Consider the following 56294-nt stretch of genomic DNA (forward strand, 5'->3'; position numbering starts at 1 on the left):
AACTGAATATCCGTGACGGTCACTTCTCCCCGGCCAGCCTGCAGGTGGACGCGGGGCAGCGCTTCAAAATAATCGTCAACAACGTCGGTAATGGGCCCATCGAGTTCGAGAGCACCCCGCTGCGCGTGGAGAAGGTGCTCAGCCCCGGCGTCAGCTCCTTCGTGGTTATTCACCCACTAAAACCCGGACGCTACCTGTTCTTCGACGAGTTCCATCCCGAACTACCGCAGGGCGTGATTGAGGCTCGTTGACCCTTACACTTCGAGGTATCCGTAATGGAGCAAGCCCTGCTGATCGTCTGGCGCGAAAGCGTCGAGGCCCTTCTGGTAATTGGCATTCTGTATGCCTGGCTGCGCCGCCAACCCGGTAAGCAGCAAGCCCTGATACACCTGTGGGCAGGCGTCGGTTTTGGCCTGCTACTGGCCGGCCTGCTGGCAACGCTGATGGCCGCGGCCGGAAACTGGATGAGTGGCCCAGGCGGGGAATGGTTCCAAGCAGCGCTGAGCCTGCTCGCCTGCGGGCTGATCCTGCAGATGGTGCACTGGATGGCCCGCAACAGTGGACAACTGCGTCAGCAACTGGAGCATCAAGCCGACAGGGCTCTGCAGAAGGGCCGCTTGAACAGCCTAACTCTGCTGGCAGCATTGGCGGTGGCGCGCGAAGGCAGCGAGACCGTCATTTTCCTTTACGGCGTCAGCACCTCTGTCAACTCCACTAGTCTGGCGCTGGGCGCTGGGCTGGGCCTGCTGCTCGGACTGCTGTGCTTTGGCTTACTGCAAGCTGGCAGCCGCTTTATTGCCTGGCGTCAGTTTTTTCTGGTCAGCGAAGTACTGCTACTGCTACTCGGCAGTGCACTGCTGATGAGCACGCTCGATCGCGCCAGTAGCCAGTGGATGGCCATGGACTTACCGGAGATGATCTACTCCGTGCTGAGCAACCCCATGTGGGACACCTCGGCGCTACTGGACGACGGCAGTAAAATAGGCGCCCTGGTGTCCAACCTCAGTGGCTACCGAGCCAGACCTTCGGCTTTGCATGTGGTTGGACTGGGTTATTACTGGCTGCTCGCCTGGAGCCTGTTGCGACCGCCGCGCAGAGCCTTGATGGGCAAAGTCGCATGAAAAACGCCGTCAACCGCCGTCTCAGCAGCCTAGGGAATGCCATGCGTCGTAACGGCGCGCTGATCCGCAGGCTGCAATGGTTGGTGGTGCTGTTCTACGCGGGACTGGTGATGGTGCCTGCCCTTTTGCCGATGCCCGCCGGCGATGCCCGTCTGTTAGATAATCTGACGCTGTTTGCCCAGTTCGTTTTCTGGGGATTGTGGTGGCCATTCGTACTGGTGTCGATAGTGCTGTTCGGCCGGCTATGGTGCGGCGTCTTATGCCCAGAAGGCTCGCTGAGCGAATGGGCCAGCCAACGGGGTCGAGGCTGGGGCGTACCACGCTGGATGCGTTGGGGCGGCTGGCCAACGTTCGGCTTCTTACTCACCACGCTGTATGGCCAGTTGATCAGCGTGTACGACTACGCCCAGGCCGCCCTGCTGATTCTCGGTGGTTCAACCATCGCCGCAATGCTGGTGGGTTATTTATATGGCCGTGGCAAGCGCGTGTGGTGCCGCTATTTGTGCCCGGTAAGTGGGGTGTTCGCCCTACTAGCCAAACTCGCGCCGGTACATTTCCAGGTCGATGAGCAACGCTGGCGTGCCAATGCTGGTCCACATTTACCACCACCCAATTGCGCGCCGCTGCTGGACATCCGCCGCATGCGCGGTGCTTCGGACTGCCACGCCTGTGGCCGCTGCAGCGGGCAGCGTGATGCGGTGCAACTGATTGCTCGATCCAGTAATGAGGAAATCGTTAAGTATGGGGCCAGCGACAGCCGCCCGTGGGAGGTGTGCCTGCTGTTATATGGAGTCATCGGGCTTGCGATTGGCGCATTCCAGTGGACGGTTAGCCCCTGGTTTGTAAGCCTTAAACAAACGATGGCTGAGTGGCTGGTACAGCAGAAAATCTTCTGGCTGTTGGAAGCTGATGCCCCTTGGTGGCTTCTAACTAACTACCCCAACCAGAACGATACATTCACATGGCTCGACGGTCTGTGCATCGTGCTCTACCTAGCAGCTAGTAGCCTACTGCTTGGAGGCGCTCTGCATGTTCTTTTGCACTTTTCCACACGCCTCGCGGGTCAGTCGCACTCATTTACTCGACAACTGAGTCTCTGTTTGCTGCCACTAGGCGCTGCCGGGCTTTTTCTAGGGTTATCCGCCACTTCAGTTAAGTTATTGCGTTACGAGGGACTGCAGCTGCTCTGGATCCAACCGGCCCGAGCCAGCTTATTGCTAGCGGCCATTTGTTGGAGCCTATGGTTGGGTTGGCAGGTTTGCCGCCCGCTAGCGGCTCAGCAACGATTGCCATTACTGGCAACGTTACTGCTGGCCAACCTGTTGATAGGTTACGCCTGGCGCTTGCAATTCTGGGGTTGGTAATCCACATCACGCCTCACGCAGCTCGAAGCAGGAGAAAAGTTGCTGTAAATAAGGCCACAATTGCGCCGCTTCAGCAGGCGTAATACTGGTGCCCAAAGTGGGGTCGAGCATGCTCTGCCCACGGGCCAACTGCACCACAAAGTGCGTCACCCCCTGCCCGGCCAAGCGCTCGGCCAGTCGCTGCAGGCGCTGACAGTCAAACAGCTGCCAGTGCACAGTGGTACGGCATTCATAGGCAACACCACTTTCCAGAAGTATGTCCAGACTGTTCCAGTTAGCCTGGCCACTGCCCGCCACTCCAGTGATCAGCGCCACATCGTCCTCCAGCGCCTTGACGTCAAACCCCACCCAGTCACATAGCGGCAATATTCTGCGAAAAGCCCCCGGCTTGATTCCCGCGCTGTGCAGGCCCACCTTGAAGCCCAACTCACGCACCTTTCGCATGGCGTCCGGTAGGGATTTTTGCAGGGTCGCCTCACCGCCACTGAACACCACAGCCTCGAGCAAACCACGGCGTTTACGTAGAAAGCTCAGCACCTGTTGCCAACTAATATCGGTGGGTACGCGTGCGCGGATCAGTTCCGGGTTATGACAATAGCTGCAGCGCCAGGCACAGCCCTGACAAAACAACACACAGGCCAGATGACCGGGGTAATCGAGGGTCGTCATGGGCAGCAGGCCGCCGATTCGGATTGGCGTTTCCAGTGCATCAGGTGAGCCAGACTGTTGACAGGGGCTACTCATACAACCTCCTTGCTGGACGCAAAACGCCGCCCGCTCACGCGCATGAGAAATGCGCTGAACGGGCGGCGGCAGGTTACTTAGACTTATTTGGACTCGACAAAATGCCGACGCTCACGGTGCTCCGACTGCTTGCCGAGGTTGAAGGCTGTCACCGGACGGTGATAACCCATCACGCGGGTCCAGACTTCACAGCGCTGGCGTTGGGCTTCTGGTAATTGCTGGGCAGTGCTCATGGTGATACTCCTTGTTGTGGGGGAAATAGTTAGCCGCCGCAGGCACCGCAGCAGGACTTTTTGTTCAGCAAAGCTTCATCGCACTTCGGGCAGAACTCATGTTCGCCGGCCAGGTAACCGTGCACCGGGCAGATCGAGAATGTAGGAGTCACCGTCAAGTACGGAAGGCGATAGCGGCCCAGGGCTGTGCGTACTAATTTTTTGCAGGCCTCGGCGGACGAAATTCGCTCGGCCATGTAGAGGTGCAGCACCGTGCCGCCGGTGTATTTGCACTGCAGAGCATCCTGCAGTTCAAGCGCTTCGAAGGGATCGCTGGTAAACCCCACCGGCAACTGCGAGGAGTTGGTGTAATACGGCGCCTCGGCGCTGCCCGCCTGGAGAATATCGAAGAAGCGTTTCTGGTCTTCCTTAGCAAAGCGGTAGGTGGTGCCCTCGGCCGGTGTAGCTTCGAGGTTATACAAGTGCCCGCTGTGCTCCTGAAACTCGACCAAGCGTGCCCGTACATGGTCGAGCAAACGCAGACAAAGCTCGCGACCGGCTTCAGTGTGCAGGCCCTGCTCATCATCGCTGTAGTTGCGAAGCATCTCGTGCAGGCCGTTCACCCCGATGGTGGAGAAGTGATTGCGCAAGGTGCCCAAGTAACGTTTGGTATACGGGTACAGGCCGTTATCCATGTGGTGTTGAATGACCTTGCGCTTGACCTCCAGGCTTTCATAAGCCAGCTGCAACAGCTCGTCTAAACGCTGCAGCAAACCCTCCCAGTTCTGCCGGAAGCTATAACCCAAACGCGCGCAGTTGATCGTCACCACGCCCAGCGAACCGGTTTGTTCAGCAGAACCAAACAGCCCACCTCCGCGCTTGAGCAACTCGCGCACATCCAGTTGTAAGCGGCAGCACATCGAGCGCACCTGATTGGGCTGCATATCAGAGTTGAGGAAGTTCTGGAAATACGGCAAGCCATAGCGCGCCGTCATGTCGAACAGGCGCGTTGCGTTGTCACTGTCCCAGGGGAAATCGTGGGTGATGTTGTACGTCGGGATCGGGAAGGTGAATACCCTGCCCTTGGCATCGCCGGCCATCATCACTTCGATGTAGGCACGGTTGATCAGCTCCATTTCGGCTTGCAGTTCGCCGTAACAAAACGGCATTTCCACTCCGCCAATCAGGGGCACCTGCTCACGCAGATCCTCCGGGCAAACCCAGTCGAAGGTCAGGTTGGTAAATGGGGTTTGTGTACCCCAGCGTGAAGGCACGTTGAGGTTATAGATGAACTCTTGCACCGACTGACGTACCTGGGCGTAGCTGAGGCTGTCCTTGCGCACATAGGGTGCCAGATAGGTGTCGAAGGAACTGAAAGCCTGGGCACCGGCCCACTCGTTTTGCAAGGTGCCGAGGAAGTTAACCATCTGCCCCAGAGCGCTGGACAGGTGCTGCGGCGGTCCTGCTTCAACCCGCCCGGGAATTCCGTTGAGGCCTTCGTTAAGCAAAGTACGCAGTGACCAGCCTGCGCAGTAACCAGCGAGCATGTCGAGGTCGTGGATATGCAGATCGGCCTCGCGATGGGCCAAGCCGATGGCCGGACTGTACACCTCTTCCAACCAGTAATTGGCGGTGACCTTGCCCGATACATTGAGGATCAAGCCTCCGAGTGAATAACCCTGGTTGGCGTTGGCCTGCACGCGCCAGTCTTCGCGTGACAGGTATTCATTCATCGATGCAGCTACGTCGATCAAGCTGTGGCGGTCGCGGCGCAGGCGGCCATGACGCTCGCGGTAAACGATATAAGCGCGGGCGGTCGCGTAGTAGCCCGCCTCCATTAGCACTCGCTCCACAGTGTCCTGCACCCGCTCCACATCAAGCGGATGTGGCGGAATCAAGCGTGCATGCACAGCATCACTTAGGGCACGCACCTCCTCACGAGTGAACTCACCGCTGGCCTGGCCAGCAGCGTCAATGGCACGCTCGATCTTGCGAAGGTCGAAGGGGACTTCGCTGCCATCGCGCTTGAGTAATACCTGCGGCATAAAGGTTAATTTATCGAGCTGCATCACTACCTCCAAAAACACATCATCTAGTTATTTCACCAGAAATAAACACAACATGATGTGTAATCTACTCGCGAAGCCGGGTTATAACTTGACCACGGTCAAGAACCACAGAAAAGCCTCTGTGATGAGAGTCACGGCTGCAAAGTGCGTGTGAAAAGCCACAGGGGAAATTAAACAAAAAAGCCACGGCCGACCGTTAGATACGCACGTGGCAAGCGACCTGCAAAGCAGGTCGAGGAGGGTAAAATCGGGTTATCCGCCGCTGGCGTTCATAAAGCGCAGCACCTGCACCTCACCACCCACGCTGAACTCATGGCGTAGCGGTTTGCTCGCCAGACCGGCATTGATGGCGTTCAGCAATGGGGTGTCGGTTTCCGGATAACGGCGCAGCAGCGCGCGCAGATCGATCGAGTTTTCGTGGCCCAGGCACAGCAAGAGACGCCCTTCAACTGTGAGCCGCACGCGGTTGCAGGTGCTGCAGAAGTTGTGGCTGTGCGGCGAGATAAAGCCAATCCGACTATCGGGAAAATCTTTTAGCCGCACATAGCGTGCCGGCCCACCGCTTTGCTCGGCGCTATCGACCAAGCTGTAGCGCTCGGCAATTTGCTCGCGCACCCAGTCACTGGAACAGAAACTCTCGCCACGGGAGCGCCCCACTTCACCCAGCGGCATTTCTTCAATAAAACTGATGTCCAACCCGCGGTTGACGGCGTAATCCACCAGTTCAACTACCTCATCGGCGTTCCGGCCCTGCATCACCACGGTATTGAGCTTGATCCGCTCGAAACCTGCCGTACTGGCGGCGTTGATGCCAGACAACACCTGCGTCAATTCGCCTGTGCGAGTGATGGCGCGAAAGCGCTCGACGCGTAGGCTATCGAGACTAATATTCAGCCGCTTGACCCCCGCATTAGCCAGCGGTTGTGCCATCTTGCTCAGTTGCGAGCCGTTGGTGGTCATCACCAGTTCGCGCAAACCCGGCAACACGGCAATCTGCTCGCACAGACCAATGATGCCCTTGCGCACCAGCGGCTCGCCGCCGGTGAGGCGAATTTTCTTCACCCCGTTGCGTACGAACAACGCCGCCAGGCGATACAACTCTTCCAGGCCCAGCACTTGTTGGCGCGGCAGAAAGGTCATGTCTTCAGCCATGCAATAGACACAGCGAAAATCACAGCGATCGGTCACCGACATGCGAAGGTAATCGATGTGACGGCCAAAACCATCCTGCAGACTGCTTTCCATCTCACGCTCCTCAATGCGCCTGGCCTTAGCGACCTGGCCGCTGATTACTGCAACAGAGGCGAATCCGCGCCTTCCAACACGATGCCCTGGATGTCTGCGGCACCGATCAGGCCTTTGATGTACTGAACCACAGCTACCTGCCAGACGCGTTGATCCAGCTCAGCGCGGATGGAGCCCTCTACCACTTCGAAAGGCAACTGCTTGCCCTCGATACGCTGGTCCACCCATACCAGATGAAAACCGTAGCGGCTTTCTAGTGGCCGACCGGCCAAGCCTTCCGGTAGGCGAAACAGCTGTCGCTCAAACTCGGGGACCGTTTGCCCCTGGCTGATCTGTCCAAGCGCGCCACCTTGAGCCTTGGAAGGACATGCTGAATGAGCTTGCACTAACTCGCCAAAAAGGCTGGCATCAGCCTGCAATTGCGCGAGTAAAGTATGCGCCTGCTCATTGGCCAGCGAGCGCCCTTCTACATCATCTGCAGCGCAGGCCAGCAGGATATGCCGCGCTGCCAACAACGGCGCGCTGGCAAAGCGTTCCCGGTTATTTTCGTAATACTGCCGGCACGCTTTAGGATCTGCGCTGGGCAGCACCACTTCTCGCTTAATTAGTTCGCTAATAGCCGCTTCTTCGCGGCTTTCGCCATCAATAGGCTGTACCTTGAGGCCTAGGGCGTTTATACGCTGGGTCAACAGCTCACGAATTACCAACGCCTGGCTAGCCAGAAATACCGCTTCTTGGCGAGTATCAGCCGGATGGTACTGAAGCTCTTGAGCAATATTCTCAACCGCCAGACCGATACCATTGACTTTGATTCGAGGCCACTCTTGCTCACTTGAGGCGATCAGCTCCGGTGCCTCGCTGGCCGCTTGATTGTCGGCCTCGCGCACCGGAGGAATAAACTCCTGCACAGTAGGCAATTCAACTGGCGCCAGAACAGGCTCTTGCCCACCAGCGCACCCCCCGCCCCCATTTCCACCACCGCATCCACACGCCATGACGGTACTCCTCGCTTAGAACAGGGCACAGCGTGCCCCGCACAACAGATGATTTAGATAACCGGCCGAAACCGCAGACTCAGCCTTTTTGCCGCACTATTTGATAGCGTCGACCCAGGTACCACACCGGCGCGCTGACGATGTGTACTAGACGGGTGAAGGGAAACAGCACAAATAGAGTCAGGCCGAGGAAAACATGCAGCTTGTACACCAGGCCCACCGGAGCAATAGCTGTAGCAGCCTGTATCGGTTGCAGCAGAACCACGCTTTGTGCCCAGTTACCGAGCATCACCATCACCGAGCCGTCCATGTGTTCGGCCGAGGCGAAGATAGTGGCCAGGCCAAGCAGCAGCTGCACCAGCAGCACCACCAGGATGAGGATATCCGAGGTGCTGGAACTGGCGCGTACCCGTGGGTCGGTAAGACGACGCTTGAGCAGCATCAGCAGACCAATCAGGCACAGCACACCGAAGAAGCCACCAGAAACCATCGCCAAAAGCTGCTTGTTCTCGGTGCTGATCGCATAGTGATAGACCGAGGCGGGAGTAAGCAGGCCGACAAAGTGCCCGGCCAGCACGAACAACACTCCGACGTGGAACAGGTTGCTGGCAATGCGCATGTAGCGCTGCTCAGCCGGATTGCGGTTCATCAGCTGACTGGAACCGGCCCGCCAACTGTATTGCGACAAATCGAAACGCGCCCAGCTGCCAAGCAGACAGATGGCCAGAGCAATGTAGGGATAGACCCCGAACAAAAGCAGATCAACCTTAGACATGACGCGCCTCCTGGGGCAGCTCGCTGGCTAACCCGTCCTGTTGGAAATCAACCCAGTGCAGCGGTACTGCGGACTCCTCCCGGGCTTTGCCGGGCAGCGTGGTCTGACTGGGGCAGCGGTCCTGCTGCTCAGCCTGCATAAAGTCGACGGCCTCCTCTTCCCAGATCTTGTCCAAGGCTTCCAACGAGTCGTCGCGTACTTCGGCGGCGACCTGCTCGCGCACCTCGGCCATAGCCGACTGCGGTTCCACGCCGGCAATTTGCAGCAGCGCGCGGAAGCAGCCGGCGTAAGCGCTTTCGCGCTCCTCCAGGCGGGTTGCCAATAGCGCCAGCAAATGTGCGACATCAGCCAGGCCCTCTCGGGCCTCCAGGTCTTCACGGGTGGAGAGGTACTCCAGATAGAGAGGGATGTAATCCGGCAGCTCTTTGACGCCGATGGCAAAACCGGCCTCTTCGTACTGCGCCATAAGGTCGACCATGGCCTGGCCACGATCACGCGACTCACCATGCACATGCTCAAACATCAGCAGGGACAACGAACGACCGCGACCAAACAAAGCCCCGTAGTGCTCTTGGGCGTCCATCAGGTCGTTGTCGCAGAGCAGCGCCAGTAACTCATGCAGCGATGCGCGTTGCTGCGGGCTGGTTTCACGGCTGGCGGAAATTGCCGCCACCAGTTCATCACGGCCGTCGAGCAACAGCTCGGTCGGATAATCCAGCAACAACGAGATTACTTTGAGAATTTGCATGCTCAGTCCTCCCACAACTGTACGGTTTTCAGGATGTCGCGCTGGTTGGCCTTTTTCGCCCCGAACATGTTGGTGTCAGAGCTGCCGCTGCAACCGCTGCCGAAGCTGAAACCACAACCGGAGCGCTCTGCGAAGGCATCGCTCATGGCCTCTTCGCGGTGCGCGGACGGAATCACGAAGCGATCTTCGTAGTTGGCGATGGCCAGGTAGCGGTACATATCTTCGACCTGGGCCACGGACAGCCCCACGTCTTTGAGTACTTGCAGGTCCTGCACGCCCTCCACCTGTTCGGCACGCTTGTAGGCGCGCATCGCCAGCAAACGCTTGAGCGCCAGTTTGACCGGACGCTCGTCACCGGCGGTAAGCAGATTGGCCAAATAACGCAGCGGAATACGCAGGCTGTCGACATCAGGGATCACCCCGTTCATGCCCACGGTGCCTGCAGTGGCGGCATTTTGGATTGGCGACAGTGGTGGTACGTACCAGACCATCGGCAGCGTGCGGTATTCCGGGTGCAGCGGTAGGGCCAGCTTCCAGTCCACGGCCAGTTTGTACACCGGCGATTTCTGCGCCGACTCGATCACCGACATCGGCACGCCATCGGCAAGTGCCTGCTTGATTACGGCCGGGTCACTAGGGTCGAGGAAGATATCCAACTGCTTCTGGTACAGGTCCTGCTCGTTCGGCGTACTGGCCACTTCGGCGATCCGGTCTGCGTCATACAGCAATACGCCGAGGTAGCGGATACGCCCAACGCAGGTTTCTGAACAGACAGTCGGCATACCGGCTTCGATGCGCGGGTAGCAGAAGATGCACTTCTCGGATTTGCCACTCTTCCAGTTGTAGTAAATCTTCTTGTACGGGCAGCCGCTGATACACATGCGCCAGCCGCGGCACTTCTCCTGGTCGATCAGCACGATGCCATCTTCTTCACGCTTGTAGATCGCCCCGCTCGGGCACGCAGCCGCGCAGGTCGGATTCAGGCAGTGCTCGCACAGACGCGGCAGGTACATCATGAAAGTATTTTCATACTCGCCATAAATGTCGGCCTGGATCTTGTCGAAGTTTTTGTCCTTACGACGTTTGGCGAACTCGGTGCCGAGGATCTCTTCCCAGTTCGGGCCCCACTCGATCTTCTCCATACGCTTGCCTGTCAGCACCGAACGCGGCCGTGCGACCGGTTGATGCTGGCCTAGCGGTGCGGTGTGTAGGTGCTGGTAATCGAAATCAAATGGTTCGTAGTAGTCATCAATGCTCGGTAGATCCGGGTTGGCGAAGATGTTCGCCAATACGCGGAACTTACCGCCGATGCGTGGGTTGATCGAGCCATCCTTGTTGCGCACCCAGCCGCCTTTCCATTTGTCCTGGTTTTCCCACTCTTTCGGGTAGCCGATACCAGGCTTGGTTTCAACGTTGTTAAACCAGGCGTATTCCATGCCTTCGCGGCTGGTCCAGACGTTTTTACAGGTGATCGAGCATGTGTGGCAGCCGATGCATTTGTCGAGGTTTAGAACCATGCCGACCTGTGAACGAATTTTCATCTCAGCTCTCCTCAGAGGTCTTTTGGCAGGGGTTGTGGCAGGGCGTCGCCACCCAGACCGCCGACATCGGTGCCGTCGAGCCAGTCCACCTTGCTCATCTTGCGCACCACAACGAACTCATCACGGTTGCAGCCAACAGTGCCGTAATAGTTAAAGCCGTAAGACTGCTGGGCGTAGCCACCAATCATGTGGGTCGGCTTGAGTACCACGCGGGTCACCGAGTTGTGGTGGCCACCACGGGTCTTTGTGGTTTCCGAGCCAGGCACGTTCACGATCCGCTCTTGAGCGTGATACATCATCACCATGCCGTCTTTAACCCGTTGGCTGACCACTGCACGGGCAGTTAGCGCACCGTTGGCGTTGAAGCATTCGACCCAGTCGTTGTCCACGATGCCGGCGCGTTTCGCGTCGGTTTCCGAGAGCCAAACAATCGGCCCACCGCGGCTCAGGGTGAGCATGAGCAAGTTGTCGGTGTAGGTGCTGTGGATACCCCATTTCTGGTGCGGAGTAATCCAGTTGAGGACGATTTCTGTATTACCGTTCGAGCGTTTGTCCTTCACATAATCGATAGTGCGGGTGTTGATCGGTGGCCGGTAGCTCATCATCTCCTCACCGAAGGCCTGCATCCACGGGTGATCCTGGAAGAACTGCTGACGCCCGGTGATAGTGCGCCACGGGATGTACTCATGAACGTTGGTGTAGCCGGCGTTGTAGCTAACATGTTCATCTTCCAGACCAGACCAGGTCGGGCTGGAGATGATCTTGCGCGGCTGGGCCTGAATGTCGCGGAAACGAATCGCTTCGTGCTCTTTAGGCACTGCCAGGTGGCTGTGATCCAGACCGGTAAATTCAGACAATGCCGCCCACGCTTTAACCGCCACATGACCGTTGGTTTCTGGGGCCAGGGACAGAATTACCTCGCAGGCATCGATGGCGCTATCGATCTTCGGCCGACCTAGGCTCACGCCCGCTTCGCGCACCTTATAGTTGAGCTCGCCAAGGAAATCGACCTCATGCTGAGTGTTCCAGTTGATGCCCTTACCGCCGTTGCCGTTCTTATCCAGCAACGGGCCGAGGGACGTGAATTTCTTGTACACGTTCGGGTAGTCGCGTTCGACAACGCGCATGTTCGGGCAGTTCTGGCCCGGAATCGGGGCCACTCCTTTGGTTTTCCAGTCCATGCCGCCAAACGGCTGCGCCAGTTCACCTGGGGTATCGTGCAGCAACGGCGTGGTGACGAAGTCCTGCTCGACGCCCAGATGACCTTCCGCCATTTTCGAGAAGTGCTTGGCGATACCCTTATAGATTTCCCAGTCGGAACGCGATTCCCAGGCAGGATCAATCGCCGCCGACAGTGGGTGAATGAACGGGTGCATGTCTGAGGTGTTCATGTCGTCCTTCTCGTACCAGGTCGCCGTCGGCAAGACGATGTCCGAGTACACGCAGGTGGAAGACATGCGGAAGTCCAAGGTGGTGACCAGATCGAGCTTACCGATTGCCCCCTCGTCTACCCACTCAACGTCAGTCGGTTTGACCCCGCCACGCTTACCAAGGTCTTCGTTCATCACGCCGTTCTTGGTGCCCAGAAGGTACTTGAGCATGTACTCGTGGCCCTTACCCGAGCTGCCCAGCAGGTTGGAACGCCAGATGAACATATTACGAGGGAAGTTGGCCGGGCTATCCGGCTGCTCACAGGAGAAGCGCAGGCTGCCGTCTTGCAGCGACTTGGTCACGTAATCTACCGGCGACATACCGGCGGCAGCTGCGTCACGGGTGATCTGCAGCGGGTTGCGGTTAAGCTGCGGAGCACTCGGCAACCAACCGCCACGTTCGGCGCGGATGTTGTAGTCCAGTGCGTGTTCGGGGAACTGTGACTTGTCGGCCAGCGGCGAGAGAATCTCGTGCATGCTCATCTTCTCGTGCCGCCACTGCGAACTGTGGTTGTAGAAGAAGCTGGTACCATTCATCTGCCGAGGTGCCGGACTCCAGTCCAGGCCGAAGGCCAGTGGCAACCAACCGCACTGCGGACGTAGCTTTTCCTGACCAACATAATGCGCCCAGCCGCCACCGGTTTGCCCTACGCAACCACACAACATAAGCATGTTGATCAGGCCACGGTAGTTCATGTCCATGTGGTACCAGTGATTCATCGCCGCACCGACGATGATCATGCTGCGACCTTTGGTCTTGTCGGCGTTATCGGCGAATTCACGGGCGATCTGGATGGCTTTTTCGCGACTAACGCCAGTGATCTGCTCTTGCCAGGCCGGCGTGCCTGGGACATCAGCATCGTCGTAGTCTTTGGCTACGTTAGCACCGCCAAGACCACGATCAATTGCCAGGTTGGCGGCAGACAGGTCGAACACGGTAGCGACTTTGGCGGTGCTGCCGTCAGCGAGGGTGATGCTGCGCACAGGTACGCGACGCAGTTGCACTGTCTCACCCGCGACGTGCTGGAAATGTTCGTGAGTTTGGCCGCCGAAATACGGGAAAGCCACTTCGGCCACGTCCTCGCCGATCAGGCTCAGCTGAAGATCAATCTCACGGCCTGTACCTCCTTCCAGGGCCTGGATGTTCCACTTGCCCTTCTCGCCCCAGCGATAACCGATCGAACCCAGCGGCGACACCAACTCATTACTGTTGGTATCCAGGGCGATGGTTTTCCACTCAGGGTTGTTCTCTTGGCCGAGATTGTCAGCCAGGTCGGACGCGCGCAGGAAGCGATCCGGCTGATAACTGCCGTCAGCATGATCCTTGAGCAACACCAAAACCGGTAAGTCGGTGTAGCGTTTGGCGTAATCCTTGAAATAAGCACTCGGCTTGTCGAGGTGGAACTCTTTGAAGATCACGTGGTTGAACGCCTGCGCCAAGGCAGCATCGGTGCCCTGTTTGGGGTTCAGCCAGAGGTCGGTGAGTTTTGCCACCTCGGAGTAATCCGGGGTGATCGAAACAGTTTTGGTGCCCTTGTAGCGAACTTCAGTAAAGAAGTGCGCATCCGGGGTACGAGTCTGCGGAACGTTAGAACCCCAAGCGATGATGTAGTTGGAGTTGTACCAGTCGGCCGATTCCGGCACGTCGGTCTGCTCGCCCCACACCTGTGGCGAGGACGGCGGCAGGTCGCAATACCAGTCATAGAAACTAAGGCAAGCACCGCCTATCAACGATAGGTAACGGGCGCCAGCAGCGTAGCTGACCATTGACATCGCCGGGATCGGCGAGAAGCCAATCACCCGGTCTGGACCGAACTCTTTGACGGTGTAAACGTTGGCGGCGGCGATAATTTCATTCACTTCATCCCAGCTGGAACGAATAAAGCCACCCATGCCTCGCTTACTCTTGTATGAGTCTGCCTTGACCGGGTCAGAAACAATGCTGGCCCAGGCGTCTACCGGCGCCATGGTCTGCCGCGCTTCACGCCACAATTTGAGCAACGGCTTGCGGATTTTCGGGTACTTGAGACGGTTGGCGCTGTAGATATACCAGCTATAGCTGGCACCTCGTGGACAGCCACGTGGTTCGTGGTTGGGCAGGTCGTTACGGGTACGCGGGTAGTCGGTCTGCTGGGTTTCCCAGGTAATCAGGCCGTTCTTCACGTAAATCTTCCACGAGCAGGAACCGGTGCAGTTCACCCCATGGGTGGAACGCACGATCTTGTCGTACTGCCAGCGTGAGCGGTATACGTTCTCCCAATCACGGGATTCCTTGCGGGTCTCACCGTGACCATCGGCGAACTCACCCTGCTTACGATTAAAGAAGCGCAGCTGGTCGAGTAGGTGGCTCATTTTTTCTTCCTCTCAGGCTGAATGCAGGCGACCCTGCATTCGTCATTTCTTAGATTCGGTTAATGACTCAGCAGGGTGTCTTGGCACCCTTGCGTGCGTACCACCACCAGGTCACCAGAATGCAACTCACGTAGTAGCCAACGAACACATATAGAGCGACTTCGGGACCACCGGTCAGGGCGATGGAAGAACCGAATGATTTAGGAATAAAGAACGCACCAAAGGCGCCAATCGCCGAGGTGAACCCCAGCACCGCAGCAGACTCTTTGCCGGCAGCCTTGCTGGCCAGCCCTTTAGCAGCGGCGCCTTTACCTGCGCTCCAACCTTCATGCAGGGTGCGGAAAATCACCGGAATCATGCGAAAGGTCGAACCGTTACCAATACCGGTGGTGACGAACAGCAACATGAACATGGCCAGGAAACCGTAGAAGCTCCCGGCGCCACCGTCCTGGGGCAAGAAGTGAATAACGCCGAACACAGCGGCAATCATCAGAACGAAGTTCCACAAGGTCACCCGTGCACCGCCCAGTTTGTCCGCTACCCAGCCGCCCAGCGGGCGCATAAGCGCACCGACAAACGGCCCAAGGAAAGCAAACTTCAGAGCATTAACGTCCGGGAATGAGTGTTTGATCAGCAGCGGAAACGCGGCCGCAAAGCCGATGAACGAACCAAAGGTGGCCAGGTATAACCAGCACATCAACCAGTTGTGCTTGCGTTTGAAGATCACCGCCTGTTCAGAGAAGGACGCGTTAGCGCTGCTCAGATCGTTCATGCCAAACCAGGCAGCCACTGTCACCGCGATAATCAGCGGTACCCAGACGAAGCCTGCATTCTGCAGCCACAACTGGCCGCCTTCAGCTAACTCTTGGGCCTCTCCTCCCGCAGCGCCAAACAGGCTGAAACCAATCACCAGGGGCACCAGAAACTGCATCACCGATACGCCCAGATTACCCAGGCCGGCATTCAAGCCCAGCGCGGTACCTTGCTGCGATTTAGGGTAGAAGAAGCTGATGTTGGACATCGACGAAGCAAAGTTTCCGCCGCCAAATCCGCAGAGCAAGGCAATGATCACGAACACGCTGTAAGGCGTCGCCGGGTTCTGCACGGCAAAACCCATCCAGATGGCCGGGACCAACAGTGAAGCAGTGCTCAACGCCGTCCAGCGGCGCCCGCCGAAGATCGGCACCATAAACGAGTAGAAAATCCGCAACGTTGCGCCGGACAACCCAGGCAGAGCCGCCAACCAGAACAGCTCATCCGTGCTGAAGCCGAAACCAATGGCGTTAAGGCGCACGATCACCGTGCTCCAGACCATCCATACGGCAAACGCCAGCAACAGCGCGGGGATCGAGATCCATAAATTGCGGTTAGCAATAGACTTACCGACCGTGCCCCAAAAATGAGGGTCTTCTGGTTGCCAGTCCTCAATCACCGGCCCCTTGGGGGGAGGGAGATTGCTGGTCATGTTTTTGGTTGCAGACATAACTGTCTCCTTAAGCGTCAGAAGCAGAAGCCATCGGGCTCGAAGAGCCATGGCCCATAACCGGGGTACTGCGAACTTCGCTGAAGTACATCCAGATCAGGGAAACCCAGACCACGCCGTACATGAGCATGAAGCAGGAACTACGCACGCCCGTCAGATCTACCAGCGCGCCAAACATGATCGGCAGCACAAAGCCACCCAGGCCGCCGGCCAGACCGACGATGCCGGACACTGCACCCATACGATCAGGGAACTCATCGGAGATGTATTTGAAAACTGAGGCCTTACCGAACGCGAACGCGATACCCATGACGAATAGCAGCACGGTAAACACGGTTGCGTTTAGGCCTAGATGAAAGCTTTGCGGACCATCGACGGTTTGTACGATCAGGCTGGTTTGTGGATAGGAAAGGATGAACAGGCAGATCCAGCTCACCCACATCACCCACCACGTCACGCTATGGGCGCTCCACTTATCAGACATCCAGCCACCGATGGCGCGAAGCAGGCCACCTGGTAAGGAGAAACAGGCGGCCAGTAACGCAGCGCTCTGCAGGGAGAACTCGTACTCTTGGACGTAGTACTTGGTCATCCACAGGGCCAATGCGACATAGCCGCCAAACACGATCGAGTAGTACTGGCAGTAGCGCCATACCCGAGGATCTTTAAGGGTTTTCAGCTGCTCGGCGAACGACACCGAACTGGGCATGCGGTGCTTCTTGTTCTCGTAGGTGAAGAACCAGAACAGCACGGCCGTGATAAACATGATGGCCGAGTAGACTTTGGGAACCATCTGCCAACTGCTGGCAGCGATAATCGCTGGTGCGACAAATTTGGTCAGCGCAGCACCCGCATTACCGGCACCAAACACCCCCATAGCCGTACCTTGAGTTTGCTTGCTGAACCACTTAGCGACATATGCGATGCCCACCGAGAAAGATCCACCGGCCAGACCGACAAACAGACCCAGCACTAGGAACTGCCAGTACTGGGTGGCAGCACTGATCAAGTAAATCGGCAGCACGCATGCCAGCATCAGCAGTAGGAACACAATGCGCCCACCAAAGCGGTCGGTGAGCATGCCCAACGGTAGGCGTACCAGCGACCCGGTGAGTACCGGCGTTGAGACCAGCAAACCGAACTGAGTTTCGTTGAGCTGTAATAGCTCTTTGACGGGTATCCCCAGTACAGCAAACATCATCCACACCATGAAGCAGATGGTGAATGCGGTGGTACTCATGCCCAGCACCAAACCTTGCTGTACTTTCTGGCTTACCATGACCGCTCCCCGCATGTCTGTTCATGGGGGCAGGCTAATCTCGTATCTCCGGAGATAATTGACCTAGATCAAGGGAGCCCATCGCTTCCAAGGCCTACCATCGCCGCATCTACCACTAAAGTGGTAGCGCCAAAATCAACCAATAAATCCATTAGAATCAATAGCTTGAATAACAAGTGCAGTATTCAAAAATTTCTGAACCTTGGCCAAAATCTCTTTAGAGGTAGCCGTCATGCTTGACTGGCTGAAAAGCTCACTACCGGCTCGAGCCGGGCTCGCAGTCATACTGATTGCCGCACTGGCATTCTCCAGCGCCTTCAGTGCAGTGTTGATTGCCTGGGTCAGCGAGGACGACGCTGCGGCCATCAATACTGCAGGTTCGCTGCGTATGGCCACTTACCGACTGAACTGGCAGCTGGAGGCCAACGCCTCGCCCGAGCAAATTGCTCAACTAAGCAATGACATGCAGCGGCGCCTCGACAGCAGCCCCCTGCAGCACTTACTCAACGAGCAGACCGAAACCCCTCAGCAACTAGCTTTCGGGAGCATTTTCAAAACCTGGGATACACAGCTGAGGCCGGCGCTTCAACGGGGCGACAAAGTTGCGTTCCAGCAAGCATCGGCAGGGTTTGTCGACCAGCTCGAACAGTTTGTGCTTTTGTTGCAGAAGCTCAGTGAAAAGCGTCAAAGCTGGCAGCAGAACATTCAGGGTGCAGCACTGCTGTTATCGGTGGTAATCCTGTTGATCGGCATGTACGAGCTACAAAGCAGTGTGATCAACCCACTACAGGAGATAGTGGGCACCACGGAGCGCTTTCGTGCAGGTGATCTGAACGCGCGTGTCGAATACCGTTCCGCGGACGAACTGGGGCAGATGGCCCTGAGCTTCAACAGCATGGCTGACGCCATCGAGGAGTCGCACCGTACTCTCGAGTCGAGGATTGCAGAAAAAACCCAGGACCTCGAACAATCTAATGCGGCGCTGGCGTTGCTTTACTTGAGCAGCCGCAGCATGGCCAGTAACCCGGCCAACGCAGAGCAACTGGACGAGTTGATCGATCACTTTCAGCAGCGCCTGCCGGGCCTGCGCCTGACCCTCTGCCTGCGAGGCGATGCCAATGAGCCAGTTGAACATTTGATTGCACTGCACGGCAACGAATCGAGAGAAATCTGCGCACGCAACGACTGCGCCAGCTGTGAACGCCACCAAGGACCGAGTCGGTTAATCTTTCCGGTCAGCGCCCTGGGCGAAAGCCTGGGCGAATTGCGCGCGCATTACCTAGACAACCACTCTCCACGCATCTGGGAGCAAGAGCTAATTCAAGCGCTGGCCAACCTGATCGGCACCTCTCTACTGCTCGAACATCAACGCGAACAGGATAACCGTTTACTCCTGCTGGATGAGCGCACCATTATCGCCCGTGAGTTGCATGACTCACTGGCCCAGGCCTTGTCCTACATGAAGCTACAAGTCAGTCGCCTACAGACCCTGATTCGCCGCGGCGAATCAGGTGAGCAACTGATCCAGGTCAGTGATGAGCTGCGTGACGGACTGAATAATGCCTACCGCCAACTGCGCGAGCTACTAACTACTTTCCGCTTGCAAATCCAAGAAGGTGGCATCGACCAGGCGTTCAACGACACCGCCCGCGAGTTCGCCGAACGCGGCAATATCCGAATATTGCTGCATTGCGAGCCCCTGGCCTTTGGCCTCACCGCCACCGAGCAGATACACCTTTTACAGATCGTGCGCGAGGCATTATCCAACTGTACCCGTCATGCTCAGGCCAAGCAGGCCTGGGTGCATCTGCGTCAGCTCGGCGAAAAAGTCGAGCTATTGATCGAGGATGACGGCTGCGGCATTGCCGAAGGATTCGATACACGCCAGCACCATGGTTTAACCATAATGCAGGAGCGCGCCCGCAGCCTGAGCGGCGACCTCAACATTACCTCACGCACGCCCAGTGGGACTCGGGTCCATGTACTGTTCTGCCCCGAGTTCCTTCGCCAACCCAACAGAGACAATCCGTAATGAAGTCTTCCGCCCCTCACACGTTGTTACTGGTAGACGACCACCCCATGATGCGTCGCGGCATTCGCCAGCTAATAGAACTGGAGAGCGACCTGTGCGTCGTCGGGGAAGCCAATAACGGCGAAGAGGCCATCGTCCTGGTGGCGCAGTTGAACCCGGAGTTGGTGCTGCTGGACAACAACATGCCGCAACTCAACGGGGTAGAAACTCTCAAACGCCTGCGCGAGCAACACTACGACGGCAAGGTGCTGCTGTTTACCGTTTCCGATGCTGAACATGATGTTCGCGATGCAATGCGCTTTGGAGCCGACGGTTACCTACTCAAGGACATGGAGCCGGAGCTGCTGATCATGCGTTTACGTGAGGCTCTGCAGGGCGCGCTGGTGGTCAGCCCGGCGTTGACTACAGTACTTGCTCAGGCATTGCGCGCCCCGCAGAGCGCAAGCTCACTGGATCTGACTGACCGCGAGCGGCAGGTACTGAAGATGATCGCCGGCGGCCTGAGCAACAAAATGATCGGCAACAAGTTGGGCATCACCGAAGGCACGGTGAAGGTGCACGTGAAGAACCTGCTGCACAAACTCGGCTTGCGTTCACGCGTCGAAGCCGCTGTATGGTCGATGGAACACCTGCACTGAGCCAGCCGCTGTGCGTACCAGCTATTGGTCGTAGAGAAAGGTCTCATCCAATTGCGCAGCACTGTCGACAGTCACCATCAGGTCTTTGACCAAGCCGTCAGTCAGGCCATATATCCAACCATGCACTGCCAGACTCTGTCCTCGCCGCCAAGCACTCTGCACAATAGTGGTGTGGCAGACGTTGCGCACCTGGCGCTGCACATTCAGCTCGCACAATAAATTGACCTGTTGCTCGGCACTCAGCCCGGCAAAGCGTGGCAAGTTCTGATGATGTAACGCCTTGAGGGCTCGCAGCCAGTTATCAATCAGCCCCAGTGTCTCATACCCCAGTGCCGCCCGTACCCCGCCACAGCCATAGTGGCCGCAGACAATCACTTGCTTGACCTGCAATACATCCACAGCGAATTGCAACACCGAGAGAAAGTTCATGTCGGTGGCAACCACCATATTGGCCACGTTGCGATGCACGAACAGCTCACCGGGCATCATCCCGACCACTTCGTTAGCTGGCACACGGCTGTCGGAGCAGCCGATCCATAGAAACTCCGGTTTCTGCTGACGCGCCAACCGAGGAAAAAAGTCCGGATCACGAGCGCTCATCGATTCGGCCCACTTTCGGTTGTTACTCAAAAGCTGCTTCACATCCACGGAGCCGTCCTCATTGATCAGTGATTAGCGGCACTCAAGCGTGAACATGCCAGCCCCTAGCATCTTGGATACTCAGCTATTGCACACTGCCTCCTTAGAGGTAGCCCCATGGGGGAATGGGCGTAGTTGAGCAGCGCGCATAAGATGGCAGCTTAGGAGGTGTCCCCCATGCTGACCGATTCAGAAAACCTCAAGGCCTTGCGCCAGCACCACTTGTTCAACCGGTTGCCCGAGGAGCTGTTCAACGAAGTCAGCTGCCTGGCTATTCACCGCAAACTGGACAGCAGCGAAGCGTTATTTCACCAGGGTGATATCGCCGATCGCTTCTACCTGTTACTCAATGGCCAGGTAAAACTCACCCGTGTATTGCTCGAAGGTCAGGAAAAGTTGGTGGAGGTTATTCACCCGGGCGAGAGTTTTGCTGAGGCCCTACTGTTTACTGGAGCCAAACATTACCCCGTAACCTGCAATGCGCTGAAGACCAGCAACCTGATCAGTATTGATGGCACCCACTACCGACGCTTGCTAGAAGAACAGCCGAAGATCTGTCTCGACCTGTTGGCCAACCTGAGTATTCGTCTGCACCAGCGCCTCGACGAAATCGACACCCTCACCGCCGGCAACGCCAGTCGCCGCGTGGTGCGTTTCCTTTGCCAGGAACAAGGTGATGACGGTAACGACCAGATTCATCTCAGCGTGCCCAAACGCCTGATTGCCTCGCAACTTGGCATCCAACCGGAAACCTTCTCTCGCATCCTGCACCGCTTAATCGATGCTGGGCTGATCGCCATGGAGCGCCGCAACATCCGTGTACTAGACCGCCCCAGCCTGGCCAACTACTACGAGTGAGCACCGCCTTGATGCGGTAGCCCAACAAAGGAGTGCTTATGTCCGCCCCTACCTTGCCCCTAGTTTATTCCTGCTCTGGCTGCTCGAATGTAGCGCAACTAGCCAATACACTTGCTGTGCGCCTCGATCGGGCCGGATTGGCGGAAATGTCCTGCATCGCTGGCGTCGGCGGTCGAGTGGCTTCGCTGGTCAATCGGGCCAGCAGCGGCCGCCCGATTCTCGCGCTCGATGGTTGCAAGTTGGAGTGTGTACGTGGCTGTCTTGAGCAGCATGGGGTCAAGGCCAACGTGCATATCATTCTCAGCAGCCTGGGTTTGAAGAAGCGCTACGGCGAAGACTTCAGCGGTGAAACCGTTGACCTGGTGTATGGGGAAATGGTCGAGTTGATTGCCAGCGACCGGCGTTTGCACAATCTGCAACAGAGTGCCCAGGCCTGACGCGATTTCTACTCCTCAGGGTTATCTGCTGCGCTACAGCCTTAACACCGGTCACGTACTGAAGAGCTAACTTGCCTTGGCAGTTGCCTGCTGCGCCAGATCATCGCGCAGCACTTCCCCTACCCGGCATAACGAGCGCCACAAGCGCGGAGGCAGTTGATCGGGGTCGAGACTGTCGATTAGATTTTTCATTGCCAAGCCCAATTCAGTATCACCCTCGATAACCAGACGTCGCCGGAAGAACAAGGTATCTGGGTCTTCCTGACGACTGGCAAGCAACACGAACTCACGCCAATTACCGCGGATGCATACATCAACAGGGGCCCGCGCGGCCATGCGCAAGCCTTCACGGTTTCGGGTGATGCACCACCCCAACTGCAGATCACTGACTTCTAAACGAAGCCAGCGGCCCTGCAGTAAATCGAACGCGCCCTCATTCACAGAAGCGGAAAAAAGGCGGGCTACAGCCGCTTCCAGCACCCAGCGTTGCAGGGTAAATGGCACATGCTTAGCCAGGCCTAAAAAAGGATCGGCGCTACGCAGCGCCCATTGCTGAACACTTAACACAGGCCAGCCTCCTCCGCATTGAGCATGCCCGGACGGCCATGCCAGTAACCATTGCAGCCTTGCGCCAGCAACGGCGGTAGGCCTCCTAGACGCACCGCATGGTAATCCGCTACCACCTGCGCCATGTCTTCAGCACGCGGGCTCAAACGCAAACAATCAATGCCGCTACGCTGCAACGCCGGATAGTCGGCCAGCAGGTTATTCACTCTCGCCGAAAGCGTTTGAATACCGTTGAGGGTAAATAGCGCTTCACCCTCCTGGCTTAGCAACGGAATACCTTCGGGGTAGCTGATGCAGCAAAACTGACAGTCGTCCTTTGGCCGATTCTCCGCACGGGCGGTGAAGCAGCGTGCCGAATACGCCAAGGGCAGATGACCGTAGGCAAACAGTTCCACCTCAGGACGTGGCCGTCCCAGCGCATCGAGCTGCTTTAGACAATCATGCAGCAGCGCCGCCGAACACTCCACCGGCGGCACCCAGCGTTGCAAGCCACAGTCTTGCAACTCGGCCAAGGCCGGAGCGTTGTACAAATTGAGCGCAGGACCAGCGACAAAAGGCAGGCCCTGCTCATGCAACAGCTGTACGGCGCCCATGTCGTTGGCTTCCACCAAAAGCTCACCGTTGTGGCACAAACGCTTGAGGCTGGACAGCTCGGAGGCAGCCTCGATCAACGCCAAACCGGAGATCACCAGTTCGGCCTTGGTGCACTCGCGCAGCTCGCGGGCCAACCCGAGCCAGTCGTCCAGCGACAGGGCGCGGCGCTTGGAGCACACTGTTTCGCCCAAATAGATGATATCGAGCGGCTGGCTCGTCATCTCTGCGTAAAAATCCAGAAGCTTTTCGCGGCTCCAGTAAAACAAAACAGGGCCCAGACTCAATTTCATAACCGCCTCACTGCCAGGAACGATGGTAGGCACCCAGAGTGCTTTGGCTGCCTTCCGACAACGTATCGAGCGCACTGCGCCATTGCGGTAACACACTGAAATGCGCAGGAGCCTTGGCGTGAGCATCCAGTGCAGCGCGCCATACGCGAGTGACTTGTTCGACATACGCAGGGCTGCGCTGGCGGCCTTCAATTTTCACAGCGGCAATGCCGATTTGCGCCAGTTGCGGAATTAGGTCCAGGGTATTCAGACTGGTCGGTTCTTCCAAGGCGTGGAAACGCTGGCCGTTGACCATAAAGCGTCCCTTGCACAGGGTTGGGTAACCCGCCGGCTCCCCAGGGCTGTAACGATCAATCAGCACACCTCCGAGGCGCGAGCTAAGCCCATCGGTATCCTCTTGCCAACGCACCGCTTTAGCCGGCGAACACACGCCGCATAAGTTGGGCGATTCACCCGTGACGTAGGACGACAAATGGCAACGCCCCTCGGCCATAATGCACAGGCTGCCGAAGGCGAAAACCTCCAGCGGCACCGTGCTTTTTTCCGCCACTTGGCCCACCTGCGCCAACGACAGCACACGCGGTAATACCGCACGGCGGATGTTGTAACGCTTTTGGTAGAACGTCAGCGCGGCAACATTTGTGGCTGATCCCTGCACGGACAAGTGCAAATTGAGATCAGGATAACGCCGGCTGGCGTATGCCAGCACACCTGGATCGGCAGCAATCAGTGCATCCACACCCAAATCAGCGGCTTGATCGACAGCCCGCTGCCAACGCGTCCAACCTTGCGGCTGAGCATAGGTATTGACCGCCACATAAAGCTGCTTGCCACGCTGACGAATCAATTGCAGGCCGTTATCCAGCTGCTTGTCATCGAAGTTAAGGCCGGCAAAATGGCGGGCATTGGTGTCATCACGAAAACCTACATAAATAGCGTCCGCACCTTGCTGCAAGGCCGCCTTGAGGGCGGGCAAACTGCCCGCCGGACATACCAGATGCATGCTGAAACCCTCTGTCTAAAAGCGTGACGACACTCTAGGGTGCTCGCCAGGATTGCCCCTTGACGCTGGTCAAGTCGGTTCAGTGCAACAGACTGTCAAAGAGCAGAAAGTCAATTAGCTCACCCTCCACCAAAGTGCGCTGACACTCGACAATCGCCAGGCCATCAGCCCAGCATGCGGCGGTGAGCATTGCCGAACCTTGCTTGGCATGCGGCACCGCGCACAGTTGCCCCGCGGACAGCTGCAAACGCGCACGCAAGTACTGCCGGCGGCTATTGGCCTTGCTCCAAGTGAAACCGGCCGCAATACGCAGCGGCTGCGGCATAACCTCGCGACAACCTTGAGCGCGCAGCAGAAAAGGCCGTGCCACCACCAGGGCGGTAATCAGCGCCGCAGCCGGGTTGCCCGGCAAGCCAATCCAGGGTGTGCCGCAGATATGGCCGAACGCCAGCGGCTTGCCCGGCTGGATCGCCAACCGCCACAGCTGCAACTCGCCCAATTCACTGACAGCCTGCTTGAGGTGATCCTCCTCGCCCACCGACACCCCACCGGTGCTGATCAACACATCACACTGCGCAGCAGCCAAACGCAACGCCGCGCAGCTGACATCCAGCTCGTCGATCAACAGCACACTGTCATCCACATCACAGCCCAGACCACGCAAAATGGCTGCGATGCTGTAGCGGTTGGCATTGTAGATTTGTCCGGCCTGGAGCGCTTCGCCCGGTTCGCGCAACTCATTGCCACTGCTCAATAAGCACACGCGCAGGCGCCGATACACCAATACCTCGGCAACGCCCAGGCTAGCCAGTAGCCCCAACTCTTGCGGGCGCAAACGCTGCCCTACCTTCAGCACGCAGCTGTCTACGGCAAATTCCTCGCCGCAACGGCGTACATGGCTGCCCAACTCGGTCGCGGGCACACGCACAGTAACGCCCTCCTCTTCGGCCTGCTCCTGCGCCACCACACTGTCGGCGCCGGGCGGCAGCGGTGCACCGGTGAAAATACGCACCGCATGCCCAGCAGGTAGCGCATACAAGGCGCTGTCGCCCGCCGCAATGCGCCCGGCCAGGGGTAGCCAGGCACCTTGAGCAGGCACATCTGCAGCACGTAGTGCATAACCATCCATGGCGCTGTTGTCCCACGCGGGCATTGGCCAAGGCGCTCGCACATCCTCGGCGAGCACCCTGCCGGCGGCCTCACTCAGCGCGACGCGCTCTCTAGGCAGCGCGGTAGGCACACGGGTCAGTAGCTCGGCGATGGCCTGATCAACTGGACGTAAGCTTTGGCCATGCGCATCACAACCGCAGGCACTCATGACCGACTACCGCAAGCGCTGACCGGTTGTTGCGGTAGCTGTTTGAGGTGCGGGACAAAATTGCACGGCCTCGTACGGCTATCCAGTTGCTCCAGCAGAATCTTGTTCCAAGCGGTGCGACATGCGCCCGGCGATCCCGGTACGCAGCACACCAACGTGCCATTGCTGATACCTGCCAGCGCGCGAGACTGCACAGTGGAGGTACCGATTTCCGCAAGCGATACCTGACGGAACAACTCGCCAAAACCGTCCACCGATTTATCTAGCAAAGGCATCACCGCCTGCGGGGTGTTGTCGCGCGCAGTGAAACCAGTACCGCCAGTGATCAACACCGCTTGCACCAATGGGTCGGCAATCCAGGTGCAAAGGCGCGCACGGATCTGCCAGATGTCATCCGGCACAATGGCGCGCTCGAACAGGGCATGACCCGCCGATTCCAGGCCTTCGATTAAAGTTAGGCCCGATGTGTCGGTAGCCAAGGTGCGAGTATCGCTGACGGTGAGCACTGCAATACGCAATGAGTGAAATACGTCGCTGGATAAATGGGCCATGATGCAAACCTCCAAGAGTTTCTTGCGCGCAGCCTGCACCGTCCGCACAAGCACGCCCATTCCCCGTTGGAGGTATGCCCCATGGGCAATCTGTGCAGACTTGATCGAGATCAAGGCTCAACCCCGGCAGGGGCCTAACCTGAGTGCATATACTGGCCTAGAGGGACTGCCCTGTGAGCAAAATATTCCCCCTGCAACCCAAACATCCGGAACGCATCTGCTGGGGCTGCGACCGCTACTGCGCGAAAGATGATTTGGCTTGCGGTAACGGCTCAGAGCGCACCATGCACCCCATGGAAATGTTCGGGGATGACTGGCAGCTGGGTGGCGAGTGGGGCATTGAACCACCGGACGACAGCGCAAAGCCTAAGCGTGATCAGAAAACACCTTAATCCGCCATTAGGTTTCACCACTCCAACGCTGCGCGGCGTGCTGATCGCTGGCACGCGCCTCAACCCATTGCTGCGTAATGCCGTTGTGCTCTTTCTTCCAAAACGGGGCGCGGGTTTTCAGGTAGTCCATGATAAAAGCACAGGCCTCGAACGCCGCTTGCCGATGCGCGCTGCTGACCCCAACAAACACGATTGGTGCGCTGGGCAATAACAGCCCAACACGGTGCACAATTTCCACCGTAAACAAGGGCCAGCGTGCGCGGGCCTCAGTCTCGATTGCTGCGAGGGCTTTTTCTGTCATGCCCGGGTAGTGTTCTAGAAACAGCCCATGCACAGCATGCGCTTCGTTGTAATCACGCACATAACCGACAAAGCTGACCACTGCCCCGACACCTTGATGACGACCGTGCATGGCATTGAGCAGCTCACCACCGTCGAACAGTTCGCCGCGCACCACAATACTCATTTCAACCTCCGGTCACAGGCGGAAAGAAGGCCACGTCGTCGCCGTCACTCAACGATTCATTGAGATTACACAGCTCTTGATTGCGCGCGCACATCAAGTTATTAGCAGCCAGCTCGACCCAACAACCGCCTCGCACAACCAACAGTTCGCGCAGCGCACCAATGGTCGTCAGCGCGGGTTGCCAGGCCAGCTGTTCGTGTTCTAAACCTAATTGTTCGCGGTAACGAGCAAAGTAATGAATGGTGAGCATGAGTGACTTCCTTAAATTGTTAGGGAGCCAGGCGTTCGCGGCTCCAGCCCGAATCTTGCTTTAGATAATTGATACGATCATGTAGGCGATCAGGGCGACCTTGCCAGAACTCGATCCGCTGCATCGATAGGCGATAACCACCCCAGTCCTGAGGACGGGCGGGGACGCTTTGCACGTGCTGCTGCTGAACCTGATCCATCCGTGATTCCAGCTCATCACGACTGGCAACAGGCTGACTCTGCGGACTGGCAATACACGCTAAACGGCTGAGCAATGGCCGGCTGTGAAAATAACGGTCCGATTCATCGGCGGTGACTCTTTCAATCACCCCCTCTACACGCACTTGACGCTCTAGTCCTGGCCAATGAAAGGTCGCGGCGGCATATGGGTTCAGCACGAAATCTACACCTTTGGCACTGCCATAGTGGCTGTAAAAGATCAGCCCCTCGGCCTCCAGTGCTTTAAGTAGAACCACTCGACCATGTGGCCGGCCATAGCCGTCAACGCTGGCTAAGAACATCGCATTGGCCTCCACAGGAGCCACCTCATACTCAATGGCCTGGAGTAACCAAGCCTGCAAAAGACTGACTGGCTCGTCACCTAATTGACTCTCTAAAAGAGCATCACACTGGTAATTGCGCCGCATATTTTGCAAGTACTCACTCATGACAATGGCTCCAGATTGACGGTGTGCCCATATCAACAGTTCGCCACATGCGCGTCTTGATGAAACTCAAGGTGCAGAAAAATCTCCGGAGGCGCCGCCACTTTTTTCAAGCAGACGCACAGACTCTATTTGCATGCCCCGATCCACTGCTTTGCACATGTCATAAATGGTCAGCGCGGCGATGCTGGCGGCGGCCAATGCCTCCATTTCCACCCCGGTCTGTCCGGTCAATTTGCAGCGCGCCCTAATGCGTACACAGTCATCGCCCTCAGCCTGTAACTCGACGTTGACACTGCTCAGCATTAGCGAATGGCATAAAGGGATCAGGTCTGCGGTTTTCTTGGCCGCCTGGATGCCGGCAATCCGCGCCACGGCAAATACATCGCCTTTGGGGTGACCGCCGGCGACGATCATCTGCAAGGTGGTCGGTAGCATGCGCACACGGGCTTCAGCCAAGGCGTCACGGGTGGTCGGTTGCTTGTCGGAGACGTCGACCATATTGGCGCGGCCCTGGGCATCAAGGTGAGTCAGCATTGTGGTTCCTCATGGGTCAGATCAGATTGAGACGACGCGCCAGTTTGCGCAGGTTGCTCGGGTCCATCTGCAAATCACGGGCAGCCGCAGCCCACTTACCCTGACAGCGCGTCAAAGTGGCGCTGATCAGCTCGCGCTGGAAATGCCCCATCGCTGTGTGCATTGCTTCGACGCAACTGGACAGCTGGACGGGCACCTGTTTTTGCCCACTGACAGGGGCGTTGTCCAGCCCCAGCCAGGGCACTTCGATGCTCAGCAGCGCGGTGCGTGATTGCGCCTGGCTGAGTACCTTGAGCGCTGCCCGACTGATCACATGCTCCAGCTCACGCACATTTCCGGGCCATTCGTAGTTCAGCAGTACGCGCTCTGCATCGCCGGACAGACGCAAACAGCGCAGACCAAGCCGGGCACGGTTGAGTTCCAGAAAGTGTCCCGCAAGCTCCAACACATCACGGCCGCGCTCACGCAGCGGCGGAATATGCACCGGGTATACTGAAAGACGGTGATAGAGGTCGGGACGGAAACGCCCTTCACGCACCTCCTCCCACAACCGTCGATTGGTAGCCGCAATAACCCGCACATCGACATGCCGCGGCTGGTCAGCACCTAAACGCTGGATCTCACCGTTTTGCAACGCTCTCAACAACTTGGCCTGAATAGACAGGGGCAGCTCGCCAATTTCATCGAGAAACAAAGTGCCGCCATTTGCGGCCTCAAAGCGGCCGGGACGATCTTGCCCCGCGCCAGAGAAGGCGCCGCGGGTATGTCCAAACAATTCACTTTCAGCTAGGGTTTCCGGCAACGCAGCGCAGTTCACATACACCAGCGGTTTGCGCGCACGGGGCGAATGCGCGTGTAGCCAACGGGCAAATAGCTCTTTGCCCACACCGGTTTCACCTTGTAGCAGCACGGGCAGGTCGGAGTCAGCTACTACACCCAACTCATCGAGCAGTTCGCGCAGCACCGCGCTGCTACCCAGAATCATCGACTGGGTGTCGCCGCTATCGTCCACATGCTCCCCCCGGGCCAGACGCAAACTACGCACTTCACCTTCCAACCGACTGACGCGCAAACTAGTTTCAAGCAGCCAGATGTAACTCTGCAAACGCTGGCGGGCATGGCTATTGAAGTGCCCGGGCTTGAGCGCATCAAATGTCACCGCGCCCCACAAACTGCCTTCCAAATAAAGGCTCATACCCATGCAATCATGCACCGGCAGGGGTTCATCGGGGTTGTCTGCGAACAAACCGTCAAAAGGGTCTGGAAGATCGCTGTCCGCTTCGAATTGTAAGGGTTCGCGCTGCGCCAGTATCTGCGCCAGACGAGGGTGGCGCGCAAGGCTAAAGCTGCGCCCAAGCACCTCATGGGCCAACCCCACCGCCGCCTGCGGGCGCAGGCTTTCTCCGTCCAAACGCATTAGCACTACGGCACTGCAGGCGAACTCTGCACGCAGGCAAGCGACCAAACGCTGCATGCGAATGGCCGGCGGTAATTCACTGGCCAGATCGGCCAACAGGCCACTCTGCAGCGGGGTCAAATTTACCATTTCAGGTACCGGGCACCTTGAAGATGCCTAGTAGATTAAACCTCTAATACCTGCAAACCTTTGATTTGCATCAAGCCTGAACTCGGCATGAGAGTTGCGATAGCACACTCAGTATTCAACCTGATAAGGAGTGCTTCATGACTGCTCAATTGCTCGACCATACCCTCGGCAGCCTAGCCAGCCGAATCCCCGGAGCCACACGGGTTTTTCACACCTTCCATCTCGACTTTTGCTGCGGAGGACAGAAAACTCTGCGTCAGGCCGCGCTGGAAAACGGCATCGATGCACTGCAGGTAGAAGATCAGCTGCTGGCCCTAAGCCCGGACGAGCCTCACCAACACGACTGGCATGAGGCTTCCAATGCGCAACTGATTGAGCACTTACTAGAGCGCTACCACGCAGCACATCGGCAGCAGTTACCAGAGCTAATCCGTCTGGCCGCAAGGGTCGAACAAGTGCACGGTGCTCGGGAACATTGTCCGCGCGGCTTGACTGATTTGCTGCTGAGCATGCAGCAGGAATTGGAAAGCCATATGCAAAAAGAAGAGCAGATTCTTTTCCCCATGATCAAACAGGGCGACCACCCATTAGTCGGCGGGCCTATTGCGGTTATGCGCTATGAACACAATCAACACGGTGACGCCCTGGAGAGCATCGTCATACTGACTGACAACATGCAACCACCCAGCGAAGCCTGTAACACCTGGCGTGCGCTGTATCGCGGCCTCCATGAACTGCGCGTTGACCTGATGCAGCACATTCACCTGGAAAACAACCTGCTGTTCCAACGAGCACTCGACGAGGAAGGTCTAAATCGCTAAATAGGCAACCTTTCCAGCTGAACGATCGTGTGGTTTGGCTGGAACGTTTTTAAGTATCCATCAGCGCGTCTGGGAAATCTCACAATACGCGCTAGGCTGTAATGAAGAGGTGTAAATAACAGACAAATCACGTTCATAACGGTGCGACGTCGATTTACAAAGACAATCCGCAACCTTGAGAGGTAAGTGAGATGAACAAGCTTCAAGAAGCCTTGAATGCACCCGGAGACACACCACTGTGGATAGCCTTCTGGCTTTATGGCGTGGCCATCAGCCATGTGCTGTTTGGCTCAATCATGCTGGCCTTCAACCAAGTGGCCACCCCGCAGTTTGGGGTATTGTTACTGGTATTTGTCGCTTACACCGCTTGGGTTTTGAATGTCGTTTGGCGCAATGCCGATAATGTCGGTGAACCTATATATGGTCAGATTGCCCGCTTTCTCACAGTGGCCTGGTCAATCAACGCGGTACTGGTTTCAGGGTTCCTGTTTCTCAGCCATTTGAACGCAGTCACCAAGCCGTTTCCCGCGTTGTTTTAAGCAACGGCTCGTGGATTTTTACATCACACTAACACCAAGGCCCGCTGACTGCGGGCCTTGTACATTCTGGCGGACGTGATACGCCTACCTGATAGTCACCAAGTAAGGATGGTCATTGCTTTGGCCAGAAAAATGATCAGGATCATTTGCGTAAGCACGCTCAAGTGAATCAAACGTGAGCGCGCTGGATTCATACGTCCAGTGCGCATCAGCCAAACCACCGCTAAAAAATGCCCAAGGATGCTCAATGCCAAGCATATTTTCAGGGTGAGCATGGTGGAAAAATTGCTGGCAAAAGGCTCTGCGAGCGCCGCGCGGTAGTTCCAGGCCAAAGCCAGCCCGGCGCCGTACAACGCCATGATCACCCAATGCATCACTCCACGCGCACGTTGCCCAAGGGCCTTGGATAATTGCTCCCGAGGCTCAGACGGCAATTCACGCGCAACGCGACTGAGGATCATCACCTCAAAAAATACGCCACCAATAAAGAACGCCGCAGCGCATAGGTGCACGAATTTAAGCAGTAGATACATCAGACACTTTCTCCTTAACCCGGATGACCATCAACCCGGGTGCGACACAGCATGGGTCCGTAGCAGTAAAGGTACTGCGCAAAAGCCAGGCTCCAGCACAACGCCGCCATCCACAAAGCCGGCTGGTAGGCAAACGACACCCCAACGACACGCGCCAGCGCGGCCAGGTTAAGCAGCACAAACGCTACGGCAAAGCCTTTGGGTAATGTCAGAGGACGCCCCGTGTGGCCCAACGAAACCCGCGCCAGCATCGCCAGAATCAGCCCGCCGACCGAACCCACCGTCAGTGCGTGCAGTGCCTGGCTGGCCGTTATCGGCGCGCCCCAATGCCACAATGCCAAGGCCACACAGCCAATCACTAGCCAGGTATACGCCAGATGCAATGACCACAACAGCGGCACGCCCAACAGACCGCGATCAAACCAGCGGTACAAGCGCACAGCATGACCAATGCCCAGCAACATCAGCAACACACCGGCCATTACAGACGGCATTGAAAACCAACCAAGACCGGCAAGCACACCCGCCACTACGCTGCCCAACAGCAACGACCAGTCCAGCCACGGCCAGGGTTGCACGGCTGTTGTACGCAGCAACCCTCGCTGAGTGAAGAACGGAATCACTCGGCCGCCGATCAGTGTCATCATCGCCACCACAAGCCATACCGCCGCCAGACTGCCCTGATGCTGCCAGGCATCGTTGTGCTGCAGCACGCCGAGCAGGGTTAGGGTGTCGGCAGCCGTCAACAACAGCAATACCGCAACGATCGGGTAATTGCGCTGTTGCCGAACGGCCCATAACAGGCGCGCCATGACCGCCGCTACGGCTAGCAAAAACAGCACATTCAGCGCCAGCAGCACCTCAGCCGAGGGCAGCCACCAGCTCAACCGCCCCAACAGCCAGAGCACGGCCAACAGCCCCAACGGCCTGCCCGAAATACTTGCCTGGCCGGTCCAGGTCTGCACGGCCGTTAGTAGAAAGCCACTAATAATGGCCCCGGCAAAACCGAACACCAGTTCATGCCGGTGCCAGGCCAACCAACCCGCCTGCGGCGCGGGGAAAGACGCACCACCAAGCCAGGCAACCACCCAGAGTGGAATAACCAGAGCAGCCAATACCACACCAAACAAAAAGAATGGCCGAAAGCCCAAACGTAACAAAGGCGTAATGGCCATGGCCCGGCGCTTATCAGTAACCTGCATAGGTGCTCCGATTATTGTGTCTGACGGGTTCAAGAGCTGCAGCCAACACTACCGGAGTATTTACATTGGTCAGCTGTGGATCATCTTCGGTACAAGGCAGCTCAACGGCTTGCAACTGCTGCCATAAATGAGCAGGGCTGCGCTCGCCTGCCGCCCAGGCAGCCTCCACTACCTTGCCTAGAGTACCCGGCAACACACACACCAAGGGCTGCAAAAACGCTCCCTGGCGTACCACCACGGGCCGTTCAGGATGCGCTCGAGATAAAGACTGCAGACCCACTAGCAAGGCCGTGCTGATTGCCGGCAAATCGCAAGGCACTACGAGCAGATGCGAACCACGCAGCGCCCTCAGTCCCTGCAAGATTCCCATCAAGGGGCCAGGGTAATCTTGCTGTGTATCGCCCAGAACACGCGTAGCAAATGCGGCGTAACGCGCCTGGTTACGGTTGCACGACACCAGCACTTCACACACCAACGGCTCAAGCCGTCGACAAACCTGTTCGGCCATAGACGTGCCATGCCAGTTCACCAGGCCCTTGTCGACTCCACCCATACGGCTGCCCCGACCTCCACTGAGCACCAGCCCTGAAAAGCTCACCTGCATGCCCCACACCTCATCTAATAGCATGCATCATGCGCTCACTCCGCATAACGACGCTTGATAAAGGTCAACTTCTAACGACTGCAACGCGGCCGATAACTCTCAGCTTTGTGTCAACTGCCGATACAGCTGCGGCAGGCGCAAAGGGAGTTGCTCGGGTTGGCGGATCAACGTGTAGCCATTGGCACCGAACATATAGGGCAGATAGTCCTCGGCTTTTTGGTCGATGGTGATGCAGAACGGCAATAAGCCCTGACGCCGCGCCTCCAGCACCGCTTCGCGGGTGTCCTCGACGCCATAACGACCTTCGTAGAGATCCAGATCGTTGGGTTTGCCATCGGTCACCAACAGCAGCAGTTTGCGCCGCTGCCTGCACGCACCGAGCAGCACAGTGGCCTCGCGTATGGCCGCGCCCATACGGGTGTAATAGCCGGGTTTGAGCGCCTGAATGCGTCCACGGGTGTTGTCGTCATAGCGCTGCTTAAAGGATTTTAGTTCGAGCATGCGCACCTGCTGACGGCGCAAGGATGAGAAGCCATAGAGGGCGAAATTGTCACCCAGAGTCGACAGGGTTTCACCGAACAGCAACAGACTGTCGCTGATCACCTCGACCACCCGGCGCTGGTCGTCCAGGTGAGCGTCGGTGGACATAGAAACGTCCGCCAGCAGCAGGCAGGCCAGGTCGCGCCGAGTTTGCCGCTGCTCCATAAACAAACCTCGTTCGACGCACTGACCATGCTGACGCTCGACATGAAAATCCAGCCAGGCCTGCATATCCAGCTCCGAGCCCTGGGGCTGCTGACGCAGCCACTGGCGATCGTTGCGCAGGTGCTCGAACTGACGACGCAAGCGCTTGGCTAGCGGTGCCAGACGCAAAGGCAGCGGCTGCGGCTCGCTGCCGCGCGGCACCATCATCTGCAGGTTGACGAAGTTTTCGCACAGGCTCTGCTTGCGATAGTCCCACTCCGGCAGTTTGATGCCCTCGCCCAAGGGAATGTCGTCGACATCCGCAGGCGGCAGGTCGAGGTGCAACTTGAGCCCGCCTCCCTTGCGCAGGCGTTGCTTGGACAAGGCCAATTCGTCGAGATCCTCGGCGACACGGGCAGCGTCCAGGTCTTCGCTGTCGTCCGTACAGCGATCCAGTTCGACATGCTCGGACCAACTGAACAGGTTCTCCAGGCGGAAGATCAGCAGGCCTCCCTTGCTGGTACTTTCCTCGACCCGCTTGGCACGCTTGGGACCACCCTGGCTTTCACCCGGAGGGGTCAGCAGGTTGCCCTCGCTTTCTTCGCCCAGTTCACAGGCCTGGGGTTCGCCGAGGTTTTGCGCCGGGTACAGCCACAGCGGCAACGGCCAGGGGGCCAGTTCGCTACGGGGAAAATGCTCGACACTGCCCGGTTCGCGCAGGGCCTGACAAAGTGCAATCTCCAGCTCGGCCTCATCCTTGGCCAACGAAACGGGATCCGGGCGCAATTGAAGGTGGGCTTCGACCAACCGCTGGTAGCGCGGGCGCATGGCCGGGTAGGTTTCCAGCAGTTGCAGGGTCCAGCGCTGGTTGTCCCGCGCCCAGTGGCGCATCTCCCCCGCTTGCGCGGCCAGCAGCGCCAGCCAGCGATAGAGATCCTGATTCAGCGCGACCTCAGGGTAGACTGCCAGACTAGGTGGCAGGCGAAGATTATTGGCATCACACCAGGCCACAGACATTTGCTTGCAGGTACCTGCCACCTGCTGCAACAGGTTGCGCCGCAACAGCAGGTCGCGCGCGCTGGCGGCTGCCACGCCGACTCCGCTGGCGCCACCCATGGCTCGAAATAGCAATGCCAAAGGCCGTTGCATACTGGCTAATTCAACCCGCGCCTCGGGAAAGTCAGGGCTGGCACGCCGGGTAATAAAGCGGTGCCAAACGCTGCCTACCCACTCTTCCACTTCGATGGTAAAAGCCATCTGGTTCACCTTGCTCGCTGTGCTCCGTGCCAAAGGCCCGCAGCCAAATGCAAAAACGGCCCGCTGTACCAGCCGGGCCGAGATCTATCTAGCGACCTGCCACATCGCTCAAGTCGAAACGGCTAGCGCAGCTTCGTCACGGGCTGTGGCACGGCCGCGCTGCTTGAAGCTGAACAGGTAGCAGAGCAAACCGATCAAAAAGACCACTCCGGCAGCCAGACGCAACCAGAAGAACACGGCCATCTGATCCACGGTGTTCATAAACGACAGCGCGGTGCCATCCGTGGGCCAACGTTGCAACTGAATCTGCACCACGCCTGCAGCGGTAAGGAACAGGGTGATCGCCACCATCGACAGGGTCATCAGCCAGAATCCCCAAATTTCGACAGTTTGCGCCCGCGCGTCCGGTGCCTCACCAAGGCCGCGCAAACGTGGCATGGCGTAGCTGATCATGGTCATCACGATCATCGCGTAGGCCCCGTAGAACGCCAGGTGACCATGGGCTGCGGTAAGTTGCGAGCCGTGGGTGTAATAGTTCACCGGTGCCAAAGTATGCAGGAAGCCCCACACGCCCGCGCCGAGGAACGCTGTCACGGTAGTGCCCTTTGCCCACAGGGTGGCAGCACGATTCGGGTGTTGCCGACGCCGATTACCGACCATGGTGAAAGCGAACAACACCATGGCGAAGAAAGGTATCGGCTCCATCGCAGAGAAGATCGAGCCGACCCACAGCCAGACCTCGGGCGCACCTATCCAGAAGAAGTGGTGACCGGTACCGAGGATACCGGTGATCAGAGCCATGGCGATGATCACGTACAGCCATTTCTCGACCACTTCACGGTCCACACCAGTGACCTTTATCAACACGAAGGCGAGCATCGCACCCATGATCAACTCCCACACCCCTTCCACCCACAGGTGCACCACGAACCACCAGTAGTACTTGTCGCGCGCCAGGTTTTCCGGGTTATAGAAAGCGAACAGGAAGAACACAGCCAAACCGATCAGTCCGGTCATCATGACCATGCTGACAGTGGTTTTTCGACCTTTGAGCAGGGTCATGCCGATGTTGTAGAGGAAGCCCAGGGCTACCACCACGATGCCGATTTTAGTGATGGTCGGTTGCTCGAGGAACTCACGGCCCATGGTCGGCAATAGATCGTTGCCGGTCATTTTGGCCAGGCCCGCATAAGGCACGAACAGGTAGCCGAGAATGGTCAGCACACCGGCGGCAGCGAACACCCAGAATAGGATCATCGCCAGCATCGGGCTGTGTAGCTCGCGGTCCGCCTCCTCGGGAATCAGGTAGTAGGCAGCGCCCATAAAGCCGAATAGCAGCCATACGATCAGCAGGTTGGTATGGACCATCCGCGCCACATTGAAGGGGATCAATGGGAACAGGAAGTCGCCGACCACATACTGCAGACCCATGATCAGACCGAATAGTATCTGCCCGAGGAATAGCATCAGGGCGAACACAAAGTACGGCTTGGCCACTGCTTGCGATTGGAATTTGAGATGCGGGTTCATGATGGTCATCTCTCAGCCCTCCTTGTTTGGCGGCCAGTCGTTGGTATCGATCTTCGAAGTCCACTTAAGGAACTCCGCCATATCGTCCACTTCTTGCTCGCTAAGGTTGAATTGCGGCATCGCTCGGCGGCCCGGAATGCCCAGGGGTTGCGCCTTCATCCAGGCATGCAGAAACGGCTTGAAGGCCGCATCCTCGCCACGCCGGGTGAACACATTGCCCAGTTCGGGCGCGAAGTAGGCACCCTCGCCCAGCAGGCTGTGGCAGCCGATGCAGTTGTTGTTTTCCCAGACCGCTTTGCCGCGCACCACCGACTCGTTCATCTCTGACTCGTTGCTGCGTTCTGGAAAGGTCTGCTCTGTGTGATAGGTCAGGGCCAGAAATACCAGGAAGAAGAACACGCTCCCTCCAAAGTAAATATTCCTGGCCATGCTCTTGGTGAAGGTCTCTGACATGGTCGCTTCCTCTTTGCTTGACGTGACCATTCTAGAAAGCCTGCTAACGAAACCCGCTTGATGGCAATCAAGAAAATCCGATGGTTATGCTCAGGTATAACGACGGGGTTGAGGAGGAGGGATTGATATCTAGCAGGACAAGGCAGCCGTGCATTCAGGGCACTATGTGCTATGAGGGTAGAAGTGGTCCGTGGACGCGATGAGCTGCATGGCTATGCGCTCACGCCATACCCCCCCCAGTGAGACGTAGCCCAGATGCAATCCAGGCTACAAAGAGACACTTAAGGCCAGCAACACACCCGCGGCCATCACCACCGGCCAACTCAGTATCAACCAGCGCCACATTGGCGGCGCATGACGCAACTCCATAAAACCGTCTGCAATCAGCCAGGCCTTGCCCAGGGCTGCGAGTAATACCGCGCAGACCATCAGCAGGGTCGCCCCGGCACTGCCCAGCTGTACGCTGGCAAACGACAGTACGGCCAGGCCCAGCCAGCAGGCGATCAGGGTAGTCGAAGCGGACATGGCGACCTCCTCGGTCAATTGAGCACATAGACCAGCGGAAACAACAGCACCCAAACTAGATCGACCATATGCCAATAGAGCACGCCGGATTCCAGTGCGCTGCAATTGCCCGGCCCATAAGCACCCTGTCGGCAACGCTCGGCTAGCCAGCTGAGGATCACCAAACCGAGCAGTACATGGACGAAGTGAAAACCGGTGAGAATCCAGTACAGGGTAAAGAAGGTGTTGTGCTCCATGCCTAGGCCGCTATTAGCCAGATGGCTGTACTCGCCGAGCTTCAACCACACATAGACGCTGGCCGACAGCAACGCCGCCAGCAGCAACCAGGCCCCCCGCCGTGCCTGAGCCTGGCGCACTTGCTCCTGGGCCAGCGCGGCGAACAGTCCGGAGGTCAGCAGGCTCAGGGTCAAGGCCAGGCCGGTGGAGCTGTCAAGAAACTGCCGGCCGTCATGGAACAACTGCGGCTGTAATGCTTGGGCCACCGCGAAGGTGAGGAGCAGCAAGGCAAAAACCGTCAGCTCGGCAAGGATAAAGAACCACATCGCCAGGTCACCCGGCAGATGGCGCGTAGGGCTAGCGTCTGGACGCAGGGTCAGTTCAAGCGAAGTGGACATCGACCACGTCCATCAGCGCGGCGACGGTCTGCGGATCGTCCGACAGCGGCTCGGCCAGACAGGCCAGGCAGGCCTCGCGCGGGCTCATGCCGGAGCCGATCATACGTGCGGTAAAAATCAGCAGGCGGGTCGAGGCCACCTCCTCCAGATCATGCTGCTCCAGCCGGCGCAGAGCCTGCCCGAGCTTGACCACCTGCGCGGCCAGCTCGGGCCCGACCCGCGCTTCATTGGCGACGATGCGTTCTTCCTCGGCAACCGGCGGATAGCCGAAACGCAGGGCAACGAAGCGCTGGCGAGTGCTAGGTTTCATACCCTTAAGCAGGTTTTGGTAGCCAGGGTTGTAGGACACCACCAGCATAAACCCCGGCGGCGCGCGCAATACCTCGCCGGTGCGCTCCAGATACAGCTCGCGGCGATCGTCGGCCAGCGGGTGCAGCACCACAGCGGTGTCCTGGCGCGCCTCGACCACCTCGTCCAGGTAGCAGATGCCGCCCTCGCGCACGGCACGAGTAAGCGGCCCGTCCTGCCACCAAGTGCCCTGCGCACCAATCAAGTGGCGCCCTACCAAATCGGCGGCGCTTAGGTCGTCATGGCAGGCAACGGTATAAAGCGGTAGGTTCAGGCGGTGCGCCATGTACTGCACGAAGCGGGTCTTGCCGCAACCGGTCGGGCCCTTGATCAGTACCGGCATGCCGTGCTGCCAGGCCTGTTCGAACAGCACCTGCTCATTACCCAGGGGTTGGTAGAACGGCGCATCCAACACAGCAGCCGTTTCGACGAGTTTCACAGGCGCATTCACAGTCAGTACCTCACCGCGGTGATTAATCATGCCTGCACGCTACCTGCGACCTACTTCGGCCCTCAAGCCGCGCGCGGGCAACTCTTGATTCTGGTCAAGCCCATCGGCAATCGGCCTGAGTATGCTGCCCCTAGCGTTGAATGAAGTGGTCGGATATAGCCGAATCACCTCTCAACCAGGCAATGACTACTGTCAGCCCTCGTATCCGAACCCTTTACGATCAGCATGGGTCCATACCTATAACCGTAGAGATCCGTGCTCACGCAGAGAGGCTCAGGCAGCACCCAGAAGAAGACGCTCAACAGTAACTGCAGCGAAATTGGCAGGGCTCATACCCTGCTCTTCAATAGCCTTGAGGAAATAATCACCATGAAGAAAATTCTGCTCCCCTTGCTCGTTCTGGGGGCTGCGCTGAGTGTGCAGCCTGCCTTCGCCACTGACGCCGAAGCGCTGTTCAAGAGCAAGCCCTGTGCTGCCTGCCACAACATCGACATGAAAATGGTTGGCCCGGCGCTGAAAGAAGTCGCAGCGAAATACGCAGGAACCGAAGGTGCCGTCGAATTGCTGGCCGGACGCATTAAGAACGGCACCCAGGGCAACTGGGGCCCGATGCCGATGCCGGCTAACCCGGTCACCGATGAAGAAGCGAAGATCCTCGCCGAGTGGGTACTGAGCCTCAAATGATCCACCGCAGGACGCCAGGTTGCTGGTGTCCTGCATCTTCCTTCTTCGATTGAACCCTACTGCCGCCGCCAGCTTGCCGGCAAACCAATTCAGCAATCATCAGCGGGCTGACACCTCTATGCTTTGTTGCGCGACGGGTCCTGAGCAAAGCTTCGCATTCCCCCTGCCGCGCCTTGCGGTTGCCAACGTCATAGCGACCGCCTAGCGGTAGCACTCAAGCCAGCGAACGCCCTGTCTCGAATTGCGCCACCACGGCCTCGACGATGCGCATAACCTCGAGATTAGCCTCCTCCATCCGTCCGAGATGCTCGAGCGAGGCCTCCAGTTCCAGCTGTTGGTAGGCATCGAGGGCCGCCTGACCTTGCGCATGCACAGCAGTATGTGGCCGTTCGATTTGTCCGAAACAGTCGAGCTTCTGCAGATCGCGGTTGCCCTCGCCGTAGTACCAGCGGCCGAAGCGGCATTCGCGCTCGCTCGGTAGCGGTGCCGCGTCCCGACTGCTACCGAGCACCTGGTTGTAGACCACGACCTTGAGTGACAGCTCATCCAGGTTGGCCAGCTCGATGCCGGCGCGAAAGGCTGAAGCCTCAATGCCCTGGCGCATGCTACTGGCCAGCAGGCGAAGGGATTGCATCGCGCTCACCGCCTGCTCGGTAGTGTTGCTGAAGCCTTTGGCGAGAGAGCCCTGCGTCTGAATGTAATGATGAACGTTACTGATTTCCGCCTGCACCTCAGCGATCTTGCGCCCAATGTCGCCAGTAGCCAGAGCCGTCTTTTCCGCAAGTTGACGCACTTCCCCGGCGACCACCGCAAAGCCGCGGCCGGCCTCACCAGCACGGGCTGCTTCGATGGCCGCGTTCAGTGCCAGTAGATTGGTTTGGCTGGCGATGCCACTGATCAAGTCGACTATGCCGTTGATCTCCTGCGAACGTTCAGCCAAGGTGTCGACCTTGCTCGAGGCCTCGCTCAAGCCACGTTCCATGTCTGCGGCCTTGCCCTGCAGCTCGCTGAAATCCCTCTGGTTGCTCAAGGCTGCGCTGGCCACTTGCTCGGCTCGGGTCTGATTTTCTGACAATTGTCCGGCAAGGTACTCGAACGAATCGCCGAGCTGGGCTACCGAGGTGCTGAAGCGGATCAGATGGCCGGACACACCGCGGTAGTAGTCGAGCTGTCGCTGGCTCTGCACATTGGCCGCCTGCTCCTGCGCCAGCGCCTGCTTGAGTGCCTCGATCCGCTCTACCTGCGATGCCTGTTCTGCCTGCGCGCGCCGCTGCTGTTCAATCAAACCGAGGGCGGTTTTTTTCCATTTGAACCACATATCCACCTCATTCGCCTCGGAGTTGTAAAAATTTCAAGCGCCACCTCAAGGCCGTCTTCAAGCATTCGCAGCAAGGCGCGCCAGAGGAAAAGCAGAGGAGTTTGGTGAGTTCAATGGCATCGCTTTCACGGACTGCAACACCGCTGAGCACATTTGCCGGCAGCCGTAGTAGGTGAGCGTTTTTTCCCAGCCGCTCAACCCAATGTATACCCGTTGTCGACCACCCAGTCCTGGCCATAGACGCCGCGCGCGCCGGCCGATAACTGGAACAGGATCACGCTGGCGACCGCCGCAGCATCGAGAAAGTGTCCTGGCAGCAAGCGCTGAGTGACGCTGTCCGCGACCGCGCCCAATTGCTCGTCGTTAAGCCCCAAACTGCCCCAGAGTGCAGTTGCCGTGGGACCAGGAGAGACTAAATTGATACGCACACCGATAGGTGCAAACTCAACCGCAAGGGTCCGCGCCTGAGCGCTGAGTGCCGCCTTGCTGGCAATGTAGGCTGCTAAGCCGGGAAAGGTAGAACGGGTTAAAAAACTACTGATGAACACCACCGAACTTTGGGCTGCCAGCGTATGGCGCAGCGCAGCCAAGGTATTCAATGCCCCTGCGCCATTGACCGCCCACTGTCTATCGAATGCTGCCAGGTCGAAGCTCTCGGCCAACTCGGCGACACCTGCATTGGGCACCAAATAATCTACTTGCCCTAGTTCTGCTGCGCGTTGCCCTAGGCTCGTCAAATCCTTAATCGAAGTGACATCCCCCGCCTGCCAGAACAGGAGACCGGGATAGCTCGCCTGCAGGCTCTGTAGCGCTCCAAGACTGCGCGACATTGCCACCACTCTGGTGCCGTATTGCAGCAAGGCAGCACATAAAGCAAAACCAATACCTGAACTGGCCCCTGTTACAACAGCCAGACGATCCTGAAACTCGGTTCTCATCAGCTACTCCGATACTTGGCAAGACCGAACGACAAGGCCGCCCATCCGTACGGCAAGGCATCAACCGCCGTTACAGTCTTTTTACAGGTAGCACGGGCTTTAGCGACTTGACCGCAATCAGCTTTGTGCTTTAGAGGTGCGCAAAGGGTCTGACTCGGTTTTGTTCGTGGATGTGCTAGGACCGTCCACAGTCATAACGGCCTTTTAAGCAACGCAATCCTCCAGGCAAAACGAATTCCCGACAGTCGATGATGGACTAGAGTGCATCCGGAATTCGCAGGTGGTCGGTGTACGCAGCCATATACCTAACCAGGCTACTGCAATGGCTGTTTGTTCGATTCAGGCGACTGCAGCGGATCATCACCACTCATCGATTTGCGAAAGCCAGTGATTGCACCGCCAATATCAGAGCCCAAATTACGTAAGCGCTTACTGCCGAAAAGCATGATCACAATCAGCAGAACGATCAGGAGTTGCCAAATGCTTATACCCATGGTGATTTTCTCTTTTTGAATAGTGGAACGTGCTCAATGCGGACTCATATGCTGCATTCCCGCAGCTTGTTGGAGCACGTCCTGGTTCATCTCGCCGAAGCGCAATACGCGAGCGCCGTGAATTGCGGCCAGCTTCTTCGCTGCTTGTTGATCACCAAACGAGGCGATAACCGCGCCCATAGCACCTTTCAACCCACTATCGCCTAGGTCGACCACGTAAAAAGCCTTGGTGGCATCAATCAAGTGGCTGTCGTCCGGCTTGAGCCATTCGCCTCGCCCCATATCGTGTACATACAGCCTGGCTGCACCAATACGGTTCTCCGGTTGCAACCACCAACCAAGCATTTCGGCAGCAGAGCAAAACTTCTTAACCGAAGCGCCATCCACCGCCTCGCCCTTGGGGCCCGGAAAGTCGGTGATGATCATGCCGCACACATGGCATTCATCCGAGCTGTGGAATGCCACCGGCCCCAGATTCTGTTTTTGTTCTACCGGCTCCCCACAGGCCGCCAGAAACAGACCGAACAGCAAAACCAGCAGGGTTCGAGACGTATCTAAGAACGCATTTCTCATTTTTCTTTCTCCATATCTGTAACAAGACTCGCAACTACATATCGCCCCCATCAGGCGCGATGCAGCGCCCATAGCAATCCATGCGTAATTACGATGCACGTAAAAAGTCACGTCGGTCGACGCAGAAAGACCCAATGAGCCAGAGTCAACGGCACGCCAACCCACATCAACAGGCACACCCACAGCAACTGGCCGTCTACGGGTAGATCACCACCCAGGGCCATTACACCCAAGGCATTACCATTGCCTTCGAAGCCGGACAGGTTGATCAGTCGGTAGACATCGGCCGGGTTGAGCAGCAATAGCCAGGGCAGCAAATCGGGGTTGAACTTACCCTCGCTCAGTACCAGCAACGCCAGCAGCGCGAGATCGAACACGAGTACGAAGAGGAACCACAGCCCCAGGGCCAGCCCGGCGGCGCTGGATTTTTCACTGACCTTGCTGCTCAGCACATAGGCCATGGCCAGAAACACCCAACCGAGCAAGGTCGAGGACAACATAAAGCGGCCGAACGCCCAGGCCAGCAGACCCAGTTCGATATCCTCGACCAACACGGCGATGGCCAGGGCCGCACAGCCGAAGCCGATCAGGGTGGCCAGAGCCAAGATCAGACCATGGCCGACGAATTTGCCCAGCAGTAACTGGCCGCGACCTAGGGGATAGGTCAGCAACAGCATCAGGGTGCCGCCCTCGTCCTCGCCGACGATGGCGTCGTAGGCAAGCAGCAACGCGATCAGCGGCACCAGAAAGGTCGCCAGGCTGGCCAAGCTGGCGATGGTCGCCGGGATCGAAGTAAAGCCCAGTTGCCCGGACGCCGCCGCGCCAAGCCAGGCAATGCCCACCGCCAGCACCGCGAACAGCAGGCTGATGGCGAGTAACCAGCGATTGCGCAGGCCGTCGCTTAGTTCCTTGCGGGCGATATTCCAGACCTGGCTCATACCGCACCTTCCCGGGCCTGTGTGCTCTGGGCCTGATCCATGTAATGGCGGTACAGATCTTCCAACGACGGCTGGTGGATATCGATGTCCTGAGCACCGCCTTCGCCGAGCAGTTCGCGCAGCAAATCAAGCTTATGGCCATTGATCGCCACCACTTCGATGCCATCAATGCCGACCGAGCGGGCTTGGTGCCCGCCAGCACGCCAGCGTTGCAACAACTGTGCACTCTGTTTCAGCCCACTGGCGCGGATCAGCGCCGGCAAGCCGGCGTCTTCGCGCAAGCTGGCCAGGCTGCCGACCGCTTGCAAACGACCATGGGAGAGAATCGCTGCGCGATTGATATGCGCCTCGACCCCCGGCAACACATGGGAGCAGAGAATGATGCTGGTGCCCTGCTGACGCAGACGATCGACCAGTTGGTAGAGATCCTGGGTGGCGATGGGATCGAGGCCGACCGTGGGTTCGTCGAGTAGCAGTAGACGCGGCGCGCCAAGCAACGCCTGGGCCAGACCGAGACGCTGGCGCATGCCCTTGGAGTAGGTCTTGACCCGACGCTCCATGGCCGGAGCCAGGCCGACCTGTTCCAGCAACTCGTCCACCTGGCTTAGTGGCGCGCCCTTAAGTCGGGCGAAGTGCCGCAGGGTTTCGCGGCCGCTGAGTTGCGCATAGAAGGTCACGTTCTCCGGCAAATAACCGAGTTGCTGGCGCACCAGCGAATCCTTCGGGTTGCGCCCAAGCACCTGCACCGTGCCGCTGCTGGCCTGCAGCAGGCCGAGAATCAACTTCATGGTGGTGGTTTTACCCGCACCGTTATGGCCGAACAGGCCCAGCACTTCGCCCTCACCTAGGCTCAGGGTCAGATCGTGCAGCACAGTCATGCTGCCGTACTGCTGGCTGACGCCTTTGATTTCGACGGCATTCATGGCGTTGGCTCCTGGCGGTTTTTCAGCAGATCGACCGTGGGCAATTGCATCAGTGGATGGCTGTCCTGCACGCCCGGGGATTTCATCACCGGAAAAGTGCGTTGTACCCAGCGCAGCAGTTCGATGCTTGGGCTATTCATCAGCAGACGCACCTGTGGGTAGAGCCACAGCAGGCGGTCGACGTTGTCGTTGGGTTCGTAGGCGACATCGCCCAGACCGTCATCGTTGCGGTCCCAGCCGAGGTAATCGCTCCAGTAATTGCCGCGCCCATCCACCGACCATTCCTGGGTACGCACCGCGACATATTTGACCTGTTGCTGGTTGTCGACGAAGGCGTTACCGGCGATACGGTTATCCTCGGAGCCCGCGGTCAGGTGAATGCCAAGGGCGCTGCGTTCGAAGTGGTTGTGCTCGATGCTGTTGAACAGCGAGTTGTAGATAAATAGCGCCTTACCTTCGGCGCCGGAGATCATGCTGTCGCTGGTCGAGCCGCTGCGCACATCGCTGACGAAGTTGTCACGGATAGTCGAATAGGTGATGTAGTTCATCAGAATGCCGTAGTTCTCGTCCTGCTCTGAGCGATTGCCGGTCACCGTCAGCTTGCGACTCTGCATCAGGGCATAGCCGGTACGGGTGCGGCGGGTGGTGTTGCCGAGCACCTGGTTGTCGTTGGAAAACATGTAATGCACCCCGTAACGCAGGTCCTCCAGGGTGTTGCCTTCGAGGAGGTTACCGTTGGAGGTGTCGATATAGATGCCGTCACGGGTATCGCGCACCTGGTTACCGATAACCTTGGCACCGCGCACCCCGTACAGGTGAATACCATTGCCGCGATCCTGCGAACGGATGCTGGCATCGCCCTGGATGCTGTTGCCGATCAGGCTGACGTCCGACGTGCCATCGACCCAGATGCCAAAGCCCGGGCCCTGCATGCGGTTGTTTTTGATCAGTGCGCCGCTGGCCTTGGGCTGGATAAATATGGCGGCGTTCATGGCAGTCATATCGCGGCCCCAGTCGAGCAGCGTGCAGCCTTCGACGGTCACCTCGGGCGCGCTGATGATCAGGCCGTTGCCCTTCCCCTGGCCCTGTAGCACGGCACCAGGCTCGCAAAGAATATGCATCGACTGATCGATACTGAACGATCCCTGATACTCGCCAGCGGGTAACCGCCAGCGCTGGCCACCCTCGGCCTGCAGCGGCAAAACGGTGATGGGTTGCGGTGCCGCCTGGGCTGCGCCGCAGAGAATAAGCAGCGACAGCGCAGCGGCGTAAAGCGAAAAGATTGCCTGAGGTCTGAGCACTGCGCTTACCTTGATTCGCGAACCGCATAGGGCTCGCGAACTAAATGGGGGCCTTAGCCCGGATGCAATCCGAGGGCTTTGGCCTTCCCGGACTCCATCCGGGCTAAGGGGTTACCTAGATCGGTCCCCTCGCTCCTCTGAGGAGAGGGTAAGGAGGGACCCGGCCAGGGTGAGGGGCTGGGTTATTGAGAGTTCCCACGATGGAGCGTGGGGACCCTCAGTGTGGCTGCATACTTACGCTGGCTTAACCATCATGCGGCCGACCATTTCCATATGCAGCGCGTGGCAGAACCAGCTGCAGTAGTACCAATGCAGGCCGGGCTTGTCGGCAATAAAGGTGATCGACGAAGTCTGCTGCGGGCTAATTTCCATGCTCGCACCGTGGTTGACCATAACGAAGCCGTGGGACACGTCTTCGATCTGGTCGATATTGGTAATGGTCACGGTGACTTCGTCGCCCTGATTGACGTTGAACTCGGTCAGACCGAAAGCGGGTGCCATCGAGGTCATGTACACGCGGACTTTATTGCCCTCACGGATGACCTTGTTATCCGCCTCCAGGTTGATCCCGTCCTTTTTTGCCCGCTCGACTGTGGGAGCGAAGAACGGGTCGTTACGGTCCCAGATCTTGCGGGTCTTGATCTGGTCACGACGCGCCATGGTGCAGTCGTGCGGTTCGGCGAAGGTCGGGCCATCATGCACCAGCTTCATTTCGTCGCCGGAAATGTCGATCAGCTGATCGTTTTCCGGGTGCAGCGGGCCGGTTGGTAGGAAACGATCCTTGGAGAACTTGCTCAGGGCGATCAGCCACTTGCCGTCCGCTTCGCTGGTTTCGCACAGCGAGGCGTGAATGTGCCCAGGGTTGTAGTGCACGTCGAGCTTCTGCTTGATGTAGTTGACCTTTTCGCCCTTGTAGGCGCGCACGGCCTCGGCCATGTTCCACTTAACCACCTGGCTGTCGATAAACAGCGTGGTATAGGCATTACCGCGACCGTCGAAGGTGGTGTGCAGCGGGCCCAGGCCCAGTTCCGGCTCGGCGGCAATGGTGTCGCGCGGGTCCTTAAGTTTGTCGTCGAACAGGTCGTCGAGCTTGGCGATTTCGATCATCGACACGGTCGGCGACAGCTTTCCGTTGGCGATAAAGTATTTACCGTCGGATGAAGTGTTGCAGCCGTGCGGGTTCTTCGGCACCGGAATATAACGGGTCAGCAGCGAGCCTTCGCGGCCATCGACCACCGGTGTTTTGGAATCACCAAGGGTCGTGAACTTACCGGCCTTGATCGCCGCTTCGATGCGCTGGATGTTGAACACCACCACCCAATCGCGCTCGTTGCGCATCATGCCGCCGATGTCGTAAGCCTTCTCCGAGTTGTAGCAGGTGGCGGCAGCGTACTTGCCGGTGTAATCGGCGTCGGTGTTGTCCAGGTTACCGTCGACGATGACCTGGAAGGCCATTTCCATGGTCTCGGCGTCGATAGCGTTGAACATGGTGTAGCTGTTCTTATCCTGCAGATCGAAGGTGCTGCCATCGTTGGGGTGCGGAATAACGAACTCGGCGTTGGCAAACACGTACTTGGTGTACGGCACCTTCTGCAAACGCAAACCGTGGATGGCCTGGACGTTGGGCACGGTGATCATCTTGTCACACTTCATGATATCCAGACGGATACGCGCGACCCGGCTGTTGGCCTTGTCGTTGATAAACAGGTACTTGCCGTCGTATTTGCCGTCGGTCATGGAGATATGTGGGTGGTGGCAGTCGCCGTTCTGAAACTTGGCGCTTTCACCCATGATGTGCTTGCTTTCGTTGGTCAGGCCCCAGCCGGTGGCCGAGTCGACGTTGAACACCGGGATGCGCATCAATTCGCGCATCGAGGGCACACCGACCACCCGCACTTCGCCCTGGTGGCCACCGCTCCAGAATCCGTAGTAATCGTCCAGCTCGCCCGGGCCGACATGAATCTTGGTTTTCGACTCGCTAACTGCAGCCGCCCAGGATTCGCGCGTCATCACTGTGCCGCCCAGCGCCGTCGCAGCCACTGCCGCACCAGTTATGGCCGAGGCACCAAGGAAACCGCGGCGGCTCAAACCGAGTTTTTCCTGCTGCTCGGCTGCGCTTTTCGGGTTGCTGTTCTTCGATTCTTTATCGCTCATCGGTTCTGCTCCTAGGCTAAATAAAAGCGGTTGTCGACCGGACTACGCGAGACTCACCGGGCTAGTTCAGGGCTCAACCACATGCACTACGGGTATCAAAGTCGGGGGGGGCAGATCTGTCTGCACAGGTGCCTGTTTGCCGCGCTTCTTTTTCTTCAGAATCAGTGGCGGGCACTTGTCGTCGTTGTGATAAGTCATCTGGCAATCGAGGCAGTAGTGGCACTCGTTGTGATTGATATGGCCGTCAGGGTGGATCGCCTGAATCTCGCATTCCTTGGCGCAAAGCTGGCAGGGGTTGCCACATTCCTTACGGCGCTTGAGCCAGTCGAATAGGCGGAACTTGCTCGGAATGGCGAGCGCGGCGCCCAGGGGACAGACATAACGGCAGTAGACCTTGCGGGTGAAAATGTTGATCACCAGGAGAATCACGGCGTAGAGCACGAACCACCATTGGCGGTCGAACTTGAGGGTGATGGCGGTCTTGAACGGTTCCACTTCGGCGAAGCGCTCGGCGCTAGACAGCGACTCCAGGGACAGGCCGAATAGCAGCAACAGAATGATGTACTTGATCGCCCACAGTCGCTCATGCAGGGCGAAGGGTAGCTCGTACTGAGGGATTTTCAGTTTGCGAGCGGCCTCGTTGATCAGCTCCTGCAACGCGCCGAACGGGCACAGCCAGCCGCAGAACACGCCGCGGCCCCAAAGCAGGATGCTAGCGGCGGTGAAGGTCCAGATAATGAAAATGATCGGATCGGTGAGGAACAACTCCCAACGGAAGTCCTGCACCAGGGCATGCACGAACGTCAGCACGTTGACCACTGACAACTGGCCCAGGGCGTACCAACCGATAAACACCACAGTGAAGATCAGGTAACCGCGACGCAGCCAATGGAGGAAGTGCGGACGTTGGGTGAATTTGTCCTGGAGGAACAGGATCACCGTAAGCAGTAGCAAGGCGACCAGTATCACACCGATCTGAAAGCTCTTCTGGTACCAGATGTTCAGCCACAACGGCCGGTTGGCTTCCTCGATGGCCGCCAACTCGGCGGCGCTCGGTTGTGGCCGTTCGAGGTATTCCTCGGGCATCTGATAAGCCAGTTCGAAGCTGCTGAAAATGCCGCTGATGGGGCCGGTCTGTCTCTTTACCAACAGCTCAAGAGTCCAGGGAGAGCCAGGATCGAAGCCATAGGGCTCGCGCACGATAAAGATCGCCATCTCGCTGAAGTCCGGCATGCCTTCGGCATAGACATCGCTCAGACGCTCGAAATCACGGTCGTGAAAGCTGATGGTGGTGCCAAACTGTCGCAACTGCACCCGGTCGAAGATGCCGCCACGCACGTAACCCGAACCCTTGAACGAGTAGCTGCCGCTGCCCAGCACGGCAATCGCCTGCTCGCCGGGCTTGAGCGATTCCATCAGCGAACGGTACTGGTTATCGCCGAGGAGATTTCGGCCGATGGTCGGCGCATTCAGGTGCGCGGTATAAAGGTCGATAAAGGTGTCGTCGACCTGCTCAGGCGCAGCTACCTCGACCCCTTCAGCTTCGCTGCCCTTGAACGCCTCGTCGACCTGACCACGGGTCAGGTGCAGGCGGCGAATGGCTCCGTTACCCGTCAGTTGAATCCAGTCGGCAGGTTGATAAATATCCTCGCGTAGCGTGGCTGGCTTCCGCGTCAGGCCGACATCATCCGCGACCAGACCTAGCGAAACCGCCACCGTATGGGCGGCACGCATCACCACTTCATTGACCACCATCACCGTCACGGTGGCACCGGTAACCGCATCGACTGTCACGGCATTCGTGTCACTGGAACGCCCAACCACCACCCGCTGATTGACCTTGATGCCTTTGTACTTGGCGTTGAAGGTATGCAGCTTGGCCTCGGGAATGCCGATCAGCAGGATTGGCTCATGGTGCTCAAGCACATAGGCGTCTTGAATCACGCCGGCCGTATCGAGGATCACCTGCATATTGATTGGCTTACCGGAATAGGCTGGGATATCGACCACATCCAGGCTCTGAAACACGTAGCCGAGCACCTTGTCGCCACTGGACAGGGTGCGCACCTTGAACTCGCCCTGTGGTTCGGATGGCTCATCGGCGTCGGGGAAAATTGAGTCGATGCGTTGCTGTTCTATTTCGCCGTAAGTTTTGGCTAGCACGGTCTGGGTGGTTGCCAATATGAACGCGAATAAAACTGCGACAGCCGCCCCCCATAAGCGCCAGCCTCTTTGCAGGGAGATGAAGCTGTTCATGATTGACCGGCATTGGTAGCTGGATCGGACGACCACCGTAGTCCAGGCAGGCGAACGACAGATATTTTCTTCGGGAGCTGACAAGCGTGCATATGGAATATCCGCCTTAGGCGGCTAGAACGTACCGCCATGGTAGGCATGTCCATCTACCCGCCCCTTGATCATAATCAAGTATCGAGCGATGCATCGGTGCGTTGGCACACGCAGCCTGGATACGATCCGGAAACAGTTTTCCGGGGCCATAGCCTCCGGATTACATCTGGGCTAAAGCCCTGTTGGGCGGGTCCAACAGACCAAGTCCTTTAGGGACGACTCCACTGGAGTGGTTCGGTCGTCAGATGGTCAGCCGTTTAGCTACTGCACGGGGTCAAAAATGCTGCGGTCGCTCCACGGGTTGCTTGGCTGGCCTTAAGCTCCATGCTGGCGATACTGCGCAGGTGAACCTGATCAGGACCGTCAGCAAAGCGTAAGGCACGGCCGGTGGTCCACATATCAGCCAAAGGCGTGTCCGGGGTCAGACCCATGGCACCGTAGACCTGCATGGCGCGGTCGACCACACGGATGTGCATGCCTGGCACCAACGCCTTGATCATGGCGATTTCCTTGCGCGCGGCCTTGGTGCCGACCTCATCAATCATCCAAGCGGTCTTGAGCACTAACAAACGCGCCTGCTCAATCTCGATACGAGACTCGGCGATCCAATCGCCAATATTGGCGTACTGATGCAGGTATTTGCCGAAGGCCTTGCGTTCCTGCGCGCGCTCGACCATCAATTCTAGAGCGAGCTCAGCCATGCCGATGGAACGCATGCAATGGTGGACACGCCCGGGGCCGAGGCGCGCCTGGGCCATCATAAAGCCCGCCCCCTCCTCCCCCAGCAAATTGCTAACCGGCACCCGCACTTCGCGCAGCAACAATTCGCTATGACCTTCCGGGGCGATATGGTTCATCACTGGGATATTGCGCAAAAGTTGAACGCCGGGCGTGTCGAGCGGCACTAAAATCATGCTCTGCTGGTGATGGGCGTCAGCATCCGGGTCGGTCTTGCCCATGACGATCAGCAGCTTGCAGTCTGGGTGGGCGGCATTGGTAATAAACCACTTGCGGCCGTTGATCACATACTCATCGCCCTCACGGCGGATCAGCGTCTGAATGTTGCTGGCATCGGAGGAAGGTACGTCTGGCTCGGTCATGGCGAACGCCGAACGAATCTGCCCCTCCAGCAAGGGTTGTAACCAGCGTTGACGCTGCTCGTCCGTCGCAAATAGATGCAGCAACTCCATATTGCCGGTGTCCGGCGCGCTGCAATTAAACACCTCAGAGGCCCACGACACACGGCCCATGATTTCCGCCAACGGCGCGTATTCAAGATTGCTCAGTGGCGTGCCCGGCTCATCGGCATGTAGCGCCGGCAGAAACAGATTCCACAAGCCTTCGGCGCGCGCCAGTGCTTTCAAGTCTGACATAAACGAGGGCGGAAACTGACCGGCCGCAACCTCGGCTTGCCATTGGCCAATACGCGGCACGATATGCGCCTCAACAAAGCTTTGCAGATGCTGACGCAGTGCGTCTGTACGGGGGCTGTAGGCAAAATTCATGGCGAACCTCGAGGCAGGCTGAGCATTGGTTGAATGCCGCACTGTAACTTGCCATCTAAGCAAAACCGAGGATGCTCCGAGTGTTGAATCAGGCCCTATCAGCGCGCCCTAAACAGCGCCAGTTATTGACTAAAGTCATCGCTCGCCAGCGCGTCAACGCGTACAAGCGACGTGCGACGTGCGACTACCGTGCGCTTTGAACATTGTCGGCTCTCTGCGTTATGGTCGATACCCAGCTTATTGTGGAGATCAGTCTTATGGCTCTAAAACACGCAGGTTCAGGAGAGGTTATCGAGCTACTGCCGACCATGACCACGTCGACGCAAATTTCCCAGGCACTGATTTGCGCCCCACGTTTAGAAGTCATGCGCTTGGTGCTGGAGGCCGGCAAGATAATACCCGTCCATTCCGTAGCCGGCCCACTGACCATTCAATGCCTGCAGGGTTGCGTCGAAGTGGAGGCTGAGGGGATCTGGCAAAGCCTGCACGAGCATCAGTTGATGTTCGTCGCGGAAGGTGTGGAACACGCTCTGCAAACCAAGGTAGACGCCATCGTGCTGGTCACCTTGATACGGCTGCAGCACAGCGATTAGCATCACTATCCCCCCGAGAGGTAGGCCGATTCTCACTGGCCTACCAGTGGAGGTAAAACATTGCCTTAGCCAACAGCACGATAGCCAACATTTGTAGCAGCACAGCCCAGTGCAATTTACGATACATCGCGGGGGTCATGCGCCCGCTGCGCAGCAACATTGCCAAGGCGCCGTAGCTAATGAACACGGCCAGTGCCAGCGCAATTTTCAGTGTCAACAGGGTTGCGAAACTGCTCGAAAACGGCGCACTCAGCACCTGCCGATAGTGCCAGGCCAAGCCAACGCCGGCGCCATACAACAGCAGCACCACCCAATGCAGCACCTCCCGCGTACGCACACTCAGCGCATACTCCAGCGACGGCAGGACTGCGTAATCGAGTTGATGTTTGACACGGGCCAAAATCACTAACTGAAAAAACACCACGCCGACAAACGCGATGGCCGCTAGCAGATGTAACGTATGAAACAGCGCATACCACACAGAACACTCTCCTGTTTATCCACTAACGGCACTCAGGCAGCCTGCCAACTATGGCGCTGATGCTGTGATATGCGAGCCCTGCAGAGTCACCTGCTGTCCTTCGACAAAGCGCGCATCAGAAGAACGAATGCTGCGAGTGTTGCCATTTTCATCCCTAAGCACATAAAGCGTTTGTTCCATTCCCATCGTTTCTTGGGCCTGGCTTCCAGCCAGGTAACCGAGGCCACCCCCAATCAACGCGCCCACCGGGCCACCCGCCGCACCGCCGAGCATGAAGCCCGTTAAGCCGCTAAAACCGCCGCCGACCCGCGTATCGCTTTGCGCCGAGATTATCTGGTCGGCTTGTCCCAGTGGGCTGTTCAACAGAGCTGCAACGGCGCACAAAGTGATGATTTTACGCATGACATTTTCCTTGCTTAGGTTATGAGTCTCACTCAGTACCATCACAAATCATGCCAATAAATTATCCTTAAAAATCAATACTATAAAACTAATAACGGTATAAATTACCAAATAGAGCATGGTAGTAAAGACCCCCGAGTGGTGATTTTTACCATCACTTAATAGTAAGCACAGAACATAACCGCAGCGACGACTGCCAGTCCGCGGCACTGCGTTGGCAGCAAGCCGAATATGGTTTCAGAGAGCTGGGACCAGGTGAGCAGTTTCGACTTATCAAGCAGCAATCTCAGGGCGCCGATCCAGAGGGTCTAGCAGACGTATCAGCAATACAGGCTCAGACCGAACTGTTATGCCTTCTTATAAAAGCTCAGGCATGCAGCGGGTCGCGCCGCTCAAGGCATCGCCGAGAGTGTGCCAAACCGCCGCTGCGTCGCGGCGGGCTCAGTTCGGCCTTGCTCCAGCACCTTGCACACCGCACCAACCAACAGACGCCCAGCCGGCAGAATACTCAGAGCCTGGGGCGTCAGTTGCAGCAAGCCATCTGCCGCCATCTGCTCCAACGCCGGTCGACATGCGCTCATATAGTCGCGCGATAGCTCGCCAAAGCTCGCCTCCAAGGCTTGCAAATCGACCTGCAAATCACACAGCAGAGCCTCACTCAGCGCACTCTGCAATTGCTCTTGCGCAGAGCTATGGCGGCCATGAAAAGTGGCCAACTGATCGTTCGCCAGCTGCATCTGATAACTGGCCAAATCACGCCGATTCTGCAACTGCAGCGTGCCAATATGACTGATGCCACCCACCCCAATACCAAGCAGGTCGGCACTGGCTTCGCAGCTATAGCCCAGCCAATTGAGCTGCAAGCCCCCGCTCTCGCGGGCCCCAACCAATGGGTCATCCTTTAATGCGAATTGCCCCAAGCCGATATAGCAATAACCGGCCGCGTCGAGTTTCTCGAGCGCGTGTTGATACATGGCTTGTTTGTCGGGTGCTGCGGCGAAATCGCGCGCACTGCGGCGCTGGCTGGACCGATAGCGCTGAGGCGGATAAGCGTAATCAAAAAGCAAGATCCGCCCAGGCTGCAGTTCGATAATTGCCGCCAGTTTGTTCCTAAAGCTGTTTAGACTCTGCCAGGCTCGACCGTAGCCGAGATCAATATTCACTGAGGTGAACTGCAGGGTGCGCGCCGCCTCGATCAGCCAGCGAGTTTTGCGCGAGTCACGAAAATCCACAACCACCCCTGCGGCCGGCGAACAGGCGTCTGCCACACCAATACTGACATGATTGAAACCCAGCTCGCGGAGCAAGCCCATGCGGGCCCAATCGGTCTGCGCCGGATCTATCTCGACGCTGTCATCGCCGAATGCCGAGGAGTGAACAGCAAAACGCTTGCGCACCAATGTAAGCAAGCGCTGCAGCTGCTCGGCACTCACGGCGCCACGGCTTAAATGGAGCCGTTGAACCGATTGCTTAGCGCCAATGTGGCACCCGAGCAGTTCGACTTCCCGTCCTAGGCAAGCAAGATAGCGCTCATTAAACGCGCTCTGCATGGGCAGCAAGCTAACAGCCAAATGCAACGGCCGCTGGCCACTGCGCAATGCACGGAGCAGATCAATCGCTGCAAAACCCTGCTGGAGCGGGCCGATCGGTGGGTAGTCGCTACAGGTAGCCGCGGCATGCCCGTAGCGCTTGATCAACTGGCGGCTCGACTGGATATCTGCAGGCATAACGCGCTCCCGGCGCTTAAACAGCCTGTAGTGTCACGGCGAACCCCGCAACGGGTACTTGACCTGAGTCAAGCGCAAGCGCATGAGCTATTTCAAACCCAGGCGCCGCGCCAGCTTGTGCAAGTTACTTGGGTCTAGTTCTAGTGCCCTCGCAGCACTGGCCCAGTTGCCCGCAAAGGTGTCCAGCGCCTGCTGAATACTCTGCCTCTGGCA

The 56294-nt window shown here is 57.9% G+C and carries 57 protein-coding genes and 1 pseudogene (2 of these 58 cut by a window edge); 12 read left to right on the forward strand and 46 right to left on the reverse strand.

What is annotated here, in order from left to right:
- The 3 genes in view from BLO50_RS14180 to BLO50_RS14190 are tightly spaced (at most 24 nt apart) and all read left to right on the forward strand, a layout consistent with a single transcriptional unit that may run on beyond the window.
- On the forward strand, positions 1-251 hold the 3' portion of the coding sequence (locus BLO50_RS14180) for a cupredoxin domain-containing protein (protein WP_090253905.1). It extends 76 nt beyond the left edge of the window; the window shows 251 of its 327 coding nt (coding positions 77-327); its start codon lies off the left edge, out of view; it ends in the stop codon at positions 249-251.
- A 24-nt stretch (positions 252-275) separates the two neighbouring features.
- Positions 276-1121, forward strand: coding sequence for an FTR1 family iron permease (locus BLO50_RS14185; protein WP_090253908.1), 846 nt, complete (start codon positions 276-278; stop codon positions 1119-1121).
- Positions 1118-2485, forward strand: a complete 1368-nt coding sequence (locus BLO50_RS14190) for a 4Fe-4S binding protein (RefSeq protein ID WP_090253911.1) — start codon at positions 1118-1120, stop codon at positions 2483-2485. Before BLO50_RS14185 ends, BLO50_RS14190 begins: the two co-directional genes overlap by 4 nt.
- A gap of 6 nt (positions 2486-2491) precedes the next feature.
- Here the strand turns inward: BLO50_RS14190 and BLO50_RS14195 are convergent, their stop codons facing one another.
- The 11 genes from BLO50_RS14195 to BLO50_RS14245 form a co-directional block, all read right to left on the reverse strand.
- Positions 2492-3229, reverse strand: coding sequence for an anaerobic ribonucleoside-triphosphate reductase activating protein (locus BLO50_RS14195; RefSeq protein WP_420875462.1), 738 nt, complete (start codon positions 3227-3229; stop codon positions 2492-2494).
- Between the two features lie 83 nt (positions 3230-3312).
- Complete coding sequence (nrdD, locus tag BLO50_RS22165) at positions 3313-3462, reverse strand: anaerobic ribonucleoside-triphosphate reductase (RefSeq protein ID WP_090253914.1); 150 nt, start codon at positions 3460-3462, stop codon at positions 3313-3315.
- A gap of 29 nt (positions 3463-3491) precedes the next feature.
- Entirely contained in the window at positions 3492-5510 is a 2019-nt protein-coding gene (locus BLO50_RS14205; RefSeq protein WP_186343923.1) for a ribonucleoside triphosphate reductase, read from the reverse strand.
- A 252-nt stretch (positions 5511-5762) separates the two neighbouring features.
- Positions 5763-6755, reverse strand: coding sequence for a GTP 3',8-cyclase MoaA (gene moaA, locus BLO50_RS14210; protein WP_090253917.1), 993 nt, complete (start codon positions 6753-6755; stop codon positions 5763-5765).
- Positions 6756-6799: 44 nt separating this feature from the next.
- Positions 6800-7750, reverse strand: a complete 951-nt coding sequence (locus tag BLO50_RS14215) for a peptidylprolyl isomerase (protein WP_090253918.1) — start codon at positions 7748-7750, stop codon at positions 6800-6802.
- 79 nt (positions 7751-7829) lie between these two features.
- Entirely contained in the window at positions 7830-8525 is a 696-nt protein-coding gene (narI, locus tag BLO50_RS14220; RefSeq protein ID WP_090253920.1) for a respiratory nitrate reductase subunit gamma, read from the reverse strand.
- Positions 8518-9273 (reverse strand): nitrate reductase molybdenum cofactor assembly chaperone, encoded by a 756-nt coding sequence (gene narJ, locus BLO50_RS14225; RefSeq protein ID WP_090253922.1) that lies wholly within the window; start codon positions 9271-9273, stop codon positions 8518-8520. Before narJ ends, narI begins: the two co-directional genes overlap by 8 nt.
- 2 nt (positions 9274-9275) lie before the next feature.
- Positions 9276-10814: a nitrate reductase subunit beta gene (narH, locus tag BLO50_RS14230; RefSeq protein ID WP_090253924.1), complete on the reverse strand. Its 1539-nt coding sequence runs from the start codon at positions 10812-10814 to the stop codon at positions 9276-9278.
- An 11-nt stretch (positions 10815-10825) separates the two neighbouring features.
- Positions 10826-14596: a nitrate reductase subunit alpha gene (locus tag BLO50_RS14235; RefSeq protein WP_090253925.1), complete on the reverse strand. Its 3771-nt coding sequence runs from the start codon at positions 14594-14596 to the stop codon at positions 10826-10828.
- Between the two features lie 67 nt (positions 14597-14663).
- Positions 14664-16061 carry a NarK family nitrate/nitrite MFS transporter gene (locus tag BLO50_RS14240; protein WP_090254129.1) on the reverse strand — a complete coding sequence of 466 codons (1398 nt, stop codon included), beginning with the start codon at positions 16059-16061 and terminating at the stop codon, positions 14664-14666.
- A gap of 28 nt (positions 16062-16089) precedes the next feature.
- Positions 16090-17358: an MFS transporter gene (locus BLO50_RS14245; RefSeq protein ID WP_090253927.1), complete on the reverse strand. Its 1269-nt coding sequence runs from the start codon at positions 17356-17358 to the stop codon at positions 16090-16092.
- A gap of 232 nt (positions 17359-17590) precedes the next feature.
- On the opposite strand from BLO50_RS14245, the gene BLO50_RS14250 reads away from it, so the two are divergent.
- Both BLO50_RS14250 and narL read left to right on the forward strand, forming a co-directional pair.
- Positions 17591-19390 carry an ATP-binding protein gene (locus BLO50_RS14250; RefSeq protein ID WP_090253929.1) on the forward strand — a complete coding sequence of 600 codons (1800 nt, stop codon included), beginning with the start codon at positions 17591-17593 and terminating at the stop codon, positions 19388-19390.
- Positions 19390-20028, forward strand: coding sequence for a two-component system response regulator NarL (gene narL, locus BLO50_RS14255; protein ID WP_090253931.1), 639 nt, complete (start codon positions 19390-19392; stop codon positions 20026-20028). The genes BLO50_RS14250 and narL overlap by 1 nt, the downstream gene beginning before the upstream one ends.
- 21 nt (positions 20029-20049) lie before the next feature.
- On the opposite strand, the gene can is transcribed toward narL, so the two are convergent.
- Positions 20050-20676: a carbonate dehydratase gene (can, locus tag BLO50_RS14260; protein WP_279615024.1), complete on the reverse strand. Its 627-nt coding sequence runs from the start codon at positions 20674-20676 to the stop codon at positions 20050-20052.
- Between the two features lie 168 nt (positions 20677-20844).
- Between can and BLO50_RS14265 the strand changes: the two genes are divergently transcribed.
- Together BLO50_RS14265 and BLO50_RS14270 are read left to right on the forward strand one after the other, a co-directional pair.
- A complete protein-coding gene (locus BLO50_RS14265) occupies positions 20845-21525 on the forward strand; it encodes a Crp/Fnr family transcriptional regulator (RefSeq protein ID WP_090253933.1) in 681 nt (226 codons plus the stop codon).
- Positions 21526-21563: 38 nt separating this feature from the next.
- Positions 21564-21962: a putative zinc-binding protein gene (locus BLO50_RS14270; protein ID WP_090253934.1), complete on the forward strand. Its 399-nt coding sequence runs from the start codon at positions 21564-21566 to the stop codon at positions 21960-21962.
- Positions 21963-22028: 66 nt separating this feature from the next.
- Here BLO50_RS14270 and ubiT read toward each other — a convergent pair whose 3' ends face one another.
- The 5 genes from ubiT to moaB all read right to left on the reverse strand — a co-directional run bounded on the left by ubiT (position 22029) and on the right by moaB (position 26285).
- Positions 22029-22529 carry a ubiquinone anaerobic biosynthesis accessory factor UbiT gene (ubiT, locus tag BLO50_RS14275; RefSeq protein WP_090253936.1) on the reverse strand — a complete coding sequence of 167 codons (501 nt, stop codon included), beginning with the start codon at positions 22527-22529 and terminating at the stop codon, positions 22029-22031.
- Positions 22523-23413 carry a U32 family peptidase gene (locus BLO50_RS14280; protein ID WP_090253938.1) on the reverse strand — a complete coding sequence of 297 codons (891 nt, stop codon included), beginning with the start codon at positions 23411-23413 and terminating at the stop codon, positions 22523-22525. The genes ubiT and BLO50_RS14280 overlap by 7 nt, the downstream gene beginning before the upstream one ends.
- A gap of 7 nt (positions 23414-23420) precedes the next feature.
- The gene (gene ubiU / locus BLO50_RS14285) at positions 23421-24416 is read right to left on the reverse strand and encodes a ubiquinone anaerobic biosynthesis protein UbiU (protein WP_090253939.1); all 996 of its coding nucleotides are present in this window, start codon (positions 24414-24416) and stop codon (positions 23421-23423) included.
- A 79-nt stretch (positions 24417-24495) separates the two neighbouring features.
- A complete protein-coding gene (locus BLO50_RS14290) occupies positions 24496-25734 on the reverse strand; it encodes a molybdopterin molybdotransferase MoeA (protein ID WP_090253941.1) in 1239 nt (412 codons plus the stop codon).
- Complete coding sequence (gene moaB / locus BLO50_RS14295; RefSeq protein WP_090253943.1) at positions 25731-26285, reverse strand: molybdenum cofactor biosynthesis protein B; 555 nt, start codon at positions 26283-26285, stop codon at positions 25731-25733. Before moaB ends, BLO50_RS14290 begins: the two co-directional genes overlap by 4 nt.
- A 173-nt stretch (positions 26286-26458) precedes the next feature.
- On the opposite strand from moaB, the gene BLO50_RS14300 reads away from it, so the two are divergent.
- Positions 26459-26677 (forward strand): DUF3079 domain-containing protein, encoded by a 219-nt coding sequence (locus BLO50_RS14300; RefSeq protein WP_090253945.1) that lies wholly within the window; start codon positions 26459-26461, stop codon positions 26675-26677.
- A gap of 7 nt (positions 26678-26684) precedes the next feature.
- Here BLO50_RS14300 and moaE read toward each other — a convergent pair whose 3' ends face one another.
- From moaE to norR (BLO50_RS14325), 5 genes are all read right to left on the reverse strand, one after another.
- Positions 26685-27143, reverse strand: coding sequence for a molybdopterin synthase catalytic subunit MoaE (moaE, locus tag BLO50_RS14305; protein ID WP_090253947.1), 459 nt, complete (start codon positions 27141-27143; stop codon positions 26685-26687).
- A gap of 1 nt (position 27144) precedes the next feature.
- Positions 27145-27393, reverse strand: coding sequence for a molybdopterin converting factor subunit 1 (gene moaD / locus BLO50_RS14310; RefSeq protein WP_090253949.1), 249 nt, complete (start codon positions 27391-27393; stop codon positions 27145-27147).
- 19 nt (positions 27394-27412) lie between these two features.
- Complete coding sequence (pdxH, locus tag BLO50_RS14315) at positions 27413-28060, reverse strand: pyridoxamine 5'-phosphate oxidase (protein WP_090253951.1); 648 nt, start codon at positions 28058-28060, stop codon at positions 27413-27415.
- 66 nt (positions 28061-28126) lie between these two features.
- Positions 28127-28594, reverse strand: a complete 468-nt coding sequence (gene moaC / locus BLO50_RS14320) for a cyclic pyranopterin monophosphate synthase MoaC (RefSeq protein ID WP_090253952.1) — start codon at positions 28592-28594, stop codon at positions 28127-28129.
- 16 nt (positions 28595-28610) lie between these two features.
- A complete protein-coding gene (norR, locus tag BLO50_RS14325) occupies positions 28611-30140 on the reverse strand; it encodes a nitric oxide reductase transcriptional regulator NorR (protein ID WP_090253954.1) in 1530 nt (509 codons plus the stop codon).
- Between the two features lie 137 nt (positions 30141-30277).
- Here norR (BLO50_RS14325) and ytfE point away from each other — a divergent pair, with 137 nt between their 5' ends.
- A complete protein-coding gene (gene ytfE, locus BLO50_RS14330; protein WP_090253955.1) occupies positions 30278-30961 on the forward strand; it encodes an iron-sulfur cluster repair protein YtfE in 684 nt (227 codons plus the stop codon).
- Positions 30962-31152: 191 nt separating this feature from the next.
- Positions 31153-31500, forward strand: coding sequence for a hypothetical protein (locus BLO50_RS14335; protein WP_090253957.1), 348 nt, complete (start codon positions 31153-31155; stop codon positions 31498-31500).
- Positions 31501-31595: 95 nt separating this feature from the next.
- On the opposite strand, the gene BLO50_RS14340 is transcribed toward BLO50_RS14335, so the two are convergent.
- The 9 genes from BLO50_RS14340 to BLO50_RS14380 all read right to left on the reverse strand — a co-directional run bounded on the left by BLO50_RS14340 (position 31596) and on the right by BLO50_RS14380 (position 39665).
- The gene (locus BLO50_RS14340; protein ID WP_090253959.1) at positions 31596-32036 is read right to left on the reverse strand and encodes a CopD family copper resistance protein; all 441 of its coding nucleotides are present in this window, start codon (positions 32034-32036) and stop codon (positions 31596-31598) included.
- Positions 32037-32047: 11 nt separating this feature from the next.
- Entirely contained in the window at positions 32048-33235 is a 1188-nt protein-coding gene (locus BLO50_RS14345; RefSeq protein WP_090253961.1) for an NnrS family protein, read from the reverse strand.
- Complete coding sequence (mobA, locus tag BLO50_RS14350; RefSeq protein WP_090254134.1) at positions 33222-33839, reverse strand: molybdenum cofactor guanylyltransferase MobA; 618 nt, start codon at positions 33837-33839, stop codon at positions 33222-33224. Before mobA ends, BLO50_RS14345 begins: the two co-directional genes overlap by 14 nt.
- A 99-nt stretch (positions 33840-33938) precedes the next feature.
- Entirely contained in the window at positions 33939-35780 is a 1842-nt protein-coding gene (locus tag BLO50_RS14355; RefSeq protein ID WP_090253963.1) for a nitric oxide reductase activation protein NorD, read from the reverse strand.
- A 108-nt stretch (positions 35781-35888) separates the two neighbouring features.
- Positions 35889-37319 carry a cbb3-type cytochrome c oxidase subunit I gene (locus BLO50_RS14360; protein ID WP_090253964.1) on the reverse strand — a complete coding sequence of 477 codons (1431 nt, stop codon included), beginning with the start codon at positions 37317-37319 and terminating at the stop codon, positions 35889-35891.
- A gap of 3 nt (positions 37320-37322) precedes the next feature.
- The gene (locus BLO50_RS14365) at positions 37323-37763 is read right to left on the reverse strand and encodes a c-type cytochrome (protein WP_090253967.1); all 441 of its coding nucleotides are present in this window, start codon (positions 37761-37763) and stop codon (positions 37323-37325) included.
- A gap of 267 nt (positions 37764-38030) precedes the next feature.
- A complete protein-coding gene (locus BLO50_RS14370; RefSeq protein WP_090253968.1) occupies positions 38031-38288 on the reverse strand; it encodes a cytochrome C oxidase subunit IV family protein in 258 nt (85 codons plus the stop codon).
- A gap of 14 nt (positions 38289-38302) precedes the next feature.
- On the reverse strand, positions 38303-38902 hold the full coding sequence (locus tag BLO50_RS14375) for a cytochrome c oxidase subunit 3 (RefSeq protein WP_090253970.1): 600 nt from the start codon (positions 38900-38902) through the stop codon (positions 38303-38305).
- On the reverse strand, positions 38886-39665 hold the full coding sequence (locus BLO50_RS14380; protein ID WP_167354469.1) for a CbbQ/NirQ/NorQ/GpvN family protein: 780 nt from the start codon (positions 39663-39665) through the stop codon (positions 38886-38888). Before BLO50_RS14380 ends, BLO50_RS14375 begins: the two co-directional genes overlap by 17 nt.
- Positions 39666-40070: 405 nt before the next feature.
- Here BLO50_RS14380 and BLO50_RS14385 point away from each other — a divergent pair, with 405 nt between their 5' ends.
- Positions 40071-40385, forward strand: coding sequence for a c-type cytochrome (locus BLO50_RS14385; RefSeq protein ID WP_090253972.1), 315 nt, complete (start codon positions 40071-40073; stop codon positions 40383-40385).
- Between the two features lie 214 nt (positions 40386-40599).
- Here BLO50_RS14385 and BLO50_RS22350 read toward each other — a convergent pair whose 3' ends face one another.
- The 11 genes and pseudogenes from BLO50_RS22350 to BLO50_RS14435 all read right to left on the reverse strand — a co-directional run bounded on the left by BLO50_RS22350 (position 40600) and on the right by BLO50_RS14435 (position 52878).
- Entirely contained in the window at positions 40600-41019 is a 420-nt protein-coding gene (locus BLO50_RS22350) for a CZB domain-containing protein (protein ID WP_414628383.1), read from the reverse strand.
- A 48-nt stretch (positions 41020-41067) separates the two neighbouring features.
- Positions 41068-41325: pseudogene (locus BLO50_RS22355) on the reverse strand (methyl-accepting chemotaxis protein); the annotation flags it as partial.
- 572 nt (positions 41326-41897) lie between these two features.
- Complete coding sequence (locus tag BLO50_RS14395; RefSeq protein ID WP_090253975.1) at positions 41898-42641, reverse strand: SDR family NAD(P)-dependent oxidoreductase; 744 nt, start codon at positions 42639-42641, stop codon at positions 41898-41900.
- 314 nt (positions 42642-42955) lie between these two features.
- Positions 42956-43135: a twin-arginine translocase TatA/TatE family subunit gene (gene tatA, locus BLO50_RS14400; protein WP_090253977.1), complete on the reverse strand. Its 180-nt coding sequence runs from the start codon at positions 43133-43135 to the stop codon at positions 42956-42958.
- A 33-nt stretch (positions 43136-43168) separates the two neighbouring features.
- Positions 43169-43708 (reverse strand): nitrous oxide reductase accessory protein NosL, encoded by a 540-nt coding sequence (locus BLO50_RS14405; RefSeq protein WP_090253979.1) that lies wholly within the window; start codon positions 43706-43708, stop codon positions 43169-43171.
- A gap of 107 nt (positions 43709-43815) precedes the next feature.
- Positions 43816-44646: an ABC transporter permease gene (locus BLO50_RS14410; protein WP_090253981.1), complete on the reverse strand. Its 831-nt coding sequence runs from the start codon at positions 44644-44646 to the stop codon at positions 43816-43818.
- The gene (locus BLO50_RS14415) at positions 44643-45569 is read right to left on the reverse strand and encodes an ABC transporter ATP-binding protein (RefSeq protein ID WP_090253983.1); all 927 of its coding nucleotides are present in this window, start codon (positions 45567-45569) and stop codon (positions 44643-44645) included. The genes BLO50_RS14410 and BLO50_RS14415 overlap by 4 nt, the downstream gene beginning before the upstream one ends.
- Entirely contained in the window at positions 45566-46852 is a 1287-nt protein-coding gene (locus tag BLO50_RS14420) for a nitrous oxide reductase family maturation protein NosD (protein WP_420875472.1), read from the reverse strand. The genes BLO50_RS14415 and BLO50_RS14420 overlap by 4 nt, the downstream gene beginning before the upstream one ends.
- 252 nt (positions 46853-47104) lie before the next feature.
- Positions 47105-49024 carry a TAT-dependent nitrous-oxide reductase gene (gene nosZ, locus BLO50_RS14425; RefSeq protein WP_090253987.1) on the reverse strand — a complete coding sequence of 640 codons (1920 nt, stop codon included), beginning with the start codon at positions 49022-49024 and terminating at the stop codon, positions 47105-47107.
- Positions 49025-49090: 66 nt separating this feature from the next.
- Positions 49091-51280 (reverse strand): transcriptional regulator NosR, encoded by a 2190-nt coding sequence (gene nosR / locus BLO50_RS14430; protein WP_090253989.1) that lies wholly within the window; start codon positions 51278-51280, stop codon positions 49091-49093.
- Between the two features lie 350 nt (positions 51281-51630).
- Positions 51631-52878 (reverse strand): acyl-CoA dehydrogenase family protein, encoded by a 1248-nt coding sequence (locus tag BLO50_RS14435; protein WP_090253991.1) that lies wholly within the window; start codon positions 52876-52878, stop codon positions 51631-51633.
- A 257-nt stretch (positions 52879-53135) separates the two neighbouring features.
- Here BLO50_RS14435 and BLO50_RS14440 point away from each other — a divergent pair, with 257 nt between their 5' ends.
- Positions 53136-53471: a cupin domain-containing protein gene (locus BLO50_RS14440; protein ID WP_186343924.1), complete on the forward strand. Its 336-nt coding sequence runs from the start codon at positions 53136-53138 to the stop codon at positions 53469-53471.
- A gap of 40 nt (positions 53472-53511) precedes the next feature.
- Here BLO50_RS14440 and BLO50_RS14445 read toward each other — a convergent pair whose 3' ends face one another.
- From BLO50_RS14445 to norR (BLO50_RS14460), 4 genes are all read right to left on the reverse strand, one after another.
- Entirely contained in the window at positions 53512-53952 is a 441-nt protein-coding gene (locus tag BLO50_RS14445) for a CopD family copper resistance protein (protein ID WP_090253993.1), read from the reverse strand.
- A 48-nt stretch (positions 53953-54000) separates the two neighbouring features.
- Positions 54001-54354, reverse strand: coding sequence for a hypothetical protein (locus BLO50_RS14450; RefSeq protein WP_090253995.1), 354 nt, complete (start codon positions 54352-54354; stop codon positions 54001-54003).
- Between the two features lie 392 nt (positions 54355-54746).
- Positions 54747-56081: an oxygen-independent coproporphyrinogen III oxidase gene (locus BLO50_RS14455; RefSeq protein ID WP_090253997.1), complete on the reverse strand. Its 1335-nt coding sequence runs from the start codon at positions 56079-56081 to the stop codon at positions 54747-54749.
- 87 nt (positions 56082-56168) lie between these two features.
- Positions 56169-56294 carry the 3' portion of a nitric oxide reductase transcriptional regulator NorR gene (norR, locus tag BLO50_RS14460; RefSeq protein WP_090254141.1) on the reverse strand. The gene runs 1404 nt beyond the window's last position, so the window shows 126 of its 1530 coding nt (coding positions 1405-1530); its start codon lies beyond the right edge, outside the window — the gene reads right to left on this strand; it ends in the stop codon at positions 56169-56171.

The organism is Pseudomonas peli, from assembly GCF_900099645.1.
In the GTDB taxonomy this organism is placed as follows: Bacteria; Pseudomonadota; Gammaproteobacteria; order Pseudomonadales; family Pseudomonadaceae; genus Aquipseudomonas; species Aquipseudomonas peli.

What these genes read in the sequence shown, in the direction of transcription:
- BLO50_RS14185 (WP_090253908.1), top strand. Translation starts at nt 276, where the DNA reads ATGGAGCAAGCCCTGCTGATCGTCTGGCGCGAAAGCGTCGAGGCCCTT.
- BLO50_RS14190 (WP_090253911.1), top strand. Translation starts at nt 1,118, where the DNA reads ATGAAAAACGCCGTCAACCGCCGTCTCAGCAGCCTAGGGAATGCCATG.
- BLO50_RS14195 (WP_420875462.1), bottom strand. Translation starts at nt 3,229, where the DNA reads ATGAGTAGCCCCTGTCAACAGTCTGGCTCACCTGATGCACTGGAAACG.
- nrdD (WP_090253914.1), bottom strand. Translation starts at nt 3,462, where the DNA reads ATGAGCACTGCCCAGCAATTACCAGAAGCCCAACGCCAGCGCTGTGAA.
- BLO50_RS14205 (WP_186343923.1), bottom strand. Translation starts at nt 5,510, where the DNA reads ATGCAGCTCGATAAATTAACCTTTATGCCGCAGGTATTACTCAAGCGC.
- moaA (WP_090253917.1), bottom strand. Translation starts at nt 6,755, where the DNA reads ATGGAAAGCAGTCTGCAGGATGGTTTTGGCCGTCACATCGATTACCTT.
- BLO50_RS14215 (WP_090253918.1), bottom strand. Translation starts at nt 7,750, where the DNA reads ATGGCGTGTGGATGCGGTGGTGGAAATGGGGGCGGGGGGTGCGCTGGT.
- narI (WP_090253920.1), bottom strand. Translation starts at nt 8,525, where the DNA reads ATGTCTAAGGTTGATCTGCTTTTGTTCGGGGTCTATCCCTACATTGCT.
- narJ (WP_090253922.1), bottom strand. Translation starts at nt 9,273, where the DNA reads ATGCAAATTCTCAAAGTAATCTCGTTGTTGCTGGATTATCCGACCGAG.
- narH (WP_090253924.1), bottom strand. Translation starts at nt 10,814, where the DNA reads ATGAAAATTCGTTCACAGGTCGGCATGGTTCTAAACCTCGACAAATGC.
- BLO50_RS14235 (WP_090253925.1), bottom strand. Translation starts at nt 14,596, where the DNA reads ATGAGCCACCTACTCGACCAGCTGCGCTTCTTTAATCGTAAGCAGGGT.
- BLO50_RS14240 (WP_090254129.1), bottom strand. Translation starts at nt 16,061, where the DNA reads ATGACCAGCAATCTCCCTCCCCCCAAGGGGCCGGTGATTGAGGACTGG.
- BLO50_RS14245 (WP_090253927.1), bottom strand. Translation starts at nt 17,358, where the DNA reads ATGGTAAGCCAGAAAGTACAGCAAGGTTTGGTGCTGGGCATGAGTACC.
- BLO50_RS14250 (WP_090253929.1), top strand. Translation starts at nt 17,591, where the DNA reads ATGCTTGACTGGCTGAAAAGCTCACTACCGGCTCGAGCCGGGCTCGCA.
- narL (WP_090253931.1), top strand. Translation starts at nt 19,390, where the DNA reads ATGAAGTCTTCCGCCCCTCACACGTTGTTACTGGTAGACGACCACCCC.
- BLO50_RS14265 (WP_090253933.1), top strand. Translation starts at nt 20,845, where the DNA reads ATGCTGACCGATTCAGAAAACCTCAAGGCCTTGCGCCAGCACCACTTG.
- BLO50_RS14270 (WP_090253934.1), top strand. Translation starts at nt 21,564, where the DNA reads ATGTCCGCCCCTACCTTGCCCCTAGTTTATTCCTGCTCTGGCTGCTCG.
- BLO50_RS14280 (WP_090253938.1), bottom strand. Translation starts at nt 23,413, where the DNA reads ATGAAATTGAGTCTGGGCCCTGTTTTGTTTTACTGGAGCCGCGAAAAG.
- ubiU (WP_090253939.1), bottom strand. Translation starts at nt 24,416, where the DNA reads ATGCATCTGGTATGTCCGGCGGGCAGTTTGCCCGCCCTCAAGGCGGCC.
- BLO50_RS14290 (WP_090253941.1), bottom strand. Translation starts at nt 25,734, where the DNA reads ATGAGTGCCTGCGGTTGTGATGCGCATGGCCAAAGCTTACGTCCAGTT.
- moaB (WP_090253943.1), bottom strand. Translation starts at nt 26,285, where the DNA reads ATGGCCCATTTATCCAGCGACGTATTTCACTCATTGCGTATTGCAGTG.
- moaE (WP_090253947.1), bottom strand. Translation starts at nt 27,143, where the DNA reads ATGAGTATTGTGGTGCGCGGCGAACTGTTCGACGGTGGTGAGCTGCTC.
- moaD (WP_090253949.1), bottom strand. Translation starts at nt 27,393, where the DNA reads ATGCTCACCATTCATTACTTTGCTCGTTACCGCGAACAATTAGGTTTA.
- pdxH (WP_090253951.1), bottom strand. Translation starts at nt 28,060, where the DNA reads ATGAGTGAGTACTTGCAAAATATGCGGCGCAATTACCAGTGTGATGCT.
- moaC (WP_090253952.1), bottom strand. Translation starts at nt 28,594, where the DNA reads ATGCTGACTCACCTTGATGCCCAGGGCCGCGCCAATATGGTCGACGTC.
- norR (WP_090253954.1), bottom strand. Translation starts at nt 30,140, where the DNA reads ATGGTAAATTTGACCCCGCTGCAGAGTGGCCTGTTGGCCGATCTGGCC.
- ytfE (WP_090253955.1), top strand. Translation starts at nt 30,278, where the DNA reads ATGACTGCTCAATTGCTCGACCATACCCTCGGCAGCCTAGCCAGCCGA.
- BLO50_RS14335 (WP_090253957.1), top strand. Translation starts at nt 31,153, where the DNA reads ATGAACAAGCTTCAAGAAGCCTTGAATGCACCCGGAGACACACCACTG.
- BLO50_RS14345 (WP_090253961.1), bottom strand. Translation starts at nt 33,235, where the DNA reads ATGCAGGTTACTGATAAGCGCCGGGCCATGGCCATTACGCCTTTGTTA.
- mobA (WP_090254134.1), bottom strand. Translation starts at nt 33,839, where the DNA reads ATGCAGGTGAGCTTTTCAGGGCTGGTGCTCAGTGGAGGTCGGGGCAGC.
- BLO50_RS14355 (WP_090253963.1), bottom strand. Translation starts at nt 35,780, where the DNA reads ATGGCTTTTACCATCGAAGTGGAAGAGTGGGTAGGCAGCGTTTGGCAC.
- BLO50_RS14360 (WP_090253964.1), bottom strand. Translation starts at nt 37,319, where the DNA reads ATGACCATCATGAACCCGCATCTCAAATTCCAATCGCAAGCAGTGGCC.
- BLO50_RS14365 (WP_090253967.1), bottom strand. Translation starts at nt 37,763, where the DNA reads ATGTCAGAGACCTTCACCAAGAGCATGGCCAGGAATATTTACTTTGGA.
- BLO50_RS14370 (WP_090253968.1), bottom strand. Translation starts at nt 38,288, where the DNA reads ATGTCCGCTTCGACTACCCTGATCGCCTGCTGGCTGGGCCTGGCCGTA.
- BLO50_RS14375 (WP_090253970.1), bottom strand. Translation starts at nt 38,902, where the DNA reads ATGTCCACTTCGCTTGAACTGACCCTGCGTCCAGACGCTAGCCCTACG.
- BLO50_RS14385 (WP_090253972.1), top strand. Translation starts at nt 40,071, where the DNA reads ATGAAGAAAATTCTGCTCCCCTTGCTCGTTCTGGGGGCTGCGCTGAGT.
- BLO50_RS22350 (WP_414628383.1), bottom strand. Translation starts at nt 41,019, where the DNA reads ATGCAATCCCTTCGCCTGCTGGCCAGTAGCATGCGCCAGGGCATTGAG.
- BLO50_RS14395 (WP_090253975.1), bottom strand. Translation starts at nt 42,641, where the DNA reads ATGAGAACCGAGTTTCAGGATCGTCTGGCTGTTGTAACAGGGGCCAGT.
- tatA (WP_090253977.1), bottom strand. Translation starts at nt 43,135, where the DNA reads ATGGGTATAAGCATTTGGCAACTCCTGATCGTTCTGCTGATTGTGATC.
- BLO50_RS14405 (WP_090253979.1), bottom strand. Translation starts at nt 43,708, where the DNA reads ATGAGAAATGCGTTCTTAGATACGTCTCGAACCCTGCTGGTTTTGCTG.
- BLO50_RS14410 (WP_090253981.1), bottom strand. Translation starts at nt 44,646, where the DNA reads ATGAGCCAGGTCTGGAATATCGCCCGCAAGGAACTAAGCGACGGCCTG.
- BLO50_RS14415 (WP_090253983.1), bottom strand. Translation starts at nt 45,569, where the DNA reads ATGAATGCCGTCGAAATCAAAGGCGTCAGCCAGCAGTACGGCAGCATG.
- nosZ (WP_090253987.1), bottom strand. Translation starts at nt 49,024, where the DNA reads ATGAGCGATAAAGAATCGAAGAACAGCAACCCGAAAAGCGCAGCCGAG.
- nosR (WP_090253989.1), bottom strand. Translation starts at nt 51,280, where the DNA reads ATGAACAGCTTCATCTCCCTGCAAAGAGGCTGGCGCTTATGGGGGGCG.
- BLO50_RS14435 (WP_090253991.1), bottom strand. Translation starts at nt 52,878, where the DNA reads ATGAATTTTGCCTACAGCCCCCGTACAGACGCACTGCGTCAGCATCTG.
- BLO50_RS14440 (WP_186343924.1), top strand. Translation starts at nt 53,136, where the DNA reads ATGGCTCTAAAACACGCAGGTTCAGGAGAGGTTATCGAGCTACTGCCG.
- BLO50_RS14450 (WP_090253995.1), bottom strand. Translation starts at nt 54,354, where the DNA reads ATGCGTAAAATCATCACTTTGTGCGCCGTTGCAGCTCTGTTGAACAGC.
- BLO50_RS14455 (WP_090253997.1), bottom strand. Translation starts at nt 56,081, where the DNA reads ATGCCTGCAGATATCCAGTCGAGCCGCCAGTTGATCAAGCGCTACGGG.